Origin of the sequence: Aurantiacibacter xanthus (genome assembly GCF_003584015.1) — a bacterium.
Taxonomy (GTDB): Bacteria; Pseudomonadota; Alphaproteobacteria; order Sphingomonadales; family Sphingomonadaceae; genus Alteraurantiacibacter; species Alteraurantiacibacter xanthus.
Window position 1 is genome coordinate 1 of record NZ_QXFM01000078.1, and the last position, 41,015, is coordinate 41,015.

Here is a 41,015-nt window from a genome sequence, read left to right on the forward strand (position 1 = left end):
GGGGTGCGCCGGACACAAGGCCGGTGGCGATGCCGGGTCCGAAGATCGAGAGGCCGAGAAGCGCGAGGGCGGCCAGCGCCACCGACATCGCCTGTTCCGCAGTCGGCATTTCGCCGAACGCGCTTTCGAACTGGGCGAAGAGGCCGGTGCCGATCCCGACGATGACGGCGAGCACCAGCACCTTGATACCGGAGGCGACGACATTGCCGAGCACCTTTTCGGCAAGGAAAGCCGTTTTGTTGAACAGTGCAAAGGGCAGCAGGACGAAGCCCGCGAGCGTGGTCAGCTTGAACTCTATGAGCGTGACGAAGAGCTGCACGCTGATGATGAAGAAGGCGATCAATATGATGACCCAGGCGATCAACAGGATCGCGATCTGGACGAAGTTGGTGAACAAGCCGACCGGGCCGGTCAGTTGTCCGGCAGCGTCGAGCAGCGGTTCGCCTGCATTGAACCCGGCGGCCGCGACGCTGCCCGGTTTCATGAAGTCGGCGAGGCTGATGCTGGCGCCGCTCGCCTTCAGCCCCAATCCAGCGAAGCTCTCGAATACGATTCCGGCGAGCGCGGAGAAGTTGCCGATGACGAAAGCGAAGAAGCCGACATAGAGCACCTTCTTCACAAGGCGGTGCATCACGTCCTCGTCGGCGCCCCAGGCCCAGAACAAGCCGGCGAGCGTGATGTCGATGACGATCAGTGTCGTGGAGAGGAAGGCGACCTCGCCCCCGAGCAGGCCGAAGCCGCTGTCGATGTAAGTGTTGAACGTGTCGAGGAAGGTATTGATGACGCCGGTGTCGTTCATGGCCGGTCATCCTCGCGTCCGAGGAAGCGGCGGCGATGTTCCTCCCAGGCCGCGTCACAGCCGGAATCCGGCATGGTGAGCGTGCGGCAACGGGCAAGCTCGTCGCGCAAGGGATCGTACGGCGCGAGATCTGTGGGCGATGGCAGAGGCGCGGCAGGTTTGCGCTCGTCCACCGCTATGGCGATAGCGGTCGCCATCAACAGGCCTCCGGCAAGCGCGACTCCGGCGATCCTGGCGCTGCGGCTCATGTGCGTTTCCCCTTCTCGATTATCGCCCGGTCACTGGCCGCTGCGGCGCATGAAACGGCGAAAATGCTCGCGGCCCTGCTCTTCGGTGGCGGCGTTGCGCGCGGATTCGAGCGCCTGGGCGCGGCCCTGCGCGGCGAGAAGCGCGGTGAGATCGGCGATCTGACGCGATTGCAGGGCAAGAAGCTGGTTGCCGGCCTGGGCCGCCTGAAGCGCGCCGGTCGCCGACTGGCTGGCGCCGACGATGTCCGCCATCGCCGTCTGCGAGCCTTCGATATTGCCGACGACGCCGGCCTGGACGCGGAGCGCATCCTCGAAGCTGCCGACACTGTCCCGCCAGCGCTCGCGGGCATTGGCGATCAGGGTCGCGTCGGACGCGCTCATATCGACATTACGATAGCGCGCGGTAAAGGCGTCCTCGATCGTCTTCACATCATAGGCGATGCGCTGCGCCTCGCTCAGCAACTGGCGGGTCTGCTGAATCTGCGCCTGAAGCTCGCCCAGGCTGCTGAACGGCAGCGAAGCGAGGTTGCGGGCCTCGTTGATGAGCGACGTCGCCTGCTGCTGGATCTGCTGTATCTGATTGTTGATCTGCTGGAGCGAGCGCGCCGCGGTCAGCACATTCTGCGCATAGTTGGTCGGGTCATAGACGATCCCGCCGAAGCCGAGCTGCGCGCTGGCAGGCTCTGGGACGGCTGTTAGACCCAGCATCGCGATGCCGACGATGATGCTGCGGCGCAGTTTATGACGTGTCATAGCGGATTCTCCTCTGTGAAAGCGGGCAGAAGGTCGGCCGCCCAGTTCAGACCGCGATGGCGCAGCCAGGCGTCGGCGAAGCCCTGCTGCCCATGGGCGTCCATCAGTTCGCCGATGGTGATCTGGTCGGTCTTGGAAGAGGCGGCCGCGAAAGCGAGCGCGACATCGCCGAGACCCAGCTCGAACAGCCGGTTGCCGCGTGGGGACTGGCAGTAATAATCCCGCTTGGGCGTCGAACGGGCCAGGATTTCGATCTGCCGGTCATTGAGACCGAAGGCGCGGTAGATGCGGGCGATCTGCGGCTCGAGCGCGCGTTCGTTGGGGAGCAGGATACGCGTCTTGCAGCTTTCGATGATCGCGGGCGCGACGCTGCTGTTCTCGATCTGGGCAAGCGACTGGGTGGCGAAGATGACGCTGGCGTTCTTCTTGCGCAGCGTCACCAGCCATGTGGAGAGCTGGCGGGCGAAGGCGGGCGAGTTCAGCGCCAGCCAGCCTTCGTCGATGATGATGAGCGTGGGGCTCCCATCGAGCCGCCCGGCGATGCGGTGGAAGAGATAGGACAAAACGGCGGGCGCCGCGCCACTGTCCATCAGCCCTTCGGTCTCGAACGCCTGCACCGAGGCGGTGCCGAGCCGTTCCTGTTCGGCATCCAGCAGCCGCCCCCAGGCGCCGCCCACGCACCATGGCGCAAGCGCCTGCTTCAGCTCTTGCGACTGGAGTAGCACGGCGAGCCCGGTGAGCGTTCGCTCGCCGGGCAGAGCGCTGGCGAGGGAGGTCAGGGCCGACCAGATATGGTCCTTGGCCTGCGGATCGACTGTCGCGCCTTCGGCTTCGAAGATGGCGGCAAGCCATTCGGCAGCCCAGGCTCGTTCGGCTGCATCATCGATCCGGGCCAGCGGCTGCAACAGGACGCCGCCTGTCTCCTCCGTGTCGCCATCCCGCGCAAACAGGCTTCCGCCGAGATCCTGCCAATCGCCTCCCATGCCGAGAGCCGCAGCACGGATACTGCCGCCGAAATCGAAGGCGAAAATCTGACTGCCGGGATAGCGCCGGAACTGGAGCGCCATGGTCGCGAGCAGCACGGATTTGCCCGCGCCGGTCGGGCCGACGACCAGCGTATGGCCGACGTCACCGACATGAAGCGACAGGCGGAACGGCGTACTGCCTTCGGTCTTGGCGAACAGCAGCGGCGGCGCCTTGAAATGCTCGTCGCGCGGCTGCCCCGCCCAGATCGCCGAGAGCGGGATCATGTGGGCAAGGTTCATCGTCGAGAGCGGCGGCTGCCGAACATTGGCATAGACATGACCGGGGAGCGATCCGAGCCAGGCCTCGATCGCGTTCATGCCTTCGGGGATGCAGGTGAAGTCGCGGCTCTGGACGATCTTTTCGACGAGACGCAGTTTCTCGGCGGCGATACCCGGGTCTTCATCCCAGACCGTGACAGTCGCGGTCACATAGGCCTGTCCCACATCATCGGCGCCCAGCTCCTGCAGCGCCGCATCGGCGTCCGCCGCCTTGTTCGATGCGTCGCTGTCCATGAGGACCGACGCCTCATTGGTCATCACCTCCTTGACGATGGCTGCGATGGATTTGCGCTTTGCGAACCATTGCCGCCGGATCTTCGACAGCAGCTTCGTCGCGTCGCCCTTGTCGAGCATGATGGCGCGGGTGGACCAGCGATAGGGAAAGGCGAGCCGGTTCAGTTCATCGAGAATCCCCGGCCAGGTCATTGTCGGAAATCCGATCACGGTGAGGACGCGCAGATGATGCCGGCCCAGCCGGGGCTCGAGACCGCCGGTCAGCGGCTCATCGGCCAGCAGCGTATCGAGATACATCGGGGTTTCGGGCACGCGGACCCGCTGGCGCCGGGTCGAGATCGTCGAGTGGAGATAGGTCAGAGTCTCCGCATCATCGAGCCAGGCGGATTCGGGCACGAACCCGTCGATCAGATTGAGAAGCTGGGCGCAGCGATCCGTGAAGCTCTTGACCAGTTCCCAGGGATCGACCCCGTCTTTGGCCTTGCCTTCGTAGAGCCAGCTTTCGGCGCGGGCCGCGTCCTCGGCGGGCGGCATCCAGAGCAGCGTGAGATAATAGCGGCTCTCGAAATGCGCGCCCGCGTCGACGAACTGGGCGCGGCGTTCCTCGTCGACCAGCGACGAGACCGGGTCGGGGAAGTCCGAAACGGGATAGTCGTCGGACGGGATGCGCTGGGCTTCGACGAAGATCGACCACCCCGATCCCAGGCGCCGGAGTGCATTGTTGAGCCGGTGGGTAACGCCCACCAGTTCAGACGGTGTGGCGGAATCAAGATCGGGGCCACGAAAACGCGCGGTGCGCTGGAATGAGCCGTCCTTGTTGAGGACGACGCCCTCGGCAATCAGAGCGGCCCAGGGCAGGAAGTCGCTGAGCCAGGCAGCGCGTTGGCGATATTCGGCGAGGTTCATCATGGTGTTGCTCCGCCTCAGACACGCAAATGCGCGGGGTATCGGAGATGACGGCGGGCGACGTCGGCGAACTGCGCATCGCGGCGCGCGGCCCAGACGGCGGCAAGATGGCCGACCAGCCAGAACACGCCGCCGGCAATCCACAACTGGAGGCCGAGACCGATCGCGGCCGCCAGCGTGCCATTGGCGATGGCGAGCGTGCGCGGGGCGCCGCCGAGCAGGATGGGCTCGGTCAGCGCCCGGTGGACGGGGGCGTAGAAGCCCGCGACCTCATCTCCGCCGCCCAACATCAGATGACGGCCCCGCCGCCGAAGCTGAAGAAGGAGAGGAAGAAGGAACTGGCGGCGAAGGCTATCGAAAGACCGAACACGATCTGGATCAGCCGCCGAAACCCGCCATTGGTGTCGCCGAACGCCAGGGTCAGGCCGGTCACGATAATGATGATGACCGCCACGATCTTGGCGACCGGCCCTTCGATCGACTGAAGAATCGACTGAAGCGGCGCTTCCCAGGGCATCGAGGAGCCTGACGCCCTGGCCGCGCTCGACATGGCGAGCGCGACCACGAGGCCGATCATCGCCGTGTTGGCGGTGCTGCGGAAACGGGAAAGTGCGTTGGTCATCCGAGTTCTCCTGTCTGATGGATGGGGACGTCTTCCGCCCTGCGGACGGGCTCGAGCGGGCCGGGGAGCTGGCGCAGCGCATATTCACCGGCGGCATTGAGCCCATCGACGCGGGCGAGTTCGGACAGCCGACGACCATGGCCATCGCGCACAAGGACCGCGACGAGATCGATGGTCTCCGCGATCAGCGCCCGCGGCACCGTCACCACCGCTTCCTGGATGAGCTGTTCCATGCGGCGTAGCGCGCCGATCGCGCTGCCGGCGTGGATCGTGCCGACGCCGCCGGGATGGCCCGTGCCCCAGGCCTTGAGGAGATCGAGGGCCTCGGCGCCGCGCACCTCGCCGATCGGAATCCGGTCCGGGCGGAGGCGCAAAGAGGAACGAACGAGATCCGACAGGCTGGCGACGCCGTCCTTGGTCCGCATCGCCACCAGATTGGGGGCGCTGCACTGAAGCTCGCGGGTGTCTTCGATCAGAACGACCCGGTCGCCGGTTTTGGCGATCTCGGCCAGCAGCGCGTTCGTCAGCGTGGTCTTGCCGGTGCCGGTGCCGCCGGCGACCAGGATATTGGCCTTGTCGGCGACTGCGATTTGCAGCGCCGACGCCTGCAACCGCGTCATGATCCCGTCGGCGACATAATCATCGAGGGTGAAGACAGCCACGGCGGGCTTGCGGATCGCGAAGGCCGGCGCTGCGACGACAGGCGGCAACAGCCCCTCGAACCGCTCCCCGCTATCCGGCAGCTCGGCCGAGACGCGCGGGCTCCCTGCATGAACCTCGGCGCCGACATGATGGGCGACCAGCCGAATGATCCGCTCACCGTCAGCCGGTGAAAGCCGTTCGCCGGTATCGGACAGGCCTTCGCCCAGCCGGTCGAGCCATAACCGGCCATCGGGGTTCAGCATGACCTCGACGGTCTTCGGGTCCGCCAGCCAGCCCGCGATCGAAGCGCCCAGCGCCGTGCGAAGCATCCGCGCACCGCGTGCCGAACTCTCCGGTTTAAGGCTGTAGCTTGCCAATGACCGTCCCCTGATTGCGCCTTGGCGCGAGCCGCGCGTGGGCATGGGGACAGTTAGAAGAGACAGAAAAAACGCTATCGCAACAACTATTTGCGTTTAGCGTAGGGCGTCGAAGGAATAGAAAGCCGGGCGTAGGACTTATTCAGTCCTCAAACCCGGTAACGGGACGGCTCGCCTGTGAATCAACGTCCTGCGTGATCTCACGAGCGAGACTCGACCCCGTCTCGACCCGACGGCCAAGCGCTTCGATGAAGGCCTTATAGCGTTCATTGCCGCTGGCCTTCGCGGCCGCCTGCCCGGTGTCGGGCAAGGGCGGGGTTGTGGTGAGCCAGAAGCGAACGAACAGGGCGATCGCCTCATTGGAGATGGTGATGTTCTGCTCGGCTCGCTCCAGTTGCCGCGACAGGCGATCGAGGCGCCGCGCCAGCGCCGCCTCCAGGCGCTCAGGCCCGTCTGGCGACAGGAACGAGAGAAGTGCGGCCTCGATGATGTGCGTCTGCGGCACGCGCTTGCGGGCGGCATAGTCCTCGATCTGATCGACGAGATCGGGCGGCAGACGATAAGTGCGTTTGACGCGCATGGTCTGGGTTCTCCCTGTCAAAGCTCGATGCCGTCGCCGGGATCGAGGCTCGCGATGCGGGCGATGCGGTGCATCCGGCGCTGGGTGGTCGCCTCGTCGCTGGCTGTATCCGGTTCGTCGAAATCGAACTCGTTGACGGGCGCCGGCGCCTCACGCACCACCTCCTCATGGTCGGGAAGCCCCGGCTCACGGCGGATATTGGCATTGGCGTCATCGCTGTCGGCATTCTCAGGCGTGGCGGCCGCACCGCCGGATTGACTTGGAGGCGGACTGTCCGGCTGCGGCGGCGGTTCGATACCCGTCCAGTCGTCTGGACGTGGCGGCCGCTGGTTGCGCCGGGGTTTTGGCGCCGGCAGCAAGCGGCGGGTGAGACGGGGATCGGTAAAATATCGCGCCTTCTTCGCCCGCACCGGCGGCGTGCCCGCCACCATGACGATCTCATCGTCGGGTGGAAGCTGCATGATCTCTCCAGGCGTGAGAAGCTGGCGGGCGGTCTCGGATCGCGACACCATCAGATGACCGAGCCAGGGGCTGAGCCTGTGGCCCGCATAGTTTTTCATCGCCCGCATTTCGGTCGCGGTGCCGAGGGCGTCGGAGACCCGTTTGGCCGTCCGCTCGTCGTTGGTCGCGAACGAAACCCGGACGTGGCAGTTATCCAGGATCGAGTGATTGACGCCATAGGCCTTCTCGATCTGATTGAGCGACTGGGCGATCAGGAAGGATTTCATTCCGTACCCGGCCATGAAGGCGAGCGCGGATTCGAAGAAGTCCAGCCTGCCCAAAGCCGGAAACTCGTCGAGCATCAGCAGCAGGCGCTGCCGCTTGGCAGTGGAGTTCAACTCCTCGGTCAGCCGGCGGCCGATCTGGTTGAGGATGAGGCGGACCAGCGGCTTGGTGCGGTTGATGTCGGACGGCGGCACGACGAGGTAGAGCGAGACTGGATGCGGCCCGTTCACGAGGTCGGCGATGCGCCAGTCGCATTGCCGTGTGACGGCCGCGACGACGGGATCGCGATACAAGCCCAGGAACGACATGGCGGTCGAGAGCACCCCCGACCGTTCATTCTCGCTCTTGTTGAGGAGTTCCCGCGCCGCCGAGGCGACGACCGGGTGGACGCCCGCGTCTCCCAGATGCGGGGTTAGCATCATGGCCCGCAGCGTGGTCTCGATCGGGCGGCCCGGATCGCTGAGGAAGTTGGCGACGCCGGCCAGCGTCTTGTCGGACTCGGCATAGAGCACATGGAGAATGGCGCCCACCAACAGCGCGTGGCTGGTCTTTTCCCAGTGGTTGCGCTTCTCGAGCGACCCTTCGGGATCGACCAATATGTCGGCGATATTCTGAACATCGCGGACTTCCCATTCGCCGCGGCGCACTTCGAGCAAGGGGTTATAGGCCGCGCTCGCGGCATTGGTCGGGTCGAACAGCAGCACCTTGCCGAAACGGCTGCGGAAGCCTGCGGTCAGTCCCCAGTTCTCGCCCTTGATGTCGTGGACGATGCAGCTGCCCGGCCAGGTCAGCAAACTGGGAACAACGAGGCCGACGCCCTTGCCCGAGCGGGTTGGCGCGAAGCACAGCACATGCTCCGGGCCATCGTGGCGAAGATAGTTCGTGCCGAGCTTGCCGAGAATGACGCCATCATCACCCAGCAAGCCGGCGGCGCGCGCCTCCGTCTCGGTCGCCCAGCGCGCCGAGCCATAGGTTTCTGCATTCTTCAGTTCACGGGCGCGCCAGACCGACATGCCTATGGCGACGGCAATCGATACGAATCCACCTGAGACGGCGATATAGGCGCCGTGCAGAAATATGTCGGGTGCATAGGCGTCGAACGAAAACCACCACCAGAAGAAAGCGGGCGGCGGATAGATCTGCCAGTCGCCTATGGTGAACCAGGGTGATCCGAGCTGGGGTTGATGGGCGAGCGCGGCGGCCGTCCACTGGGTCGCGCTCCAGACTGATGTGAGAACGATCGCGAAGACTGCGAGGATCTGGCCCCACAATATCTTGGTAGCCGACATAACCCTTCCTTTCCGGCAAATTGCCTAAAGGTCGGGATCCAATGATTGCGATTACAATATCTTAGCGAGAGCGATCGAAGAAATAGAAACGCTATCGTGCAAATACAAATGATAGCGTAGGCGAATTACGCGCGTCTCAGACTCTATTTGCATCGAATTTCGCCATACGGCTGGACCGATCGTCCGCTGAACCTCGGGAATGACGCAGCATCCAACAGCCTCCCGCATGGACCGATGACCCGGTCACCGAACCAATCCAATCTCGGTGAGAAAGACGGCGAGGTCTTGCTCAACAGCCGCGGCGCGATGAACGGCGTCGAGGTCCAGACGTTCGGCAAGTCGGTTGGCTGACATCCCTTTCTGATAGTCATTCCATCGCCGTCGTAACTCGCGAAGCGCCCCTGCGGTGCTTTGCGGATCAAGGCGTTCACATCCGTCGATGTGATGCAGCAACGTGGCTTCATGGCAGGGCCGTTGCCATACAAGATGAATATTCTCGCGGCGGCTTAGCTGGAAGAGACGCTGATCACGTTCCGGGACGGCGCCGAGCCGGTCGGCATCGAGCAGCACAATCTTGCGATCATAGGGTTCGCCACGACTTTTCTGCTTCTGCGCGATCCTGCGAGCAGCCAGTTCAACGATGCCACATGGATCGCCGCCGCCAGGTTGCAGCACAACCAGATCGAGATGGACCGCAAGTTGCTGATCTTCGATCAGACGGGTGAGGAATGCTCCATAGCCGCGTTCGCTCTCTCCCTCGCAGCCGACAAACAATCGCCTGCGCTGCGGGATGCGGCGGCGTTGTGGCCGCCTCATCCGATTTGGGGAACGGCGCCGTAGGTGCCGCTCAGATATTTGCGATAATAATTGTCGTCGCGCCGGACCGACTGGACGTCGCGCAGCGTGTAGACCTCGGTGCGACCGCGCCGGTCCTTGGTGCAGAACAGCACTTCCTCCTTGATGAGTTCCTCCAGCAGGGAGGCGTTATGGCAGGTCATCCAAAGTTGGGCATCATGCGGATTACGTTCCGGATCGTGGAACCAGCGCAGAATCTCAGGCAACACCAGAGGGTGGATAGCGGTGTCCAGTTCGTCGATTACCGCGAGGCCGCCGGTTTCTAACGCTTGAAGAATGATTGGATAGATACGCAGGAACATCCGCGTGCCGTGGCTTTCCAGTACGAGCGGCATCGGACCATCATGGCCTTCATGAGTGAACAGCGCGATTGGACCGTTGGGACCGGATTCGAGTCGCATCGCCTTGATGCCGAGGTCGATCCGCTCGATCTCACGGTTGAGCGCATCGACCAGCGCCGGATTGCTAGCATAGTGGCGCACCATCTGATCCTCCAGTCCATCCTGCTTCTCGATCAGGATATTGGAGATGACGAGTGAAGCCGCCTGCCAGATGGATGTGGCGAAGGGATGCTTGAGCTGGGCAAGCGTCGAGATGACGCTTGCGTTCGGCCGCAGCACCTTCTCCAGTGCCTGCCGGTAGCCGGAAAGGCCAAAGGCGCTCGCCGCCGTCACCTTGCCGTAACGATCGCGCTCGAACAGGCGAACCTTACGCCCGGTGTCCGGCGGCCAATAATATATCGCTTCAGCCAGCACCTCCTGCGCCTGACCTGCCGCGCCGCCCAGCGTCACCTCATACGCGTACCGGCATTGTGGTCCATTCGGATCATCACTCTCGGGATCAGCAAGGCCGGCCAGCGAGACCGACAGGCGCGTCGGCGCAGCCAAGGATGCTTCGTCATTGAAACGTTCGTAAGGCAGACGCGCACCGGGCGCGATGCTGAAGCTGTCGCGTACGAACCAGGCCACAAAAGACAGTGCGCGCAGCACCGTTGATTTGCCCGAAGCGTTTGGACCGAAGATAGCGACCACCTTGGGCGCCCGCTCCTTGGAACCCGCCCAGATTGGTGCCAACCGTTCGGGAGTGTCGGGCGCGTTTCCAGCCGCGCGCAGGTCGATGACCTGCCGCTCGCGGATGGAATAGAAGTTCTCAATGTCCAAGCTGTATAGCATCTGCGCCGCTCCTCGACCCACAAATAGGGCATTTGTCGCCACATTCAACGAAAATTTGTTAAACTAGGCGCCAAATATCCTTTTTCGATCCTGTTTGACGTCAGGAAAGCAGGCCAAGATTTGCTACAGACCCAGGCCCCGCTGTCGGCCAAAGGTCCAATCAACCCCGCCGCCCGGCGTCATTGTCCCGGACACATGCTGCCCCAGATTCTGCTCCAGCGCGGGGCGCCACGGTACGAGTTGGAACCCGAGACCATTGTCGATCATGGCATAGCGGCCGGATGCGAGCGTGACGCGCTCCCGGTAGACTCCGGCGACATGCTCCCCAGGCGCCGACGGCTGCGGCGCGAGGCCCGTCCGGCCCGCAATTTCCGTCTGCGCCCGTTGCAGCTCACGCTCTTTCAGCGTCTTCAACAACGACCGTGCGAATACTACTCGTTGCCCGCGACGTTGGGCGAAACCCTCCCCCTCGAGATAATCGCAGCGCGCTTCCAGCGCCGAGGCCACCTCAGCGCCGAATCCGCCGCCCAGCACAGGTTGTTCGCGGGCGATCAGATTGCGATCGAGCCAGGTGACGCCATCAGCGCTGATCTGTTGGCTCAAGGTCAGATCCGAGCGCGTCGCGAGCGAATGGCGCCGCTGTCCCCTAACGTCATCCCAGGAGCGCAGCTCGACAATTGCGCCTGGCTTCGCGTCCCCGGTCATTTCGAGATCCTCGAACCGGAGATGATGGGTGCGACCATCGATGCCGTCGACCACGGCAAAGGCGCTCCCTTTGAGTTCATCATAAAGCCCGCGATCAACCAGACGGCCCACGATCGGATCGACCGGCGGAGCGAGGTGGATCGCGAAACGCGATACGTCCGGATTCGGCGTGTCCTTACCCATCGCCTTATGCATAGTCTTGATGATATCGCCGCGAACGCCGAGATCGCGCAGCTTGTCTTCCAGACCCGGCTTGATGGTCCAGGCTGCGGGACCGAGCGGATCGACCAGGCCCAGGGCTTCGAGCTTCTGCGCGCGGCCTATCAGGAGATGCCGGTTTTGAGCTCCATGACCATTGGCGTCCGGGCGCAGATCGACAATGCCGCCATGACGATCGGCGATATCTCTCAGCGAGCGATCGAGGCTGGTCCAGCGATCGGCCTGAACCTCGCGACCGAGTGCGGCCTGGATCTCGCGCTGTGTGCGCGGCCCCATTTCAAGGGTCACGCGGTCCTCGGCGCGATGGCGGAAGCCCTCGCGGATATAGTCCCGGCTTATGACGAGGTCGCGGCCATCGTCACCGCGACCACGAACCAGCACATGAATATGGGGGTCGTCGGTGTTCCAGTGATCGATCGCCACCCAGTCGAGCGAGGTGCCAAGGTCGCGCTGTGCATCTGCCATCAACTCGCGGGTAAAGGCACGCAGGTCCTCCATCTCTCTGGCGTCCTCCGGTGAGATGATGATCCGAAAATGGTGGCGGTCGTCCTCGCAGCGATCAGCAAAGGCGTTCCCGTCCGCCTGGTCGCCAGTCGCGTCGAACAGTCGGCCCGGCGCCCCGTCGCGAGTGACACCTTCGCGTTCGAGATAGCTGGCGTGCCGGGCAAGCGGCGCTGCACGATATTTGCCCCCTTGGTGCCGGACAATCCGCATCTTGACGACGACGCGTCGATCCGATGACCTGCGCGCGCGACGAGGGGCTGTCACTCGGCCGCGCCCGAAGCGGGAAGCGCCGCCCCCTTTCCGGCGAGGACTGTATGTGCGACCGCCGCGCCCGCCTTTGTTCGCCGCCCGCAGCACCTGGCCGACGAAGGACTTCGCTTGCCGGCCTTTTGTCCCTCCGTCGCGGGGCCGTCCAGGCCTGACCTGGAACTCGTCGTCGGGGCCGCTCATCGGAGGCTGGAACCATCGGCGCAAAAGCCCGCCAGACGCGGATTGACGAGAATTTCGGCAGTTTCACGAAAACATGCTGGCAGGCCGCTCACGGAGCCATACGAAAAACCCCCGACCAACCAACCATCTGGACCGAGCCTGCTGGCGGTCCTTTTATCTTGCGATGCTCCCCTTATTTCCCTGCCTTCCCGGCCTCGTATGCGATAGCGAACGCCGTTGCGCCCCAGACTACGCCTGCCTGCGAGCGGGCGCCTCATGACGGCTGGTGACCGGAAAGAGGGACGAACAGGCTATCCTCGACTTCGGAAGGGGCTGGATCTGGTATCTCTCCGGCATCGCCCCGTGGCGCTACGGATGGCGTCGAAACTGTGCCGGACGTGACGCTGACCGGACGGGAAAAGAGCGGCGCGTGGGTCCAGGCCAGCGCATCGGCGGGCGCGCTGGCGAGCGCGCGAGCGGGCGCTCCGCCGACCATCGGCGCGAGCATGGCGAGATAGGCGCGCGTCTCTCGCGGTAGCGGGCGGCCGTTCGCCAGATGCTCATCATAGCGTCCCGGGCCAGCGTTATAGGCTGCCAGCATTGCAGTCGGATTGCCGTAACGATCGTGCAATTCACGAAGATAGGCGGCGCCCGCGATGATGTTGTCGCGGGGGTCGTAGGGATTGCGGCCGAGACGATAACGCGCGCGAAGTTCCGCCCAGGTGCCGGGCATGATCTGCATCAGCCCCATGGCTCCAGCGTGCGAGAGCGCGGTCACATCGCCCGCGCTCTCGACACGCATGACCGCCCATATCCAGCGCTCCGGGATACCGAAACGACGCGATGCCTCGGCCACATGAGCGGCGATCGGCGTCACCGCGGACGACGACTGCGCCGTGGCGGTTTCGCCGCGCGCGATGGCCGTCGCCGGCGCACTCGCAAGACTTGCGAGCAACGCCAGCGACAGCGCCCGGCGGCGCGATGTGCAGCAGCGCGGGCGCACCGGATCAGCTCCGATCTTCGCGGACACGCGGACGGCTTACCGACAGGCGGAAAGCCGAACCCTCGTCGTCGGTGCGGAAGAGATGCGCGCGCAGAGTCTGGCCCGCGAACAACGGGCTTTCGATCTCCAGCGAGACATAGTCGCCCGCGCGTTCGCCGACATCCTTCCACGCAGCGCCGACTCTGGGGCCATGTTCGTCGTCGAGCAGGACGCGGAAATCCGGCGCTTTTTCTGCATCGCTCGGTTCGGCGGGAACGAGGGCGATAACCTCATCGATGCCGAACAACCGGATGCGGCCCGTATAGCCATCATCGGTGGGTTTGAAGATATTGGGTTGCATTGCCAGTCTCCTTTGCTTGGCGGGGTGGAAGAGATTTCGCGGCACGGCGAACGCTCACATCGGCGTCGCCCGACCGATCACGGTTGCTGCGGGAAGCAGTCCGAAATAGCGGCCGTCGAGGCTGTCCTCGCGGTCGGCGTTGAGGAAGAAGAGCTGGTCGGCTGCGAGCGTTCGGCAGCCCGCCCAGACCGGCAGCGCGCGGCCAAGCCGGTCGGTCGCCTTGGCGACGGCGACGGTCCGGCCATCGATGCTTATGGTGTCGCCAGTCCGGCAAACCGTCTGTCCGGGAAGCGCCGCGACACGCTTGAGGAGTGGCAGGCCGAGCGGCAGATAACCGCCCTCGGCGAGGAACCCCGCGATATCCGGCGGCGGCATCACCACGGCAAGCGCGCCGCGCGGGACGGAGTCGCCCGTCCGCACGCGGTAGAAGCCGATCGGAACGCTCGGACTGGCATTCCAGATCAGTCGCGGCGGCGGATCGATCCACATGGAGATCGCGATGAGATTGACCGCGACGACGGCCGCCGCGAGCGTTTTCCACGGATAGGTCATTGCAGGGAGCCTTTGCGGGCGAGCCAGGCGCGGTGGCGCTCCAGCGTGTAGGGACGCGGCGTTTCGCGGGCGGCGAGACGATTGTGGACGTGGCGCCAATGGTCCGGCGCGGTGTCGGCGGGATCGATGTCGAGTGCGTCCACCGCGTCGATCGCTTCGAACACGCGCTGGACCTTCGGCCAGCCGGAAAGCCGCAGCAGAATGTCGCCGCCGGGATCGACGCCGGGCACGGTCTGATAGGGTTCCCCCGGCAGGACCGCGCGCAGAATGTCGATGCGGGAAACGACCGTGCCGAAGTCGTTGGACGCCCAGCGCACGAAGGCGAATATGCTGCCAGGAGCGAAGCCGAGACGGCGACGGCGCCGGTCGAGTATCTGATCCTCGACAGGGCGTCCGAAGCGTATCCAGCGCTCGATCTTCTTCTCGATCCACAGCAGGTCGACGCGGGTGCGATCATCGCGGGCGGCGATCATGGGGCGCGCTCCTGATCCTCGTCCGGGAAGGCTTCGACCAGCAGGGCGCGCAACAGATCGGCCAGCGTCAGCCCGCGCTGGAGCGCGGCGAACTTGATCCGTCTGCGCAGTTCCGGCGTCACGTCGATGGTGAGCCGCGCGGTGTTCGCGCTGCGTGATGGCGGCGTGGTTCGTTCCCGATCGCCGTCGGACACCCAGGATTCAACACCGCGCGGCCGGGCGACGAAACGCCGGGACGATTTGCCCGGACCGCTCATGAGAGCAGGCTCCCGACCTGCTGCGCCAAAGCGACGATTTCGCGCGCGGCGATGCTGCCCGAGTTCATTTCGGACGCGAGCCGCCCGGTTCGCAACGCATCTGCGAAGATCACCCGCTGACCGACATGGGCCGGCAGCAGAGTCGGATCATGGTCAGCAAGGTTGTCGGCAGTGGCGCGTCCGATCAGCGTGCGCGCAGGATAGCGGTTGAGAATGAACCGCGCCGCGATCGCGGGTTTGAAGATGCGGGCCTGATCGAGCAGCGTCAGCATCTCGGCCGAAGCCCATCCGTCAAGCGGCGATGGCTGCACCGGCAGGAGGACCAGATCGGCGGCGAGCAGAGCCGAGCGGAGCAATCCCGCGACACGGGGCGGCCCGTCGATCACCACATGGTCGACGCTGCGCGCCAGCTCCGGCGCCTCGTGGTGCAGCGTGTCGCGTGCGAGACCGACGACGCTGAACAGTCGCGGCAAGCCTTGCGACGCGCGCTCCTGGGCCCAGTCCAGCGCCGAACCCTGCGGATCGGCATCGATTAGGAGCACGCGCTTGCCGGTGATGGCCCACTGGCCAGCCAGGTGGAGCGCGAGGGTCGTCTTGCCGACGCCGCCCTTCTGATTGAGGAACGCGACGATCATCGCGCTTCGTCCACAGGGGCGCAGCCCGTTAGCATGAATCCGAAGGATTCAGAGTTAGCAATGTTAAGGGGCGGAATCGTGCAATGATTCCATTGTGTTATAGGTGGTTTCGGTTCCTGATAGTCCGAGGATCGGGTTCCCGATCGTCCGATAGTCGCGGTTCCTGATAGTCCGTGTCTCATGGCAACTTATCCACAGGCGGGTAGCCCATCCGCCGCATGACGGCGTCGAGCGGATCGATGGGGAGCGGGGTGAAGTTCAGCCGGTGGCGGCCGAGTTCGAAGGTGAGGGTCAGCCGGTATCCGGGCAGGGGTTGGCGGCGGACGATATCGCGCAATTCGAAGCTGAACCGCTTGAGCGGCGAGAGGACGCCCGACTTCAGGTGGAGGTGAGCGACGTCGAAGCTCCACCCATGTTCCTGCCGTCCGCCATGCTTGCGGCAGATGCGATAGAGCCAGCGTTCCAGCCCGCCGGTCAGGCTGAAATAGGCGCGGTCGATGGTAAGGACGAGCGCGTGATCCAGGACCCCGGCGTAGAACCAGTCGGGAACGATCATCTCGATGCCGAGCGCGCGGCCCTTCCCGTCGAGACGCTCGCGCCATTCGTTGATCCAGGAGAAGCGATGGCGCCGCCGCTGGGTGGTTTGACGGATGCTGGTGGCAATCGTGGTCGACTGAAGCCGGTCGAGACCGGCGCGCAGCCGCTCATAGCTGGCCTTGCCGGTGCCGCGCCTTGTAAAGGTCAGGATGTCATAGGGCGTGGCGGCGATGAGGCGCGAGGTCGGCAGGCCGGCGTCGTGCGCCTCGACGATCTGGCTCGCGGCCCAGATCAGAATATCAGCATCCCATATGGTGGCCATGCCATGTTCGGGCGTCGCCTCGACCTGGATCGAGACCTCGCCCATGCGAAACTCGATCGGTGCGACCCGCTTGCTCTTGGCGAGCGAGAAGAAGGGCCAGCTCATCAGATCCTGGGCATCGCGCGGTGCGACATCACCGCCGGCCGGGCGGAACAGGTCGAGCTGCCGGGCGGGAGCTTTGCTTAGCGACATGGATTATCGCCCGCGCGTCCCGCTGGCGTGCCGCCTTGTCGTGGCCAGGCCGGGTCCCGGATCGGATGTCGAGCGCCGCATCCCGGCCGCCGCCCACTCGTCGATGTCGGCAACCGTGTAGACGATGCGTCCGCCGAGCTTGTGGTAGATGGGGCCGGTTCCGAAGCAGCGATGTTTCTCCAGGGTGCGCGGCGAGAGGCCCAGACGCTTCGCAGCATCGGGTGTTCGCAGAAAGCGCGGCGCAGTGTCTGGGGCGTCAGGCTGCATGATCGGTCTCCGTCGAAGCGCGGGCCACGAGGGCAAGGCGCGTGGTGCTGGAGACAAGGCTGGCGTATGCCGCCTATGCCGGGAGAGAGGGTAAAATAAGCCTGCGGGAAATGTCGCACCGGCGTAGAGCGTTACCGGCTCCGGAGCAGATCGAGATATCCGGTCTCGCTGAGCCGAATGGCCTCGTCGCGCAGTCGTTGAACCTGCCGGCGTTCATTGGCCGCGCGCCAGTTGGAACCGTGAAGCTCCAGGCCGGGATAAACCGCGGCGTCGGCCAGCTCGCGGGTGCTCAGACCAGCCGCGAGGAGACTGAGCAGGTGGAGCAGGAAACTCAGGCGCAGGCGCTGAAATTCCGTTGGCCGGAAAGCGGCGGATCGTCTGCCGCGCGGCGCTCCCTGAAGTCGGCGCAGGAAGCGGTCGGCGGCGGCCCGGCGCAAGGGATAGTCCCCGTCGGGTGAGAGTGCGATGATCGTGCCAGCGCGCATCGCTGGATCAGACAGCCACAGGCGCAGGCGTCCACCGGGATCGTCGATAACGAGATGGCGACCGCTCTGGTCGGTGTGATCGGCGACGATCGGGCCGAGATCGGCCGGATCAAATGCAGGCGCGGCGGCATAACCTTGGGGCGGAGGCGCCAGCACGACTGTGCCTGGCGCGACGTCGGGGCGCCATAGCGCGGGCGCGGCTGCGGCCGACACATAAGGGTCGATGGGGAAACACCAACCCCCAGCGCCGGACGAAGTCCGCGCCGAGGGTCTTCTCCCGATGTGCACCGTCCGCGCTCGTCGATGTCATCCGATCATAGTCACGGCGGTAATTCTTGTTGTGCCGCAGGAACTCCTGCGCAAAGTCCGCATAATCGAAATTGGCGGTTGCCCCGGCGATCGCTTGCGACCGCCAATCGCTGGCAGTTGGCATCGCACCTCTCCCTGTATCCCGCATTGGGGGTCAGGAGAGCGAGCTTGCCTGCGCTCACCCACGCCAGAAGAACCGCCCGAGCGCATGAATTCAACGCCTTGCGGGCGAACCTGCGCGCACGGCGCAGCGATCCCCTGTAGGCGGCGGCGACGGTTCTACCGGGGGCGTCCTTCGAGCAAATGGCGATATCCGACTTCGGTCATCCACCTGGCGCGAGCGAGGTGACTTTCGTAGATGCCCCAGGCGCGCTGGGGATCTGTTGCCGGATCAAGGCCAAATATCACGCGGACAATCTCATGCCAGTGCGCGCCCTCGGCATCCGCTTCGAGCAGGCGCAGATAGGTAACGAAATGGCGTTCGTCATAACTGTTCACCCGCCTTGTTTGCGGAGGCGCGTCGTCAAATGCAGGAATGGTCATTGCGCGACACCTGGCGCCCAGGGCGCGTTGCGGTTGTCCCGAAAACGGAGCCCGGTCATGCGACCGATGGGATAAGCGCCTCGCGCGCGGCCCGCAAATCGCGCCCACTGCCAGAACCTTCCGCAAAGGAGACGCGGGTCGTGGAACACCCTGCGCACCGTTGGTCCCGACAATAACGGATGAAGATCAGCTCGACTTGCGGAAGAATTCCATCGGGTCAATGTCGAGGATCGTCGCGATCCGTTCGAGCATATCGACGGTCGCCGCGTGTTCTTCGCGCTCCAGCATTCCAACATAGTTGCGGTTGATCCCGGCACGGTCCGCAAGCTCCTCCTGCGACAAGCCTTTGGCATGACGCATGTGACGCAAGTTGGTGGCGACGATCTCCCGCAAGCTCATGCGGGGGACGTCGCCGCTCTGCCTAACTCATGGCCACCTAATATACTAGGGAATCGTATCTACGTAACGGCGTATCTGCGGAAATCCGCCACTACGCATTCAAGGAACGCGGGGCCGACGAGCGGCCCCGCGTCCGTCTCACCGGGCAAAGGGATCGAACTCAAGAACGATGCTTGCCGAATCGCCGTCCCATTCGCTGGCCGGCATCGCGCTGAACAGGCCGCCTTCGGTTCGGAATACGATGATATTGACCATGAGGCTGCGCGCGAGGCTCCAGGCATAGGCGGATACGGTGTTGAGCGACTTGGACATTGCGGGCTCCTGTCTTTCGTCGCGGGGACCATCCCCGCTCGACAGGCTCCCGAAGTGTCGGGCGCATGGCTGCAATCACCGCACGGGCGCAGCCCGAAGGCCGCACGCTGCGCGTAGCGGACCCTTTATGGGTTGATGGCGAAGCCATGGGTCTGACCAAGGATCAGAGCCAATGAGAGCGGCGGTGGCGCCTGCGAGGAATCGGAACCGCCGGAGGTTCGTTCAAACCGGGTCCGGCTGGGTGGACACTGCCTCATCCTTCCCGGTCTCGCTTCGGTCCAGGCAGCGATGGTCAGGGTATGGCGGACGTGTCATGCATCTGGACGCAGACCGACACGCAAGGTCGGTTTTCCGCGGGGGCGATCCGGGGCGGCTGGTTCCGGGCGTCGGCAAATAAAGAGGCCCGGCGGATTGCTCCGCCGGGCCGCTCCGTCCCGATCAGAACGGAATGTCGTCATCGAGGTCGTTGTAGTTCCCGGTGTAACCTTCATCCTTCTGCGCGGGCTTGCCGCGGCTCAGGAAGTCAACCGTTTCGGCGATGATCTCGCAGCCATAGCGGTCGTTGCCCTGCTGGTCGGTCCACTGGGTGTAATGGATGCGGCCCCGGACCAGAAGCTTCATCCCCGACGTGCAATGCTCCTGTACCGTCTTGCCGAGGCCGTTGAAGCAGGTGATGCGATGCCACTCGGTGTCCTGGACCCGGCGACCCTGTTCATCGCGGACGATCTTTCCGTCTTTGTAGCGGGGACGCGAGGTGGCGAGGCGAATGGTGGTGATGTTGGTGCCGCCCTGGGTGGTGCGGCTTTCCGGGTCTGCGCCGAGATTGCCGGCGAGAATGACGATGTTCTGCATGATATTGCTCCGTTGCTTCAAGTCCGAGGGACCGTCCCTCCGACGAAGCCCGATCAAAGGCCGTCCGGTGCCGTCCGCATCGCCGCCTTCAGGCGGCGGCCTGACCCCATAGGCGCGGGAGTGGTGCGGGCAGCCGCGCAGCGGCAACTCGGTCCGGCGCCGCCGGGGTTGCTGGCGGAAACGGAACGGACTTAGGGATTCGCCAGTCGGAAGGGACCGCCCCCTCGGTCGAGGCAGGACGGAGATCGATGCGAATAGAACAGCGACAAGGCTGGCTCGCGAACGGGAGCGAACCGGCTTGCAGCCCTACAGGAAACAAACACACCTGCTTTCGGCACTGGCCAAAGGCCCCGGATATCCGGCGAGCGACTTCGCGCTGACCTGGTTCACCGTCAAACCACCGACTTGCGATCAAATCCGTTCAATGGCTGGTAGTCGTTCCGGCGCGCCACGGGAAAGCCGACGCTTCCGGCAGCTTCCGGAGCAAGGTGGGACTAACGAGCCAGCCGGCGCGCGCGCCGCCTGCGATAAGGCGCCGAGCGCATCGATCGAACGGGGTAAGCTGCCCTGGAGCGAACGGGAATGGCCGAGAAGCTATGACAGACCATATCCATTTCTGAATGGAACAGAGGCGGCCCAAGCGGCGCGATCGGCCTTGTCTGGCAATTTGGCCGCGCTCAAGGGATCGGTCAGCGACCTGTGGATGAAGGTCGCGTTGCCTTGGGCTTGGGCTGGTGAAGACGCCGCTTCACATTCGGCTTCAAAGCGCCGCGAACATCTTTGTCGGCAATCGCAATATCGAACCACTCAGGGTCGAAATATCCGCCGCACCACCGCTTGGTTTCTCTGTATTCGGGGTCTTTCGGGTCTGCCAGCACCTCTAGAAATTGCTCATATCCTGAAATGCCGCCGACATCCTCGGGCGGCCGAGCGCGTGCGCCATCGATGCAGGTTGCGTGGGTTGGGGGCGTATCGAGAAAGACCATTTCCTCGATTTCGACCTGATGCCGCCAATTGTCGCCGAAGTCGTACAGATAGCTGAAGACAATCCCGGCGCCCTGGAAATCCCTTATCCGCACCGCGCGTTCGTCGAAGACTCGCGCATCCCCCTCGACCGAGCCATCCTCGGCAAGAGCGGCATCGCCATAGCGCAGTCCGCCTATCTCAAACTCGTGGAGATGATAGTTCCACCAATTGAACGCGGCCTGGATCGCCAGGTGAAGCTGTTCGAGGTTCCACGCGCCCGGCACGATGATGCGGCGCCAGATTTCGGGTTCAATCCCGTTGATGGATATCTTGAGCCGCGCGGCATTGGGAGCTTCGAACATCGCGTTTCAAGCCGCCTTCGATAATGCTGACACCTTGATCTCGTCCTCATGGCCCCGTGCCTGGGCGAGATCATAGGCGCCCTGCATCCGCATGAGCGTATCGGCTTTCAGGCCAAATGCCTTCTCGAAGCGGATCGCCATATCGGCAGTCAGGCCGGTGTGCCCGTTCAGGACATTACTCAGATTCTGCCGCGAGACACCGAAGTGCTGCGCCAGCTCCTTCACATTGATACCATGCGGCTCGACCATCTGGCGCTTGAGCCAGGGGCCGGGATGAACATGGATCGAAGGATGAACTTTGATAGCCATCAGTGATAATCCTCCAAATCAAGATCCGCGATCGTGGAGTCGTCCACCATCGTAAATGTCAGCCGCCAATTCTTCGTCACCGTCATGGCGTAGCTGCCTTTGCGGTCCCCTGTCAGGGGATGGAAACCGAAGTTTGGTGGAACAGAGAGTTCATCCAGGCTGGATGACGAAACCAGGAAGGCGATCATATCAATGACGCGTTCCGCCTCGATCACGCCCCTGGCGCTGCCTTTTTCGACCAGTCGTCGCAGCGCCTTGTGCCTGATGCTATCAATTTCCACGTGTCAACAGATAGGCGACACGAAAGTCCGTGTCAATGATTGGTTGACACGGATTGCTGTCGAACGTGGCCGATGGGCGGCGCTTACGCGCCGCCCAGATGACGGAAATCCCAGACCTTGATGCCGAGCGTTTTGGCCTTGTCACGGATGTTCGACTGGATGCCGGTGCCCGGAAACACCACCAGCCCCTTGGGCATGGCGGCCAGCATCTCGTCATTACGCTTGAACGGCGCGGCCTTGCCGAGTTTCCAGTCGGGCTTGATGGGGACGCTCGGCACGCCGCGTTGGTCGGCCCAGAGGACCGAGATATGCTCGCCGCCGCTTTCGGTAGCGCCATGGATCAGAACCATGTCGGGGAACCTGGCCCGGATCTTGTCGAGCGTCGACCAGATCAGCCGCGTATCGTTGAACGCCGGACCGGATGAGACCGCGATACGGACGCCTTTCGGCATAAGCACCTGCTTGTCGGACCATTTGCGGTCGTTGATGAAGTCCTTGCTGGCAATGACCGCCGAGGTCAGCGCCTTGCGATTGACCTTCGAGCCGGACCGGGGAAGCCAGGGCTTCTTGGTGAAGGTGCGGTACTGGTCGGCGGCGGCGTCGCGCAGATATTCGAAGGTGTCACGGCGCTCGATCATCGTCACGCCTTCGGCGATCGTCCGCTCCAGCTCGACCGACTTGACCTCCGAGCCGTCCTGTTCGCGCTGCATCCGCTTCTGCGCGACCTCATTGTCGTCCAGTTCGCGTTCGACCCGCTGGATGCCGTTGTGAAAGACGTTGACCAGTCCCCAGAGGATATCCTCGAGGTCGGGTTCGATGCGCGTGTCAATCAGGGCCGAAACGATGCCATCGAACATATCGGCCACTGCGCCGTCGACGAGGCGGGTTTCGGGTAGCGGCCGCTGATCCGGCTCATCCTCGAAGGGGCGGTAGCCATAGAGCTGCATCTCCTGGAGCAGATAGGCCGTCTGGGATTCGGCGTGTTCGGGTTCGTCAGCGGGAATGTCGTTGCTGTCGTTCATGGGGTGTCGCCTTCGTCTGGGAGCCGCGACCTTCGCGGCCTTCATGGCGACGGAAGGCAGCGGGCCGGGCAGCGCGCACACCGCCAAGCGCCAAGCGTGCGCGCGCCCCTTTCGGGCGCGCGATGGCGGCCGAAGCAAAGCGGAGGACGGACAGACGGGGCTATTTTGCTTCGCGATGCAAAGCGGCCGCTCGCGGCCGCGGCGGAAAATAGCCCCGTCGTCCGTTGTGCTCGCTGGACGCCTGCTGCTCCTGTCGCCCTCTATGAAGGCGTGGGGGCGGCCTCTTCAGCGAAAATGGCGCCTATGGTGCGACACAGCTTCGCCGGTGACGACAATGCCGAACTCCCGCTTCCCGGCCTTCAGCCGGACAGGAGAAGGTGATGCTCGGCATCTTCGTCCCGCAGTTGAGGGGCCAGATGCGCCCGCAGCCGATCCGCCCCCAGGCCGTGCAGGTCCGAGTTGAAATCGTCCAGCATCGGCGCCAGCGGGATAACCTCGATCCCGGCCTCGACAGCCCTGCGGGTCAGCAGGCTTTCGGCGGCGGCTCCGGTGGAATCCTCGTCGCGGGCGATATAGAGGCGCCGAAGATCCGGCGGGAACCGGATGGCTGCAAGGTGGGCGCCCGACAATCCGGCGATTGCCGGCAAGGTCGGCATGATCGTGCGAAGCGACAGGATCGTCTCGATGCCTTCGCCGGCGATCATCACCCGACCGGCCGCACCGAAGCGAACCCCATGGCCCAGGAGATGACCCATGGCGCGGCGTGGATAGGCGACCGGCGCTTTATCGATCGTCGTGGGATCGAGCCAGGTGCGATGCACGCCCGTGATTGCACCGGCCAGATCGGTGACCAGCGCGATCATCGCCGGCCAGGCCCGGCGCGTGCCGGGACGATCTTTCCGGGATGGCCGATAGTAGCAGCGCGGATGGAAGCGGAGCGGATCGCCGGCTTGCAGCGGTGCGATGCTTCGCCCTGCGAGATAGTCCGTGACGAGGGTGCTGTGAACGGGGAGCGACGCTGCGGCCAGACGCTGCGCCGCCTCCGGCGTGCCGGACGGCGCTTTGGGTTCCCGCCGCGATCCGGCGCCCTCATGCCGAGGCGATGGCTGCGGCAGGCTGAGGAAGCGCCGGGCCTCTTCCAGCGTGTCGCGCAGCCGCGCATGGCCTCCCGCGATGGTGATGATGTCGAGCAGATCACCATGGTCGCCGGTCGCCGCATCGGTCCATTTCCCGGCCGCCCCTCCGTCAGGAGAGGCGACCAGGCGGACATAGAGACTGCGACCGGGCGTGTTGCGGGCATCGCCCACCAGCCAGTAGCGGCCTTCGCGATGTCCTTTCGACAGATAACGGCGACAGACGCTCTCGGCATTGTCGGCGAGACGCTGCGCGATGTCGGTGGCGGAGTTCTTCATCTCCCATTCCTCCGTCACGCCGCATGGCGCTCGCCGACCCGCTGAAGCGGATACCGTTCCAGCAGCCGGGCGAGCACGGTCGGGCCATCGCTTCCGGTCGGGACGAACAGCCGCAACTTCCAGGAGATGATCTCCGAGATCAGCCCCATCGCCTTCAGCCGGTCCCGCATCGTGTCGGTAAAACCGTCCAGTTCTATGCGGTTCACGCCCATCACGCGCGCTCGGCGAAGCTGAAGCCCTTCCGTCAGCTCGAGGATGGCCTGACCATCCATCAGCGCCGTGAACGCGGCGTCGGCTGCGAGCACCGGGCCATTGTCGTTCGCGGTGGCGGTCGCCGCCCAGGCAGGCGACACGCGGCGCCCGACGATCCGCTCGCCATCATCGGTCTGGAGCCGATAGACGCGGGTGGACTCCTGCGGCAGTCGCTTCCAGATCGGCAGCAGAAGCCCGGCGACGATGTGCATGGTGCTGGTCGCAAACTCCGGCACATCGGCAAGCTCCGCCTGCCACGCCCGCTCGAACTCGCCTCGGTTCGCCTCGCGCCACTGGGTTTCCGCCATGGCGGCAAGCGGCATCGGCGTCGATTCCATCGGCCGGACGAGCCGGATGCGCGCTTCCACGCTCCCGTCGTCCAATTGCAGCCCGCGCGTCGGAATCTGCACGGCGGCGCGGCCCGACTGCGCGTTGACCAGCAGCCTGGCGCGGCGATCGCGCAGATGGTCGAACGCTTCGTCCAGCGTCACCGGCCGGTTGCGGTCCTTGCGTTCGATGGTCAGCAATCGCGTCTCCGCTCTCGTGCCCGGATGGGTGTAGATGGTGGCGCGATCGACGATCCTGAAGCTCTCGGCCTGGAGCGTCTCCAGTCCCAGCTCATATGTGCCCGACGCGATTGCGCCCTCGATGCGGCCGCTCAGCAGATCCTCGAAGCGGGTGAACAGGATGTTCTGGAGGTCGATGGTGAGCGCCAGCATCCGGTTGAGGAAGGTGGTGATCGGGGGCAGTTCGTCCCGAAGACCGCCCTCATCACCGAGCGTCAGGCCGGTCGCGGCTTCGAACTCCGCGAGCGAGCAGCCCTCGACCTTGCCGCTGAAGATCAGGCCGTAGAGCTGGCGCAGCGCATCGCGCGCATACCAGGATTCCAGATTATCCTCGGGCCGGAACAGGCCCTGGCCGCCGGTCTGGCGCTGGCCGCGCGTGATGGCGCCGAGGGAATCGAGCCGCCGCGCGATGGTCGAGATGAACCGCTTCTGCGCCTTCACATTGGTCGTCACCGGGCGGAACAGCGGCGGCTGCTTCTGGTTCGTGCGGTTCGACCGGCCGAAACCCTGGATCGCATTGTCGGCCTTCCAGCCCGCTTCGAGCAGATAATGGACGCGCAGGCGCTGGTTCTTCGCGCCGAGATCGGCATGATAGCTGCGCCCGGTGCCACCCGCGTCACTGAAGATCAGGATGCGCTTGGCGTCGCTCTGGAAGGCGTCGGTCTCGGATATATTGGCGGAGCCCGGCCGGCTTTCGACGACGAAACGGTCGATCCCGTCCGATCCGCGCCGCTTGACGATGCGCCGCGAGCGGCCGGTCACCTCGGCGACCATGTCAGTGCCGAAGTGATGGAGCACCTGGTCGAGCGCGGCCGGGACCGGCGCCAGAGAGGCGAGCCGCTCGATCATCCGGTCGCGCCGTTCGATGGCCTCGCGCGATTCGACCGGATTGCCGTCCTTGTCGGTGACGGGCCGGGACGAGAGATTGCCCTCGCTGTCACTGAAGGGCTCGTAAAGCTGCACCGGGAAGCTGTGTTCGAGGTACGAGAGAACATATTCCCGAGGCGTTACGTCCACCCGGACGTCATCCCATTCCTCGGTCGGGATGTCAGCGAGACGGCGTTCCTGCAGGGCTTCGCCGGTCGAGACGATCTGGATGATGGCGGCATGGCCAGCTTCGAGGTCGCGCTCGATGCTGGCAATCATCGCCGGGGTCTGCATCGCGGTAATGAGGTGGTTGAAGAAGCGCTGTTTTGCTGACTCAAAGGCGCTCCGCGCGGCCGACTTCGCCTGGCTGTTGAGGTTGCTACCCGCCGCCCGCATCGCGGCGTCGAGATTGTTATGGATGATCTGGAATGCCCCGGCATAGGCGTCGTAGATCGCGATCTGGGCCGGTGTCAGCGCGTGCTCGAGCATCTCATACTCGACGCCGTCGAAGCTGAGCGACCGCGCCGAATAGAGGCCGAGCGCCTTTAGGTCGCGCGCCAGCACCTCCATTGCAGCGACCCCGCCATTCTCGACCGCGCCGATGAACTCGCCGCGCGTGGCGAACGGGAAATCCTCGCCGCCCCACAGCCCGAGCCGCTGGGCATAAGCGAGGTTCTGCACGGTGGTCGCGCCGGTCGCCGAGACATAGACGATGCGCGCATTCGGCAGCGCGTGCTGGAGCCGGAGACCCGCGCGGCCCTGCTGCGAGGGCGCCTGATCGCCGCGATCGCTCTTCCCCCCTGCGGCATTAGCCATCGCATGAGACTCGTCGAATATGATGACGCCATCGAAGTCGGCGCCGAGCCAGTCGACGATCTGCCTGACGCGGCTCACCTTCTCGCCGCGATCCTGCGAGCGCAGCGTCGCATAGGTGGTGAACAACACGCCTTCGTCGAGCGTGATCGGGGAGCCCTGGCGGAAGCGCGAGAGCGGCGTCACCAGCAGGCGTTCCTGGCTGAGCGCCTCCCAGTCGCGCATCGCATCCTGGTGGAGCGTCTCGGAGCGACTCACCCAGACCGCGCGGCGGCGGCCCTTCAGCCAGTTGTCGAGAATGATCCCCGCGACCTGGCGGCCCTTGCCCGCGCCAGTGCCGTCGCCGAGCATCCAGCCGCGCCGGAAACGCACGGCATTCCCCGCATCGTCCGGTGCGGCGGAAATGACGTCCCATGTCTTGTCGACCGTCCAGGCACCCGCGAGATGCTCGCAATGCGCTTCGCCGGCGAGAATGATGGATTCAAGCTGGGCGTCGGAGAGGATGCCATCGCGCACGAGATGGGACGGAAGCAACGGACGGTAGCTCGGGACGGGCGGCGGCACCGAGGCCATCGACGCCGACTGCACCAGCGGGGTCGGATGCGGCTGCGCGCCGGGAATGGTGATCGACTGGAGCGCATAGGGCTCATAGATCGCGTCGGTCAGCCGCCCGGCGTCGGGCACGGCTTGGCTGCTCGGCTCATATGCCAGCTCCACCGCTTCGATCGGCGCGGCAATGACAGCGGGCCGGGATTTGACGGTCGCGCGGGCTGGCCGGACGGTCATCGCGGGCATGGCGATCGGCGTGACCGGCGGCGGAGCATCGGGCGTAGGCGTGCGAGGCGGCACCTGGTCGAGCACCCAGCCAAGCAGGGTTACCGTATTGGGCGCAACGCCCGGCGCATCGGGAAAGCGGCGCGGATCTTCGGCGGGCACGCGATCGATCACGGTCAGGCGTGTGTCGATGGTGGTGCCGTGCTTGCGATAAACGCCGCCGTCGATCGCGGCCGTGAACAGCACGCGCCCGCGCTCCTGGAGCGCGACAAACGCATCGGTGAAGGCGGGATTGTCAGGCGCGCAGGAAGCGCCGGTAATGACCACGAGACGACCGCCGGGGCGGAGCCGATCGAGCGCCGATCCGATATGGCGCATCGCCGCATCCTTCATGCGCTTGTCTATATGGGCGATTGCCGAGAATGGTGGGTTCATCACCACCACATCGGGCGCCATCGCCGGATCGAGCCGGTCATGGATGGTCGCGGCGTCATGTGTCGTGACGCCGGCGCCGGGAAACAGCAGGTCGAGCAGTGCGGCGCGGGTTTCGGCCAGCTCGTTCAGCATCAGGCGCGCGCCTGCGATCTCGGCCTGGATCGCGAGCAGGCCGGTGCCCGCCGAGGGTTCGAGCATCCGCTCGCCCGGCTGGAAACCAGCGGCGACGCCGGCGACATAGGCGAGGCCGGCGGGTGTCGAGAATTGCTGGAGCGCCTGGGAGGTTTCTGACCGGCGCGTATGGGTCGGCATCAGCCCCGCGATCTTCTCGATCAGCGCGAGCCGGGCCTGCGGATCGGCGTGTTTGCGGAAGATCGTATTGGCGTATTTACGCAGAAACAGGATCTGCGAGGTCTCGCAGGCGTCATAGGCCGATTTCCAGTCCCACATCCCTTCGGCGTCGGACCCGCCGAACGCTGTTTCCATCGCGCCGCGCAGCGCGGGCGCATCGACGGGACGGCCGCTTTCGAGGTGGGGAAGGATGAGCTGCGCGGCGGCAAGCAGCTTCTCGGCGGTGTCGGCGAAATGTCGCGCGGCGCCAGTCGGCACGGCGGCGAGCGCCGTGGAGCGATTGAAGGTCATGGGGGAATCTCCGGGAGAGGTCAGGGTCGAAGCCGGCGGACCCTCTCTCTCAAACCGCCAGGCTCACCCCGTCCCGGCCTTCCTCTTCCTCTCCGATGGCCCGGTGTGGATGCTTGCCGCATCCACCAGCCCCCAGACTGCGGCGTTGCCGTTCTCGCCGAAAAAACCTATAAGTGACCAACTACATGGTCAGGAGCGAGTCATGGATGGAATCAATCTGGCGGACGCCAAAGCCCATTTGAGCGAACTGGTCGATCGCGCTGCTGCTGGCGACACGATCGATATCCTGCGCCGTGGGAAGCCTGTGGCCCGCCTTGAGGCCGCCAAACGGCCGCGCAAGGCGATCGATGCCACCCGGCTGCGCCAACTGACCGATTCCCTGCCGGTCCAAAGCGAAAGCGCCGACAGGTTCACGCGCGCCATGCGCGATGGTGATCGTTACTGATGCTGTATCTCGATACGTCTTTGCTGATCGCGGCGCTGACGAACGAGGCCCGCACGGCGGAGATTCAGGAATGGCTGGCCGGGCAAGACCCGGAGGAACTGATCATCAGCGATTGGGTCGTGACGGAGATGTCGTCCGCCTTGTCGATCAAGGTGCGGACAGGCCAGCTCGATGCGGCTCAACGCGCCGAGGTGCTGAGCCAGTTTCAACGGCTTTGCAGCGAAAGCCTGACGATCGTGCCGGTGGCTTCCGCCAATTTCCGGACCGCAGCTTTGTTCTCCGATCAGTTTTCGCTGAATCTGCGTGCCGGTGACGCGCTGCATCTGGCGATCGCGGCGGAGCGAGGTGCAAGGCTTTGCACGCTGGATCGCCGTTTGGCCGAAGGAGGGACCGCGCTCGGCGCGGTGACGTCGCTTCTGTAGGAACCTGCCATATGGTCCAACTCTGGACGGCAGACAAAAAAATGGGCGACCCCATGACGGGCCGCCCAGATAAATCAGACTTCCAGGTGCCGGGCCTCGTCGATTACGAACCCGAAGCGTCCGGCGACATACTCGTCGGATGGAACCAGGAAGCGCCGTTCATGACCCCGATTGCGTCGCCCGCCGAGCCGGGCGACGCAATCCGTCATGCCAGGTTTTTCCCTGGAACGGATCGCCGATACGACCACCCAATCGTGCCGGTGCTTCTCGCCAAAGAGCCGCCGATCATTCTCGACGGATTCACCGGGCGCCAGGAAACGGTCGTGGATCGCCTCCCAACAATTTGGGTAATAGTCGCGCAGGGTCTTCTCAGCGTGACGCCGTTCATAGGCCGTGAAGAGATCGGGAAAGCCAGTCGCGACCTTCGCCCATTCTGCATCTTCCTCGTACCAGCCCCCGGCAACCCGCAAGGCCGCGGGCATTCTCGCGTTGCGCGCGCGATCGAGCTTGAAGCCGCCATGGCTCGCCGTGGAATGGAAGACCACCCCATCGGCATAGATCTCACTCGATTGAGATTGGCCCCACGGCGTCGACAGCTTGCCATCGCCACGCTTGCGTTCGAACCGCAGCAATTCCTCCCGGTGCTGGACCAGTTCGGCGATATGGTCATGAAACCCTACTGCATCCGCGACAACGGCGATTGCGCCATAGAAATCATCGCGCCGCCATTGGCTCATAGGCTTGCTGAGCCGCCAGGCGTTCGCAATCCGGAGTCCGCGGGGGCCGGGAATGGCGGCATAGGCGGTGTCGTCGACAAGCGCGGCGAGATCGCCGTCGGCGGTGCATCCATAGGTGGCCGGGACCGAAGGCGCCGGGCTCATGCCGCCCTCCTGATGGTCGAGACGACGGGTTCGTCCTCGACAAGCTGAAGGACGAGATTGGAATAGCGGTTCCGGGACGCCCAGCTTTCGGCGTCCGCCATATTGGCGGCAAGATGCCGTAGCTCGTCCTTGCCGTTCCAACGGGTGAGAACCCGCACCATGCCCGGCTGCGGCAATTCGACGACTTCGAAGCGAAGGTCCGTCGTGACCATATAGTGACGACGCACGACAAGGACCGGCGTGATTCCGGACATGAAGGTGCCCTCATGGAGCACGAAGCTTGCCGAGCAGGTCCTGTCGCCAATAGCCGCCGACGGTGATTTCTCCACGAGACGCCCGGTGCTGTTGCGCGTCTGCCAGTCCCGCAGCTTGCGCGTGTGGCGGGCCGGCGGCTGCGGGGCACCATCGAAGTAGCGCAGGACGGCCCCGAGTGGCGCCATGGCGTGAACCGCGTCGCCATCGAGAATGATGGTCGTCGCGCCCGCGACAGAGGCGTTGCCAGTTCTTTCGGTCATGTGAGGTCTCCGGGAGAGCAGCGAGGGAGCGAGCCGCCGACCGCTCTCTCTCAAGCCGGCCGGCTCACCCGCTTCCCCGCCACCCTCTCACTCTGGCCGCCGGCCCGGAGACGGAGCCGACGGCAGACCGATCACTCCCGCAGCGACCCGGCGGCTATATCAGCCAGCCATTCCACGGCTTCTTCCACGTCTGCGTCATCCTTTTCGGCAAGACGCGCAAGCGCGACGGCGCCGTTACGGCCCAATTGGCCGAGGCGCTGAAGAGTAGCGAGCAACAAGGGCGCAAGCGCCTCCGGACTGGCGTTTTCGATGTCGGAAATCTTCACGGGTCAATCTCCATTCTATGAGGGGAAACCCGAGCGCAGAGCGCCCAGGCGATGTTCGCCGGCAGCAACCCGCCGGACTGCACCGTTCAGCGGGCAGCGAGGTTGCGCTTGGCGGCGAGCGAGATCGCTCGCGTTGCGGCCTTGGAGGCGGCTTCTCCCTCTTCATGGGAGAGATCGCTGGCCGCCTTCACATCGAGGGATGCCTGACGGATATCGGCATTGCTCACATCGGCGATCTGGAGACCATCCGGCGCTTCCGTCTCGAAGACCACTTCCACGGTCGCGCGGACATGCTCCTCGCAGAGGCGGAGCAGGACATGCGAGCCGAGACCCGGCTCAACGCCGAGCGGCCCATATTCTGCGATGCCAAGCATTTCATCGAGCATGGACTCGGTACTGCGCGCCATGATGTCGTCGGCCGTGATCAGCACGGCCATGCCGCCGAAACCGTCTGGCCGCATTTTCGTGCAGGTCCAGGCCGAAACGATCGATACATAGGGGAGCGCGGGCGTCCGTCGGACGATGCTCTGGAAAAACACCTCCCAACCGGACACGGAGAGGTCGAGTTGAAGATAGGCGTCGTCTTCGCCGAGTTCGGCAAGCTCCGCGCGGACCGCGTTGGCCGCCGCGCTTTCAACGTCTCCGGACAAGGCGAGCGCGGCGCGGACCTCGTCGACGGGATAGGCGGGCATGTCATTGGCGCCCTGTTCGGCGTAGAAATAGAGGCCGCCTCCATCAACTTCACTGCTGAAGATGCCAGAGAGGATCAATCGTTCGAGCGGCGTCATCGCGCTCAGCGGAATGGTGGGCTGAACCACCGTGGAACAGAAATAATCAGCCATATCGGGTCTCCAAGAACGCGAAAGCCCGGCGCGCGGCCGGGCTCTCGATAAAGGTGATGGGGTACAAATCAGGACGCTGGCGGACTTTCGATCGCGAAAGGGTCCACCAGCTTGTGGATCGGCTGCGCGCGGCCCATCCAGGGTTGCGGCCGGATGCAGCGAACCCAGTCCGCGAAGCTCGGAATGAAGCCGAGGTCTTCGAGGATATGTTGTTCGCCGATCAACCGGACGGGAACGACCCGCCCGCTTGAGACCGTGATGGTCGCGCCGAAAAAGCGTTCGAGCATGAAAATGCCCTCGGCATGGTGGCGCAGTGCACGATGGCGGAAGTCAGCGGTGATCGCCTTGGACTCGTCGAACCACTGGTGCAGCGGCAGATAATCCTCGGCCGAGCCGCCCCATTTCCGCACGGACGAGAGCGCGTGATGATAGCAATGGCCCATCGTCGCCTCCCTACAGCTCGTAATAATGGTTTTCAGACCGTTCGATCCGATAATTGAAATCGAAACGGACAGTCCCGGCGGCGACGTCAAAGGTGAACTCGCCATAGCCGCCTTCATTGTTCTCCCAGCCGCCGTGCTTGCTTTCGAGGAGGTCGTAACACATGGCCTCGATCGCATCCGGGAGCGGGACCGTTACATGGCGGACCTCCTCGTCGTGAAATTCACAGCGGGCGATCTCGACAGATGTGTCGGGCAGGTCGGCACTGCTTTCACCAGAACGCGCGTCAATCTCCTCGATCTGGCCGCTGTCCCCACTGCCATCGAACCGCACGGTGACAAGGGTGATGCCAGATCCTGCCAGAACAGACAGGACAGCAGCCTTATTGGCGGGAAAAATCTCGCTCGCTCGTTTCTCATATTCCGCCTGGTGCGCCAGGAAGGCGGTCATGTCGAACGTGGGAACAAAAGGCGTATTGCTCATTGTCTATCTCCGAAAATGAAAAAAGCCCGGCGCGTGGCCGGGCTGAGAATGGGATTGAGGTGAGACGTCGGTGCGGGACGGGGCAGCGACTGGTCGACCCGTCCCGCACCAGCATTCAGGCGGCGATAGCGTATTCGTCGTCGCCCTCCTGGTCGGCGTAGCTGTCATCCTCATCGAGGAACGCCGGCAGCGCGTCAGCCTCATCCGTCAGCGGCAGCGGTTCCTCGATCACAGGCGTCCGAAGCGGTTCGGGCAGCCAATTCGCATCGGCGAGCAAGCGTTCGGCCTCGCGCGCCATGTCGCCCTTCTTCAGATGGTCGATCAGCCCGGCGGTCTGCGGCCCCGTCGCCTCGGCGACCGCCTCAAGGATGCGCGGCTTCGCGACCCGGTTGAGGTAGTTGTCGAAGGTCGGGCGCCAGCCTGCGCCGATCATGTCGAGACCCACGGCGCGGGCCAGTACATTGGCATGGTCGATGCGGCGCGCGACGCCGTGCGCCGAGACACGGCCACCGCCATGCTTGGGAACCGGCTCCCACTGCGCGTTCACACAATAGGCTGCGCAATGGGCGAACAGACTGGCCTGTTCGCCGCCGTCGAGCTGCTGGAGCGCATCCCACACATCCTTGTCGGATTGGGGGAGACGCTCCTTCCAGCGGGTGTGCCGTTCCTGGATGGATGCCGCCGATGGACTGTTACGCAGGTCCGCGCCCTGGAACGGCATGGAGACGCGGTGGACAGCCAGCTCCATGCAGCTTTCGGTGCGGCCCATGTAGAAGACCGACAGCACCATGGCGTGCAGCACGGCGGCGAACGCGACCGAAGGCGACTGCGCGAAGGCATCCTGAAGCGCCAGCGTGCGGGCGGCGGTCAGCTCGGCGACGAGACGGTCCGGGAGCGGCTTGATGACCTCACCGTCATCATCGTCATCGTTCGGAGCGGGCCTGGACGGGGCCCTGCTGGACTCGCGATCGGCCGTTTCGCCGCCGATCTCATCGGACGCATCATCCGATCCGGCATGGGACGCTTCATCGCCACCTTCGCCGGCATCGTCAGCCTCCAGCTCATCCTCGGCGCGGACATAGCCACGGTCGATATAGAGCGTGCCGTCTTCCTCCAGACCAATGAACACGCCGGCATTGGCGATCTCGGCAGGATCGAACACCCGGTTGCTCTGGGCGAGAACGCCAAGCTCGGCGTCGATGGCGGAGATACGCAGTTCCACGTCCTCCGGAACATCGGGCTTGCCGTCCCACTCGGCCTCAAGCGCATCGGCCTCGGCCCGCAGGGCGACGATCCGCGCTTCCTGCACCTCGGTCAGCGGCTGCACCTGGCTGGCGATGGCGCGGCAGTCCTCGTCATAGCCATAGGGAAGATCGACCAGCGTCTCGACCCACTTCCAGCCTTCGGCCATGACAGCGTCGCCTTCCGCGCGCAGCTTCTCATCGACCAAACGATCGAGCAGCGCGGGATCGGAGAGCCAGCCGCCATCGTCGGGTTCGAACAGGTCGCGGATCGGACCGGCGCCGCCCGCAGCGATATAGGCGTCCAGCCCGATGAAGCGGACGCGCTTCTCCGTCACCTCGACCTTGTCCTCCAGCAGCCTGGACTTGATGAACCAGGGCGACTTGTTGCTGCTGTGCGCGAGTTGCCCCCACAAATCCTCCTGGCGCTGGTGATCGTCGCTGACCGTGAACGCCATGAGCTGGTCGAGGGTCATGTCGCCTTCGGCATAGCATTCATGCAGCGTGGGCGAGACCGATGCGAGCTTGAGGCGCTGGCGCACGACGGCGGGGGTGACGCGGAAATGGGCGGCGATCGCTTCCTCCTGCTCGCCCTTGTCGAACAGGGTCTTCATCGCCCGGAACTCGTCGAGCGGGTGGAGCGGTTCGCGTTCGCTGTTTTCGGCGAGCGAATCCTCTTCAGCCAGGACCGGATCATTCGCGGCCTTGACCACGCACGGAACCGGGGCGTCCTTGGCGAGCCGCTTGCGCTTCACGAGGATCGCCAGCGCGCTGTAGCGGCGGCCGCCGGCGGGGATTTCGAACATGCCGGTGTCTTCACCAGCCTCGTCGAGCACAGGGCGGACATTGAGGCCGGTCAGCAGGCCGCGGCGTTCGATATCATTGGCCAGATGCTCGATGGTCACGCCATGCTTCACGCGGCGGACGTTCGATTGCGACAGGACCAGCCTGTCGAACGGAATGTTCCGGGACTGGTTGAGGGTGATCTTCGATGGGGCTTTCGCCATGACACGTCTCCATGACGGGCGGCCGGAAGACTCTCTCCCAGCCTCCAACCCGTCACGAAAACCAGAGCCTCCCTCTCACTCTATGGATCAGGCGATGTGTGGGAGGAGCGCTTGGTCCTTCGCCGAGGTCATGAGGACTTCATGATCTCCTGCGATCCGTATCGACGGATTTACGGAGCCACGAGGCGTGGGGACGCAGAGGATTTGACGACGCTCTATCGCTGCCGGACCGCGCTGAGCGAAGTGCGAGACCATTTCGATGCCCGCGTTCCGGCTCGGGCCGCCTGGTCGGCCGAAGTCTGGCCAGAGCGCACCGGCCTGGTGGTGTATCGGAAAAACAGGGAGCGTTTCGCAGAGCCAATGCGATGGGGCATACCGCGGACAATTCTCGATGGGGTGCGCAACCGACGCGCCGTTTCGACGGCGATGTGGTTCAATCGCAGGAAAGTCGAGGAAACGGCGAGATTTCAGAACCCGTGGCGCTGCCTGATCGTCATGGACTCGTTCGCCTATCCGGCGGGCCAGTCGGGCGCACGCAAGCGCATGTGGTTCGGTGTCGAGGACAGGCCGATTTTCGCCTGGGCCGGCGTGTGGGCCGAGGTGGACGACGAAAAGCGCTTCTGCGGCCTGCTCGCGGAAGCAAACGACGTCGTACAGGGACGTTCCATGCCCGTCATCCTTGACCGCGATGACTATAATCTGTGGCTTGGAGGCCGGTTCGACAGGGCATCGCCGCTCGCCAACCGGCCCTATTCGGAAACACGAATGTATGAGGAAACGCTGGGAGAGCCGTGGAAGGGCAGCGGCAGCGAAGGACCGTGATGTCATCGGCGAACAAAGGCGTTCGTGTCACCTGACCGGCCTTGCGGGATCGGACGGCGGCGATGAACTTTTCGCGCATCTCGGCGGCGGATTTCACGCGTCGAGGTTGGTCAGCCGCACCACATAGTGATTGCCGTTGTGGCGATCGGAACCGAGATGCGTGCGACACGCAGCGACGATCCGGTCCCAGATCGCATCGGGCATGTCGGAATCGCTGCCCTCACCACTAAGGCCGGGATCGACCAGCACGACAACGTCGGAATATTCGTCAACCTCGCCGCCGGTGTGCCAGGTGAACTTGGGCCGGCGGTTGGCGAGCCAGGCCCGAAAGGCGGGGTCGGCAAAAAACTCGGGGGCATTGATGACCATGCCCCGGCAAAGCGTGATGTCCATGTCGAACTCCTGTCGATGGGGATATCGGGAAAGGGCGACGCCAGCGCGGCGCGGCCTCAGCGATAGTCTTCGGGTAGGTCTTCCTCGGCCCCCTGCCAGACCACCTCGTCGCCCTCGTAAATGCGGACGAAGCCGCCGCGCCTGGGTATCTCTACGGGCGGCAACGGCTTCGCCGCGAAGTTGAGGCAGGAAAACTCCGCGACCGTGGACGAGAAGGCGAGCGGCTTGCCCGGCGCCGTGAGCACCCGGTCGCAGGCGCCGCTCGGCCGCTTCACGCGGCGGCGCGAGAGGCCGAGCCTGAAATATTCATAGTCACGCTCCTCCCGCTCCGAAGGCGGCGACCAGTGGCGGCACCAGCGGCACGTCCGAATGGTCGCAGGGGGATCGTCGTCGAGCGGCGGCCCGTTATTATGTCCCGCGCCGGGCGGCCGCCCGTTCACGGCCAGCTCTCCTCGAGCCAGCCCCGGATCTGCTGGCGCATGATGCCGATCGGGCCATTGATCTCGGTGATACGGGCGTCCGGAGCGATGCAGCGCAGATCGCGGAAGCCGTCGAGGAAGGCCCGCATCACCGCGATGTAGAGATGCCCGCCCGCGAGCGCGACGTCGGTGAATGGCCGCGTGCCGTGGTTGGAAAGCGAGGCGATCTGACAACCGGGCGAGTCGCCATAGGTATCGGGCATGCGCGCCGATGGCGGACGCGGCCAGCGCCGATTCATTCCGCCCGCGATCATGCGCTGGGCGAGATCGGGGGTCAGCCGGGCGTCATAATCCTCGATAGGCGAGCGGGAATCGAGAAAGCCGTAGCGGGCCGAGAGCACCGCGACCTTGACCCGCATCCGGTCGGGATTGACCGCGCGCACGGTCTGCCACAGCGGGCCATCGTAGCGGTCGATCGCATCGATCCAGCCTGTGTCCCGGCGCTTGGTCGCCGAGCAGGACAGGATCAGCAGCCGGTGGGGTGCGCGCCAACCGCGACCCTCGGTCGGGGCGATCCCGCGCTCGACCAGGCGCACCGTGACCGCAGTTTCCTCAGCGACCCGAGCAAGCCGCTCGATCAGCGCGAGATCGTCGCTGGAGCAGACCCCGCGCACATCGAAGGTGATACCTGGCTTCCCACCCGGATCGACAATCCGGTCGACGAACAGGATGCCCTTGCCGAGATTGCCGCAAAAGAGCAGCGTGTCGGCGTCGCTGGGCACGCCGCCCGCATTGACCTTGCGGCGTCCGATCTGGCGGAACGCTTCCTCGAAGGTGTTGGGGGTTATCGTGGCCCGGGGCTGGACACGGGCATGGAAACGCCAGCCCGGCCGGGTGATGTCGAGCTTGCCCACCTCGATCTGGTGCAGGAAGTCCGCGAAACTATAGGGATCGGCCGGATAGGGACATTCCCGCCAGAGCGCACGGATCGTGCGGCGGCGTTCGTCCGGAATGGCGAACAGGCGAGCGCGCGCCTTGCGCCATACGGCGGCGCGCTCATCCCGGCGGTCCTGCTGCTGGCGCGGCCACCATTCGGCGCGGCGGGCCATTTCCTCATCGACGCTGTGTTGCCCAGCCGCGACCATGTCGGCGAACAGCGGCAGCGCCTCGCGCTCGCGGCGCTGTTTGGTGAGAAACGCCGCGCGTTTGCGCGACGTTTCTTCATAGGCGGTTGGCTTGGGCCATTTGCGAAAGCGCATCGCTCAGCCCTCCCGCTCTAGCCGAGCGATGATGCGCTCAGCCGCCCGGATGCCGCGGGCTATGTCGGCGATATCGATCCACACCGAGATCGGCGCCGTCGTCTCGAACAGGATGTCGCGCTCGACGCCAAGCTGGAGCCCGACGTCGAGACCTTGCAATTCGGAAAGGCTGAAGGTGCCATAGTCGACGCAATCCATGTCGAGATCGGCGATGCCGTGCAGGGTATCGCCATCGGGTTCGAGCAAGGTCGCAAGCCACACGCCCGCGCCCACGGGGTTGAAGAATTTCGCGACCGGCAGATGGTCAGCGCTTGGGTCGGCCGCATTGGCGATGAGCTGCGCGCGCAGCTCCGGGGTCAGGAGGATTATGCCGCCCTCCGTTCGATCAGAGCGCCGCGGGCCTCCGCTCCTGCGGCATCGCGGAAGGCGAGCAGATAGTCGGCCGCCCTCGACGCAGCGCTGGCGGCGCGAACGATCGCGCGATCATCCGCCCGCATGATGTCGAGCCAAGCGCCGATATAGTCGGAATGGCGGACAGTGGGTTCGATGCCGAGGGCAGCGCAGACGAAGGCGCCAGCCATCTCCGCGACCAGTTCCTCGCGTCCATATGTCTCCGAACCGAAGCGGCCGCTCTGATCCCGGTCGAGGCGACCCCGGCTGCCCGTCCAGTGACCGAGTTCGTGAAAAGCCGTTCGATTCCAATTGATTGGATCGAAGTAGCGCGAGGGAGGTGGGACGCAGACCCGGTCGTTCGCCACGTCATAATAAGCCTGATCTCCGCCAATACGGAAATCCGCACCCGTCGCTGTGATCAGAGCTTCCGCTTCGGGAAGGATCTGATCGGGATCGGGTCGCGGGATCTCGGCGGTATAGGCGTCAGGCAGGCCTTCGCACTGGTCCAGGTTGAACACCGTGAAGCGTTTCAGGAACGGTATCGTGCCTGGAGTGCGGCCTTCCTCGGCAGCCTGGCGCCGTTCGTTGCCGGGGGTGAAGCGATGGGCGTAAACGACGGTGGTGCCGGTCGCGCCCTTGCAGACATTGCCACCGAGTTCGAGCGCCTGGCGGAAGGTCAGGAAAGCGTTGCTCGAAAAGCCCCGCGAGACCACCGCGTGCCACAGAATGAGAATATTGATCCCGGAATAGCAGCGGTTGCTCGACGCGTTGTGCGGCATCTGGAGCGGGGCCTTGGCCGATGCCCAAGGCTGGACCCAGGGAACGCGACCGGCTTCCAGCTCGGCAATGATCTTCTCGGTGATGTCCTGATAGAGGGTGGGCCGGTCATGACCTGCCGGCCGGGATTTGAACTTGCGTGCCATCGCATGTCTCCGCGACGGGTCGGTCCCGAGCCTCTCTCGCGACGCTCAACCCGTCACGAAAACCCGGCTTTCCTCTCACTCTTGCGGGGGCGTTGCGGGGGCGGCTGGCCCCCGCTCGAAGGGGTAGCGCAAGACCGCCTGTCGGGCTTGCGGTCAGGGGAAGCCTTTCCCCGCAATCCTTCCCGGCCAAACCACGCCAGGAGTATCGATTGCCCTGTACGGAAACGGCGGCATGATGCCGGAGATGTGCAACCTCTATTCTCTGGTCAAAGGTCAGGCGGCGATTCGCGAACTCGCCGAGGTCATGGCCGACCACACGGGCAACCTGCCGGAGATGGCCGGGATCTATCCTGATTACCCGGCGCCCATTGTCCGCAACCAGGAAGGTGGCCGGGAAATGGCAATGGCGCGTTGGGGTATGCCATCTCCGGCCTTCGCGCTCGAAGGCAAATCGGTCGACAAGGGCGTGACGAACATCCGTAACACGAAGAGTCCGCACTGGCGCCGCTGGCTCGGACCCCAATCACGCTGTCTGGTGCCGTTCACCTCTTTCAGCGAGCCGGACCAGTCACCCGGCGGCGACCGCAAGCCAGTCTGGTTCGCGCTGAACGAGGATCGGCCGCTCGCATTCTTCGCGGGGATCTGGACCCATTGGACCTGTGTACGAAAAAAGGCCGAAGGCGAGATAAGCTGCGACCTGTTCGGTTTTCTGACGACAGAGGCGAATGCCGAAGTGGGGCGCTATCACCCCAAGGCCATGCCGGTGATCCTGACCGAAAAGGACGAGTGGGATAGCTGGCTCAATGCGCCCTGGGATGAAGTTGCTGCGCTCCAGCGCCCCTTGCCCGATCACGCGCTGACTATCACAGGGAAGGGCGACAAGTCAGACGGAGGCGGTGAGCTTCTATGAGCAAGCGATCCAAGCGCGACACCCAAGGCGCAAGATCGAAATTCCCGCGTCCCGATAAGCTGGCGACGCTCCACATCGACACCGATAACGAGCGGTTCGTTTTCACCACCAAGGACATGATCCAGAACCAACTGAGGCGTGACGGCCCCAAGATCCGGCGGTCGTTCGATCTGGCGGCCAAGGATGATATCGCGGCGTGCAGCGCGGTGTTTGGACTGGCAGCCGGGCTGTGCTTTCGGCACTGTCTCCCGTCAGCACCTATGGCACAGATTAGAGGTTGTGATTTAAGGAGGATTTGGGCTTCGTCGTAGTGACGAAGGAACGAAGATGAAGCCCAAATCCTCAAGGTCCAAATTGCCTGCCGAGCAGGTCGTAAAGGATATCCGCCGCAAGACTCGGCGGCACTTCTCTGCCGAGGACAAGATCAGGATCGTCCTTGATGGCCTGCGCGGCGATGACTCCATTGCCGAGCTGTGCCGCCGCGAAGGGATTGCGCAGAGCCTGTATTACACCTGGTCCAAGGAGTTCATGGAAGCCGGCAAGCGCCGTCTGGCTGGTGACACTGCGCGTGCTGCGACCACGGACGAGGTGAAGGGTCTGCGCCGTGAAGCGCGCGATCTGAAGGAGTGCGTGGCCGATCTCACTTTGGAGAACCGGCTGCTCAAAAAAAGCATGATCGCGGATGGGGGAGACGAAGAATGAGATATCCCGCATCCGAGAAGCTCGAGATCATCCGGATCGTCGAGCAGT

At 64.4% G+C, this 41,015-nt stretch carries 49 protein-coding genes and 1 pseudogene; 6 read left to right on the forward strand and 44 right to left on the reverse strand.

Annotated features, from left to right (window positions below; all coding sequences use genetic code 11):
* The 32 genes from trbL to D2V17_RS08865 all read right to left on the reverse strand — a co-directional run.
* Positions 1-799: P-type conjugative transfer protein TrbL (gene trbL / locus D2V17_RS08715; protein ID WP_119592680.1), on the reverse strand; the 799-nt coding region annotated here is incomplete at its 3' end.
* Positions 796-1,047 carry a putative entry exclusion protein TrbK-alt gene (trbK-alt, locus tag D2V17_RS08720; protein WP_039577927.1) on the reverse strand — a complete coding sequence of 84 codons (252 nt, stop codon included), beginning with the start codon at positions 1,045-1,047 and terminating at the stop codon, positions 796-798. The genes trbL and trbK-alt, both read right to left, overlap by 4 nt.
* Positions 1,048-1,077: 30 nt before the next feature.
* Positions 1,078-1,800: a P-type conjugative transfer protein TrbJ gene (trbJ, locus tag D2V17_RS08725; RefSeq protein ID WP_039577925.1), complete on the reverse strand. Its 723-nt coding sequence runs from the start codon at positions 1,798-1,800 to the stop codon at positions 1,078-1,080.
* Positions 1,797-4,247 carry a conjugal transfer protein TrbE gene (trbE, locus tag D2V17_RS08730; RefSeq protein ID WP_039577923.1) on the reverse strand — a complete coding sequence of 817 codons (2,451 nt, stop codon included), beginning with the start codon at positions 4,245-4,247 and terminating at the stop codon, positions 1,797-1,799. The genes trbJ and trbE overlap by 4 nt, the downstream gene beginning before the upstream one ends.
* A 14-nt stretch (positions 4,248-4,261) precedes the next feature.
* Complete coding sequence (locus D2V17_RS08735; RefSeq protein ID WP_039577919.1) at positions 4,262-4,534, reverse strand: VirB3 family type IV secretion system protein; 273 nt, start codon at positions 4,532-4,534, stop codon at positions 4,262-4,264.
* On the reverse strand, positions 4,534-4,866 hold the full coding sequence (locus D2V17_RS08740) for a TrbC/VirB2 family type IV secretion system protein (protein ID WP_039577915.1): 333 nt from the start codon (positions 4,864-4,866) through the stop codon (positions 4,534-4,536). The genes D2V17_RS08735 and D2V17_RS08740 overlap by 1 nt, the downstream gene beginning before the upstream one ends.
* On the reverse strand, positions 4,863-5,837 hold the full coding sequence (trbB, locus tag D2V17_RS08745) for a P-type conjugative transfer ATPase TrbB (RefSeq protein ID WP_052208609.1): 975 nt from the start codon (positions 5,835-5,837) through the stop codon (positions 4,863-4,865). Before trbB ends, D2V17_RS08740 begins: the two co-directional genes overlap by 4 nt.
* Before the next feature lie 190 nt (positions 5,838-6,027).
* On the reverse strand, positions 6,028-6,465 hold the full coding sequence (locus tag D2V17_RS08750; protein ID WP_039577909.1) for a hypothetical protein: 438 nt from the start codon (positions 6,463-6,465) through the stop codon (positions 6,028-6,030).
* A gap of 17 nt (positions 6,466-6,482) precedes the next feature.
* Positions 6,483-8,480, reverse strand: a complete 1,998-nt coding sequence (locus tag D2V17_RS08755; RefSeq protein ID WP_039577906.1) for a conjugal transfer protein TraG — start codon at positions 8,478-8,480, stop codon at positions 6,483-6,485.
* A gap of 243 nt (positions 8,481-8,723) precedes the next feature.
* Positions 8,724-9,296: an RloB domain-containing protein gene (locus D2V17_RS08760; RefSeq protein WP_039577904.1), complete on the reverse strand. Its 573-nt coding sequence runs from the start codon at positions 9,294-9,296 to the stop codon at positions 8,724-8,726.
* Positions 9,293-10,507: an AAA family ATPase gene (locus tag D2V17_RS08765; protein WP_039577901.1), complete on the reverse strand. Its 1,215-nt coding sequence runs from the start codon at positions 10,505-10,507 to the stop codon at positions 9,293-9,295. The genes D2V17_RS08760 and D2V17_RS08765 overlap by 4 nt, the downstream gene beginning before the upstream one ends.
* 123 nt (positions 10,508-10,630) lie before the next feature.
* Positions 10,631-12,385 (reverse strand): relaxase/mobilization nuclease domain-containing protein, encoded by a 1,755-nt coding sequence (locus tag D2V17_RS08770; RefSeq protein ID WP_039577898.1) that lies wholly within the window; start codon positions 12,383-12,385, stop codon positions 10,631-10,633.
* 253 nt (positions 12,386-12,638) lie between these two features.
* Positions 12,639-13,367 (reverse strand): lytic transglycosylase domain-containing protein, encoded by a 729-nt coding sequence (locus tag D2V17_RS08775; protein WP_039577895.1) that lies wholly within the window; start codon positions 13,365-13,367, stop codon positions 12,639-12,641.
* 4 nt (positions 13,368-13,371) lie between these two features.
* The gene (locus D2V17_RS08780; RefSeq protein WP_039577893.1) at positions 13,372-13,707 is read right to left on the reverse strand and encodes a DUF736 domain-containing protein; all 336 of its coding nucleotides are present in this window, start codon (positions 13,705-13,707) and stop codon (positions 13,372-13,374) included.
* Between the two features lie 54 nt (positions 13,708-13,761).
* Positions 13,762-14,259 (reverse strand): S26 family signal peptidase, encoded by a 498-nt coding sequence (locus D2V17_RS08785; RefSeq protein WP_039577890.1) that lies wholly within the window; start codon positions 14,257-14,259, stop codon positions 13,762-13,764.
* On the reverse strand, positions 14,256-14,732 hold the full coding sequence (locus D2V17_RS08790; protein ID WP_039577887.1) for a DUF2840 domain-containing protein: 477 nt from the start codon (positions 14,730-14,732) through the stop codon (positions 14,256-14,258). Before D2V17_RS08790 ends, D2V17_RS08785 begins: the two co-directional genes overlap by 4 nt.
* Entirely contained in the window at positions 14,729-14,989 is a 261-nt protein-coding gene (locus D2V17_RS08795; RefSeq protein ID WP_039577884.1) for a ribbon-helix-helix protein, read from the reverse strand. Before D2V17_RS08795 ends, D2V17_RS08790 begins: the two co-directional genes overlap by 4 nt.
* Entirely contained in the window at positions 14,986-15,624 is a 639-nt protein-coding gene (parA, locus tag D2V17_RS08800; RefSeq protein WP_039577881.1) for a ParA family partition ATPase, read from the reverse strand. Before parA ends, D2V17_RS08795 begins: the two co-directional genes overlap by 4 nt.
* Before the next feature lie 178 nt (positions 15,625-15,802).
* Positions 15,803-16,675 carry a replication initiator protein A gene (locus tag D2V17_RS08810; RefSeq protein WP_039577878.1) on the reverse strand — a complete coding sequence of 291 codons (873 nt, stop codon included), beginning with the start codon at positions 16,673-16,675 and terminating at the stop codon, positions 15,803-15,805.
* Between the two features lie 3 nt (positions 16,676-16,678).
* Complete coding sequence (locus D2V17_RS08815) at positions 16,679-16,942, reverse strand: helix-turn-helix transcriptional regulator (RefSeq protein ID WP_081997451.1); 264 nt, start codon at positions 16,940-16,942, stop codon at positions 16,679-16,681.
* Positions 16,943-17,073: 131 nt separating this feature from the next.
* Entirely contained in the window at positions 17,074-17,583 is a 510-nt protein-coding gene (locus tag D2V17_RS08820; protein ID WP_089217522.1) for a DNA -binding domain-containing protein, read from the reverse strand.
* A complete protein-coding gene (locus D2V17_RS21540; RefSeq protein ID WP_342746792.1) occupies positions 17,537-17,884 on the reverse strand; it encodes a transcriptional regulator domain-containing protein in 348 nt (115 codons plus the stop codon). The genes D2V17_RS08820 and D2V17_RS21540 overlap by 47 nt, the downstream gene beginning before the upstream one ends.
* Before the next feature lie 131 nt (positions 17,885-18,015).
* The gene (locus D2V17_RS08825; RefSeq protein WP_039577872.1) at positions 18,016-18,279 is read right to left on the reverse strand and encodes a DNA -binding domain-containing protein; all 264 of its coding nucleotides are present in this window, start codon (positions 18,277-18,279) and stop codon (positions 18,016-18,018) included.
* A 186-nt stretch (positions 18,280-18,465) separates the two neighbouring features.
* On the reverse strand, positions 18,466-18,678 hold the full coding sequence (locus D2V17_RS08830) for a helix-turn-helix domain-containing protein (protein WP_039577869.1): 213 nt from the start codon (positions 18,676-18,678) through the stop codon (positions 18,466-18,468).
* Between the two features lie 138 nt (positions 18,679-18,816).
* On the reverse strand, positions 18,817-18,990 hold the full coding sequence (locus D2V17_RS21305; RefSeq protein ID WP_167702736.1) for a hypothetical protein: 174 nt from the start codon (positions 18,988-18,990) through the stop codon (positions 18,817-18,819).
* 438 nt (positions 18,991-19,428) lie between these two features.
* Entirely contained in the window at positions 19,429-19,842 is a 414-nt protein-coding gene (locus D2V17_RS08835; protein WP_039581728.1) for a single-stranded DNA-binding protein, read from the reverse strand.
* A 689-nt stretch (positions 19,843-20,531) separates the two neighbouring features.
* Complete coding sequence (locus D2V17_RS08840) at positions 20,532-21,170, reverse strand: plasmid pRiA4b ORF-3 family protein (protein ID WP_039577866.1); 639 nt, start codon at positions 21,168-21,170, stop codon at positions 20,532-20,534.
* A gap of 6 nt (positions 21,171-21,176) precedes the next feature.
* Complete coding sequence (locus D2V17_RS08845) at positions 21,177-21,479, reverse strand: HigA family addiction module antitoxin (protein ID WP_039577865.1); 303 nt, start codon at positions 21,477-21,479, stop codon at positions 21,177-21,179.
* Positions 21,479-21,760, reverse strand: a complete 282-nt coding sequence (locus D2V17_RS08850) for a type II toxin-antitoxin system RelE/ParE family toxin (RefSeq protein ID WP_039577863.1) — start codon at positions 21,758-21,760, stop codon at positions 21,479-21,481. Before D2V17_RS08850 ends, D2V17_RS08845 begins: the two co-directional genes overlap by 1 nt.
* Positions 21,761-21,843: 83 nt before the next feature.
* A complete protein-coding gene (locus D2V17_RS08855; protein WP_039577860.1) occupies positions 21,844-22,782 on the reverse strand; it encodes a DUF2493 domain-containing protein in 939 nt (312 codons plus the stop codon).
* Positions 22,783-23,141: 359 nt separating this feature from the next.
* Complete coding sequence (locus D2V17_RS08860; RefSeq protein ID WP_039577859.1) at positions 23,142-24,194, reverse strand: DUF7146 domain-containing protein; 1,053 nt, start codon at positions 24,192-24,194, stop codon at positions 23,142-23,144.
* A gap of 14 nt (positions 24,195-24,208) precedes the next feature.
* Entirely contained in the window at positions 24,209-28,543 is a 4,335-nt protein-coding gene (locus tag D2V17_RS08865; RefSeq protein WP_039577857.1) for a strawberry notch-like NTP hydrolase domain-containing protein, read from the reverse strand.
* Between the two features lie 202 nt (positions 28,544-28,745).
* On the opposite strand from D2V17_RS08865, the gene D2V17_RS08870 reads away from it, so the two are divergent.
* Together D2V17_RS08870 and D2V17_RS08875 are read left to right on the forward strand one after the other, a co-directional pair.
* Positions 28,746-28,988, forward strand: coding sequence for a type II toxin-antitoxin system Phd/YefM family antitoxin (locus tag D2V17_RS08870; RefSeq protein WP_039577855.1), 243 nt, complete (start codon positions 28,746-28,748; stop codon positions 28,986-28,988).
* Positions 28,988-29,410: a type II toxin-antitoxin system VapC family toxin gene (locus D2V17_RS08875; RefSeq protein ID WP_039577852.1), complete on the forward strand. Its 423-nt coding sequence runs from the start codon at positions 28,988-28,990 to the stop codon at positions 29,408-29,410. The genes D2V17_RS08870 and D2V17_RS08875 overlap by 1 nt, the downstream gene beginning before the upstream one ends.
* Positions 29,411-29,484: 74 nt before the next feature.
* Here the strand turns inward: D2V17_RS08875 and D2V17_RS08880 are convergent, their stop codons facing one another.
* The 7 genes from D2V17_RS08880 to D2V17_RS08910 all read right to left on the reverse strand — a co-directional run bounded on the left by D2V17_RS08880 (position 29,485) and on the right by D2V17_RS08910 (position 35,146).
* Positions 29,485-30,291, reverse strand: a complete 807-nt coding sequence (locus D2V17_RS08880) for a DUF7007 domain-containing protein (RefSeq protein ID WP_039577850.1) — start codon at positions 30,289-30,291, stop codon at positions 29,485-29,487.
* Positions 30,288-30,806, reverse strand: coding sequence for a hypothetical protein (locus tag D2V17_RS08885; RefSeq protein ID WP_052208607.1), 519 nt, complete (start codon positions 30,804-30,806; stop codon positions 30,288-30,290). The genes D2V17_RS08880 and D2V17_RS08885 overlap by 4 nt, the downstream gene beginning before the upstream one ends.
* 131 nt (positions 30,807-30,937) lie before the next feature.
* A complete protein-coding gene (locus D2V17_RS08890) occupies positions 30,938-31,132 on the reverse strand; it encodes a hypothetical protein (protein WP_039577847.1) in 195 nt (64 codons plus the stop codon).
* 86 nt (positions 31,133-31,218) lie between these two features.
* Entirely contained in the window at positions 31,219-31,974 is a 756-nt protein-coding gene (locus D2V17_RS08895; protein WP_039577844.1) for a hypothetical protein, read from the reverse strand.
* Between the two features lie 68 nt (positions 31,975-32,042).
* Positions 32,043-32,417 (reverse strand): DUF6915 family protein, encoded by a 375-nt coding sequence (locus D2V17_RS08900; protein WP_039577842.1) that lies wholly within the window; start codon positions 32,415-32,417, stop codon positions 32,043-32,045.
* A 10-nt stretch (positions 32,418-32,427) separates the two neighbouring features.
* Entirely contained in the window at positions 32,428-32,898 is a 471-nt protein-coding gene (locus D2V17_RS08905) for a DUF6878 family protein (protein WP_039577839.1), read from the reverse strand.
* Positions 32,899-33,013: 115 nt separating this feature from the next.
* Positions 33,014-35,146, reverse strand: coding sequence for a ParB N-terminal domain-containing protein (locus D2V17_RS08910; RefSeq protein WP_039577836.1), 2,133 nt, complete (start codon positions 35,144-35,146; stop codon positions 33,014-33,016).
* A gap of 141 nt (positions 35,147-35,287) precedes the next feature.
* Between D2V17_RS08910 and D2V17_RS08915 the strand changes: the two genes are divergently transcribed.
* A complete protein-coding gene (locus D2V17_RS08915) occupies positions 35,288-35,968 on the forward strand; it encodes an SOS response-associated peptidase family protein (protein WP_081997450.1) in 681 nt (226 codons plus the stop codon).
* A gap of 93 nt (positions 35,969-36,061) precedes the next feature.
* On the opposite strand, the gene D2V17_RS08920 is transcribed toward D2V17_RS08915, so the two are convergent.
* The 5 genes from D2V17_RS08920 to D2V17_RS08940 are packed head-to-tail and all read right to left on the reverse strand — an operon-like array spanning position 36,062 to position 39,355.
* A complete protein-coding gene (locus tag D2V17_RS08920) occupies positions 36,062-36,361 on the reverse strand; it encodes a hypothetical protein (protein ID WP_039577833.1) in 300 nt (99 codons plus the stop codon).
* A 56-nt stretch (positions 36,362-36,417) separates the two neighbouring features.
* Positions 36,418-36,801, reverse strand: a complete 384-nt coding sequence (locus D2V17_RS08925; protein WP_039577830.1) for a hypothetical protein — start codon at positions 36,799-36,801, stop codon at positions 36,418-36,420.
* A complete protein-coding gene (locus D2V17_RS08930; protein ID WP_039577828.1) occupies positions 36,798-38,039 on the reverse strand; it encodes a hypothetical protein in 1,242 nt (413 codons plus the stop codon). The genes D2V17_RS08925 and D2V17_RS08930 overlap by 4 nt, the downstream gene beginning before the upstream one ends.
* A 3-nt stretch (positions 38,040-38,042) precedes the next feature.
* Positions 38,043-38,408, reverse strand: a complete 366-nt coding sequence (locus D2V17_RS08935) for a DUF2958 domain-containing protein (RefSeq protein WP_039577824.1) — start codon at positions 38,406-38,408, stop codon at positions 38,043-38,045.
* Positions 38,405-39,355, reverse strand: coding sequence for an ArdC family protein (locus D2V17_RS08940; RefSeq protein WP_089217541.1), 951 nt, complete (start codon positions 39,353-39,355; stop codon positions 38,405-38,407). Before D2V17_RS08940 ends, D2V17_RS08935 begins: the two co-directional genes overlap by 4 nt.
* Before the next feature lie 232 nt (positions 39,356-39,587).
* On the opposite strand from D2V17_RS08940, the gene D2V17_RS08945 reads away from it, so the two are divergent.
* The 3 genes and pseudogenes from D2V17_RS08945 to D2V17_RS08955 all read left to right on the forward strand — a co-directional run.
* On the forward strand, positions 39,588-40,265 hold the full coding sequence (locus D2V17_RS08945) for an SOS response-associated peptidase (protein ID WP_228383707.1): 678 nt from the start codon (positions 39,588-39,590) through the stop codon (positions 40,263-40,265).
* The gene (locus D2V17_RS21310) at positions 40,262-40,576 is read left to right on the forward strand and encodes a hypothetical protein (protein WP_039577814.1); all 315 of its coding nucleotides are present in this window, start codon (positions 40,262-40,264) and stop codon (positions 40,574-40,576) included. Before D2V17_RS08945 ends, D2V17_RS21310 begins: the two co-directional genes overlap by 4 nt.
* 16 nt (positions 40,577-40,592) lie before the next feature.
* A pseudogene (locus D2V17_RS08955) lies at positions 40,593-41,015 on the forward strand (transposase); the annotation flags it as partial.

Excerpts from the sequence above, each read along its gene's own strand:
- trbK-alt (WP_039577927.1), bottom strand. The coding sequence starts at position 1,047 with ATGAGCCGCAGCGCCAGGATCGCCGGAGTCGCGCTTGCCGGAGGCCTG.
- D2V17_RS08790 (WP_039577887.1), bottom strand. The coding sequence starts at position 14,732 with ATGATCGCCGCCCGCGATGATCGCACCCGCGTCGACCTGCTGTGGATC.
- D2V17_RS08920 (WP_039577833.1), bottom strand. The coding sequence starts at position 36,361 with ATGGACATCACGCTTTGCCGGGGCATGGTCATCAATGCCCCCGAGTTT.
- trbB (WP_052208609.1), bottom strand. The coding sequence starts at position 5,837 with ATGCTTCGCACGGCGCTGGGCGCTTCGATCGCGGGCTGGCTGGCGGAC.
- D2V17_RS08810 (WP_039577878.1), bottom strand. The coding sequence starts at position 16,675 with ATGTCGCTAAGCAAAGCTCCCGCCCGGCAGCTCGACCTGTTCCGCCCG.
- D2V17_RS08905 (WP_039577839.1), bottom strand. The coding sequence starts at position 32,898 with ATGAGCAATACGCCTTTTGTTCCCACGTTCGACATGACCGCCTTCCTG.
- D2V17_RS08875 (WP_039577852.1), top strand. The coding sequence starts at position 28,988 with ATGCTGTATCTCGATACGTCTTTGCTGATCGCGGCGCTGACGAACGAG.
- D2V17_RS08900 (WP_039577842.1), bottom strand. The coding sequence starts at position 32,417 with ATGGGCCATTGCTATCATCACGCGCTCTCGTCCGTGCGGAAATGGGGC.
- D2V17_RS08835 (WP_039581728.1), bottom strand. The coding sequence starts at position 19,842 with ATGCAGAACATCGTCATTCTCGCCGGCAATCTCGGCGCAGACCCGGAA.
- D2V17_RS08765 (WP_039577901.1), bottom strand. The coding sequence starts at position 10,507 with ATGCTATACAGCTTGGACATTGAGAACTTCTATTCCATCCGCGAGCGG.
- trbE (WP_039577923.1), bottom strand. The coding sequence starts at position 4,247 with ATGATGAACCTCGCCGAATATCGCCAACGCGCTGCCTGGCTCAGCGAC.
- D2V17_RS08880 (WP_039577850.1), bottom strand. The coding sequence starts at position 30,291 with ATGAGCCCGGCGCCTTCGGTCCCGGCCACCTATGGATGCACCGCCGAC.
- D2V17_RS08865 (WP_039577857.1), bottom strand. The coding sequence starts at position 28,543 with ATGACCTTCAATCGCTCCACGGCGCTCGCCGCCGTGCCGACTGGCGCC.
- D2V17_RS08930 (WP_039577828.1), bottom strand. The coding sequence starts at position 38,039 with ATGCGCTTTCGCAAATGGCCCAAGCCAACCGCCTATGAAGAAACGTCG.
- D2V17_RS08760 (WP_039577904.1), bottom strand. The coding sequence starts at position 9,296 with ATGAGGCGGCCACAACGCCGCCGCATCCCGCAGCGCAGGCGATTGTTT.
- D2V17_RS08860 (WP_039577859.1), bottom strand. The coding sequence starts at position 24,194 with ATGAAGAACTCCGCCACCGACATCGCGCAGCGTCTCGCCGACAATGCC.
- trbJ (WP_039577925.1), bottom strand. The coding sequence starts at position 1,800 with ATGACACGTCATAAACTGCGCCGCAGCATCATCGTCGGCATCGCGATG.
- D2V17_RS21305 (WP_167702736.1), bottom strand. The coding sequence starts at position 18,990 with ATGTCCAAGTCGCTCAACACCGTATCCGCCTATGCCTGGAGCCTCGCG.
- D2V17_RS08895 (WP_039577844.1), bottom strand. The coding sequence starts at position 31,974 with ATGGCTGATTATTTCTGTTCCACGGTGGTTCAGCCCACCATTCCGCTG.
- D2V17_RS08780 (WP_039577893.1), bottom strand. The coding sequence starts at position 13,707 with ATGCAACCCAATATCTTCAAACCCACCGATGATGGCTATACGGGCCGC.
- D2V17_RS08795 (WP_039577884.1), bottom strand. The coding sequence starts at position 14,989 with ATGAGCGGTCCGGGCAAATCGTCCCGGCGTTTCGTCGCCCGGCCGCGC.
- D2V17_RS08910 (WP_039577836.1), bottom strand. The coding sequence starts at position 35,146 with ATGGCGAAAGCCCCATCGAAGATCACCCTCAACCAGTCCCGGAACATT.
- D2V17_RS08885 (WP_052208607.1), bottom strand. The coding sequence starts at position 30,806 with ATGACCGAAAGAACTGGCAACGCCTCTGTCGCGGGCGCGACGACCATC.
- parA (WP_039577881.1), bottom strand. The coding sequence starts at position 15,624 with ATGATCGTCGCGTTCCTCAATCAGAAGGGCGGCGTCGGCAAGACGACC.
- D2V17_RS08755 (WP_039577906.1), bottom strand. The coding sequence starts at position 8,480 with ATGTCGGCTACCAAGATATTGTGGGGCCAGATCCTCGCAGTCTTCGCG.
- D2V17_RS08840 (WP_039577866.1), bottom strand. The coding sequence starts at position 21,170 with ATGTTCGAAGCTCCCAATGCCGCGCGGCTCAAGATATCCATCAACGGG.
- D2V17_RS08740 (WP_039577915.1), bottom strand. The coding sequence starts at position 4,866 with ATGACCAACGCACTTTCCCGTTTCCGCAGCACCGCCAACACGGCGATG.
- D2V17_RS08940 (WP_089217541.1), bottom strand. The coding sequence starts at position 39,355 with ATGGCACGCAAGTTCAAATCCCGGCCGGCAGGTCATGACCGGCCCACC.
- D2V17_RS08735 (WP_039577919.1), bottom strand. The coding sequence starts at position 4,534 with ATGTTGGGCGGCGGAGATGAGGTCGCGGGCTTCTACGCCCCCGTCCAC.
- D2V17_RS08830 (WP_039577869.1), bottom strand. The coding sequence starts at position 18,678 with ATGAGCTTGCGGGAGATCGTCGCCACCAACTTGCGTCACATGCGTCAT.
- D2V17_RS08845 (WP_039577865.1), bottom strand. The coding sequence starts at position 21,479 with ATGGCTATCAAAGTTCATCCTTCGATCCATGTTCATCCCGGCCCCTGG.
- D2V17_RS08750 (WP_039577909.1), bottom strand. The coding sequence starts at position 6,465 with ATGCGCGTCAAACGCACTTATCGTCTGCCGCCCGATCTCGTCGATCAG.
- D2V17_RS08815 (WP_081997451.1), bottom strand. The coding sequence starts at position 16,942 with ATGCAGCCTGACGCCCCAGACACTGCGCCGCGCTTTCTGCGAACACCC.
- D2V17_RS08785 (WP_039577890.1), bottom strand. The coding sequence starts at position 14,259 with ATGACCTATCCGTGGAAAACGCTCGCGGCGGCCGTCGTCGCGGTCAAT.
- D2V17_RS08915 (WP_081997450.1), top strand. The coding sequence starts at position 35,288 with ATGATCTCCTGCGATCCGTATCGACGGATTTACGGAGCCACGAGGCGT.
- D2V17_RS08855 (WP_039577860.1), bottom strand. The coding sequence starts at position 22,782 with ATGAACGACAGCAACGACATTCCCGCTGACGAACCCGAACACGCCGAA.
- D2V17_RS21540 (WP_342746792.1), bottom strand. The coding sequence starts at position 17,884 with ATGCGGGATACAGGGAGAGGTGCGATGCCAACTGCCAGCGATTGGCGG.
- D2V17_RS08870 (WP_039577855.1), top strand. The coding sequence starts at position 28,746 with ATGGATGGAATCAATCTGGCGGACGCCAAAGCCCATTTGAGCGAACTG.
- D2V17_RS08770 (WP_039577898.1), bottom strand. The coding sequence starts at position 12,385 with ATGAGCGGCCCCGACGACGAGTTCCAGGTCAGGCCTGGACGGCCCCGC.
- D2V17_RS08945 (WP_228383707.1), top strand. The coding sequence starts at position 39,588 with ATGATGCCGGAGATGTGCAACCTCTATTCTCTGGTCAAAGGTCAGGCG.
- D2V17_RS08825 (WP_039577872.1), bottom strand. The coding sequence starts at position 18,279 with ATGACCATTCCTGCATTTGACGACGCGCCTCCGCAAACAAGGCGGGTG.
- D2V17_RS21310 (WP_039577814.1), top strand. The coding sequence starts at position 40,262 with ATGAGCAAGCGATCCAAGCGCGACACCCAAGGCGCAAGATCGAAATTC.